The sequence below is a fragment of the Streptomyces sp. NPDC017991 genome, assembly GCF_044328075.1.
In the GTDB taxonomy this organism is placed as follows: Bacteria; Actinomycetota; Actinomycetes; order Streptomycetales; family Streptomycetaceae; genus Streptomyces.
On record NZ_JBIRGP010000001.1, the window covers coordinates 940,238 to 997,908 of the forward strand.

The 57,671-nt window shown below is 71.8% G+C and carries 44 protein-coding genes (2 of these 44 running past the window's edge); 19 read left to right on the forward strand and 25 right to left on the reverse strand.

Features of this window, described 5'->3' with window-relative positions:
• Positions 1-1,283, forward strand: the 3' portion of a protein-coding gene (locus ACH4DZ_RS04065) for an MFS transporter (protein WP_398285326.1). Its footprint begins 226 nt before the window's first position; only the last 1,283 of its 1,509 coding nucleotides appear in the window; the start codon falls outside the window, past its left edge; its stop codon occupies positions 1,281-1,283.
• 38 nt (positions 1,284-1,321) lie between these two features.
• On the opposite strand, the gene ACH4DZ_RS04070 is transcribed toward ACH4DZ_RS04065, so the two are convergent.
• From ACH4DZ_RS04070 to ACH4DZ_RS04090, 5 genes are all read right to left on the reverse strand, one after another.
• Positions 1,322-2,746: an MDR family MFS transporter gene (locus ACH4DZ_RS04070; protein ID WP_398285327.1), complete on the reverse strand. Its 1,425-nt coding sequence runs from the start codon at positions 2,744-2,746 to the stop codon at positions 1,322-1,324.
• Positions 2,739-4,466: an ABC transporter permease subunit gene (locus tag ACH4DZ_RS04075; RefSeq protein WP_398285472.1), complete on the reverse strand. Its 1,728-nt coding sequence runs from the start codon at positions 4,464-4,466 to the stop codon at positions 2,739-2,741. Before ACH4DZ_RS04075 ends, ACH4DZ_RS04070 begins: the two co-directional genes overlap by 8 nt.
• Positions 4,467-4,538: 72 nt before the next feature.
• Positions 4,539-6,038, reverse strand: a complete 1,500-nt coding sequence (locus ACH4DZ_RS04080; protein ID WP_398285328.1) for an ABC transporter substrate-binding protein — start codon at positions 6,036-6,038, stop codon at positions 4,539-4,541.
• Positions 6,039-6,108: 70 nt separating this feature from the next.
• Positions 6,109-6,642 carry a GNAT family N-acetyltransferase gene (locus tag ACH4DZ_RS04085; RefSeq protein WP_398285329.1) on the reverse strand — a complete coding sequence of 178 codons (534 nt, stop codon included), beginning with the start codon at positions 6,640-6,642 and terminating at the stop codon, positions 6,109-6,111.
• A 51-nt stretch (positions 6,643-6,693) separates the two neighbouring features.
• Positions 6,694-7,167 (reverse strand): hypothetical protein, encoded by a 474-nt coding sequence (locus tag ACH4DZ_RS04090; protein ID WP_398285330.1) that lies wholly within the window; start codon positions 7,165-7,167, stop codon positions 6,694-6,696.
• A 260-nt stretch (positions 7,168-7,427) separates the two neighbouring features.
• Here ACH4DZ_RS04090 and ACH4DZ_RS04095 point away from each other — a divergent pair, with 260 nt between their 5' ends.
• Positions 7,428-7,895: an STAS domain-containing protein gene (locus ACH4DZ_RS04095; protein ID WP_398285331.1), complete on the forward strand. Its 468-nt coding sequence runs from the start codon at positions 7,428-7,430 to the stop codon at positions 7,893-7,895.
• Positions 7,896-8,234: 339 nt separating this feature from the next.
• Here the strand turns inward: ACH4DZ_RS04095 and ACH4DZ_RS04100 are convergent, their stop codons facing one another.
• On the reverse strand, positions 8,235-8,663 hold the full coding sequence (locus ACH4DZ_RS04100; protein WP_398285332.1) for a protease inhibitor: 429 nt from the start codon (positions 8,661-8,663) through the stop codon (positions 8,235-8,237).
• Positions 8,664-8,970: 307 nt separating this feature from the next.
• On the opposite strand from ACH4DZ_RS04100, the gene ACH4DZ_RS04105 reads away from it, so the two are divergent.
• The 4 genes from ACH4DZ_RS04105 (at position 8,971) to ACH4DZ_RS04120 (ending at position 13,915) form a co-directional block, all read left to right on the forward strand.
• Positions 8,971-9,540, forward strand: coding sequence for a hypothetical protein (locus ACH4DZ_RS04105; protein ID WP_398285333.1), 570 nt, complete (start codon positions 8,971-8,973; stop codon positions 9,538-9,540).
• Positions 9,541-9,805: 265 nt separating this feature from the next.
• A complete protein-coding gene (locus ACH4DZ_RS04110; protein WP_398285334.1) occupies positions 9,806-11,443 on the forward strand; it encodes a purine-cytosine permease family protein in 1,638 nt (545 codons plus the stop codon).
• Positions 11,444-11,626: 183 nt separating this feature from the next.
• A complete protein-coding gene (locus ACH4DZ_RS04115) occupies positions 11,627-12,628 on the forward strand; it encodes a hypothetical protein (protein WP_398285335.1) in 1,002 nt (333 codons plus the stop codon).
• Positions 12,629-12,745: 117 nt separating this feature from the next.
• Complete coding sequence (locus ACH4DZ_RS04120) at positions 12,746-13,915, forward strand: lactate 2-monooxygenase (RefSeq protein ID WP_398285336.1); 1,170 nt, start codon at positions 12,746-12,748, stop codon at positions 13,913-13,915.
• Between the two features lie 48 nt (positions 13,916-13,963).
• Here ACH4DZ_RS04120 and ACH4DZ_RS04125 read toward each other — a convergent pair whose 3' ends face one another.
• The gene (locus ACH4DZ_RS04125; RefSeq protein WP_398285337.1) at positions 13,964-15,904 is read right to left on the reverse strand and encodes an RICIN domain-containing protein; all 1,941 of its coding nucleotides are present in this window, start codon (positions 15,902-15,904) and stop codon (positions 13,964-13,966) included.
• A 562-nt stretch (positions 15,905-16,466) separates the two neighbouring features.
• On the opposite strand from ACH4DZ_RS04125, the gene ACH4DZ_RS04130 reads away from it, so the two are divergent.
• Complete coding sequence (locus tag ACH4DZ_RS04130) at positions 16,467-16,850, forward strand: sigma factor (RefSeq protein ID WP_398285338.1); 384 nt, start codon at positions 16,467-16,469, stop codon at positions 16,848-16,850.
• Positions 16,847-18,490, forward strand: a complete 1,644-nt coding sequence (locus ACH4DZ_RS04135; RefSeq protein WP_398285339.1) for a cytochrome bc complex cytochrome b subunit — start codon at positions 16,847-16,849, stop codon at positions 18,488-18,490. The genes ACH4DZ_RS04130 and ACH4DZ_RS04135 overlap by 4 nt, the downstream gene beginning before the upstream one ends.
• Before the next feature lie 7 nt (positions 18,491-18,497).
• Here ACH4DZ_RS04135 and ACH4DZ_RS04140 read toward each other — a convergent pair whose 3' ends face one another.
• A complete protein-coding gene (locus tag ACH4DZ_RS04140; protein WP_398285340.1) occupies positions 18,498-21,605 on the reverse strand; it encodes a glycoside hydrolase family 2 TIM barrel-domain containing protein in 3,108 nt (1,035 codons plus the stop codon).
• 312 nt (positions 21,606-21,917) lie between these two features.
• On the opposite strand from ACH4DZ_RS04140, the gene ACH4DZ_RS04145 reads away from it, so the two are divergent.
• The gene (locus ACH4DZ_RS04145) at positions 21,918-24,338 is read left to right on the forward strand and encodes a SpoIIE family protein phosphatase (protein WP_398285341.1); all 2,421 of its coding nucleotides are present in this window, start codon (positions 21,918-21,920) and stop codon (positions 24,336-24,338) included.
• A gap of 11 nt (positions 24,339-24,349) precedes the next feature.
• Here the strand turns inward: ACH4DZ_RS04145 and ACH4DZ_RS04150 are convergent, their stop codons facing one another.
• Complete coding sequence (locus ACH4DZ_RS04150) at positions 24,350-27,412, reverse strand: ricin-type beta-trefoil lectin domain protein (protein ID WP_398285342.1); 3,063 nt, start codon at positions 27,410-27,412, stop codon at positions 24,350-24,352.
• A 361-nt stretch (positions 27,413-27,773) separates the two neighbouring features.
• Between ACH4DZ_RS04150 and ACH4DZ_RS04155 the strand changes: the two genes are divergently transcribed.
• Positions 27,774-29,048 (forward strand): arsenic transporter, encoded by a 1,275-nt coding sequence (locus ACH4DZ_RS04155; RefSeq protein ID WP_398285473.1) that lies wholly within the window; start codon positions 27,774-27,776, stop codon positions 29,046-29,048.
• A gap of 166 nt (positions 29,049-29,214) precedes the next feature.
• Complete coding sequence (locus ACH4DZ_RS04160) at positions 29,215-31,080, forward strand: glycoside hydrolase family 9 protein (RefSeq protein ID WP_398285344.1); 1,866 nt, start codon at positions 29,215-29,217, stop codon at positions 31,078-31,080.
• 21 nt (positions 31,081-31,101) lie between these two features.
• On the opposite strand, the gene ACH4DZ_RS04165 is transcribed toward ACH4DZ_RS04160, so the two are convergent.
• From ACH4DZ_RS04165 to ACH4DZ_RS04180, 4 genes are all read right to left on the reverse strand, one after another.
• A complete protein-coding gene (locus ACH4DZ_RS04165) occupies positions 31,102-31,749 on the reverse strand; it encodes an HAD-IA family hydrolase (protein WP_398285345.1) in 648 nt (215 codons plus the stop codon).
• Between the two features lie 18 nt (positions 31,750-31,767).
• On the reverse strand, positions 31,768-32,784 hold the full coding sequence (locus ACH4DZ_RS04170) for an NAD(P)-dependent oxidoreductase (RefSeq protein ID WP_398285346.1): 1,017 nt from the start codon (positions 32,782-32,784) through the stop codon (positions 31,768-31,770).
• Positions 32,785-32,909: 125 nt separating this feature from the next.
• Positions 32,910-35,795, reverse strand: coding sequence for an AAA family ATPase (locus tag ACH4DZ_RS04175; protein ID WP_398285347.1), 2,886 nt, complete (start codon positions 35,793-35,795; stop codon positions 32,910-32,912).
• A 166-nt stretch (positions 35,796-35,961) separates the two neighbouring features.
• A complete protein-coding gene (locus ACH4DZ_RS04180; protein ID WP_398285348.1) occupies positions 35,962-36,183 on the reverse strand; it encodes a hypothetical protein in 222 nt (73 codons plus the stop codon).
• A 440-nt stretch (positions 36,184-36,623) separates the two neighbouring features.
• Between ACH4DZ_RS04180 and ACH4DZ_RS04185 the strand changes: the two genes are divergently transcribed.
• A complete protein-coding gene (locus tag ACH4DZ_RS04185; protein WP_398285349.1) occupies positions 36,624-37,514 on the forward strand; it encodes an endo alpha-1,4 polygalactosaminidase in 891 nt (296 codons plus the stop codon).
• Positions 37,515-37,590: 76 nt separating this feature from the next.
• Here the strand turns inward: ACH4DZ_RS04185 and ACH4DZ_RS04190 are convergent, their stop codons facing one another.
• Positions 37,591-38,106 (reverse strand): flavoprotein, encoded by a 516-nt coding sequence (locus ACH4DZ_RS04190; RefSeq protein ID WP_398285350.1) that lies wholly within the window; start codon positions 38,104-38,106, stop codon positions 37,591-37,593.
• A 9-nt stretch (positions 38,107-38,115) separates the two neighbouring features.
• On the reverse strand, positions 38,116-38,643 hold the full coding sequence (locus tag ACH4DZ_RS04195) for a DUF1348 family protein (RefSeq protein ID WP_398285351.1): 528 nt from the start codon (positions 38,641-38,643) through the stop codon (positions 38,116-38,118).
• 172 nt (positions 38,644-38,815) lie between these two features.
• Between ACH4DZ_RS04195 and ACH4DZ_RS04200 the strand changes: the two genes are divergently transcribed.
• The 3 genes from ACH4DZ_RS04200 to ACH4DZ_RS04210 all read left to right on the forward strand — a co-directional run bounded on the left by ACH4DZ_RS04200 (position 38,816) and on the right by ACH4DZ_RS04210 (position 41,617).
• On the forward strand, positions 38,816-39,403 hold the full coding sequence (locus tag ACH4DZ_RS04200; RefSeq protein WP_398285352.1) for a TetR/AcrR family transcriptional regulator: 588 nt from the start codon (positions 38,816-38,818) through the stop codon (positions 39,401-39,403).
• Positions 39,404-39,524: 121 nt separating this feature from the next.
• Positions 39,525-40,985: an aldehyde dehydrogenase family protein gene (locus ACH4DZ_RS04205; RefSeq protein WP_398285353.1), complete on the forward strand. Its 1,461-nt coding sequence runs from the start codon at positions 39,525-39,527 to the stop codon at positions 40,983-40,985.
• Positions 40,986-41,167: 182 nt separating this feature from the next.
• Positions 41,168-41,617, forward strand: a complete 450-nt coding sequence (locus ACH4DZ_RS04210; protein WP_398285474.1) for a nitroreductase family deazaflavin-dependent oxidoreductase — start codon at positions 41,168-41,170, stop codon at positions 41,615-41,617.
• Positions 41,618-41,667: 50 nt separating this feature from the next.
• On the opposite strand, the gene ACH4DZ_RS04215 is transcribed toward ACH4DZ_RS04210, so the two are convergent.
• Positions 41,668-42,648, reverse strand: coding sequence for a cation diffusion facilitator family transporter (locus ACH4DZ_RS04215; RefSeq protein ID WP_398285354.1), 981 nt, complete (start codon positions 42,646-42,648; stop codon positions 41,668-41,670).
• A gap of 95 nt (positions 42,649-42,743) precedes the next feature.
• Between ACH4DZ_RS04215 and ACH4DZ_RS04220 the strand changes: the two genes are divergently transcribed.
• The 3 genes from ACH4DZ_RS04220 to ACH4DZ_RS04230 all read left to right on the forward strand — a co-directional run bounded on the left by ACH4DZ_RS04220 (position 42,744) and on the right by ACH4DZ_RS04230 (position 44,677).
• Entirely contained in the window at positions 42,744-43,772 is a 1,029-nt protein-coding gene (locus ACH4DZ_RS04220; RefSeq protein ID WP_398285355.1) for a glutathione S-transferase family protein, read from the forward strand.
• Positions 43,773-43,851: 79 nt separating this feature from the next.
• Positions 43,852-44,148 carry a DUF4235 domain-containing protein gene (locus tag ACH4DZ_RS04225; protein WP_398285356.1) on the forward strand — a complete coding sequence of 99 codons (297 nt, stop codon included), beginning with the start codon at positions 43,852-43,854 and terminating at the stop codon, positions 44,146-44,148.
• A 61-nt stretch (positions 44,149-44,209) separates the two neighbouring features.
• Positions 44,210-44,677, forward strand: coding sequence for a peroxiredoxin (locus tag ACH4DZ_RS04230; RefSeq protein WP_398285357.1), 468 nt, complete (start codon positions 44,210-44,212; stop codon positions 44,675-44,677).
• A 62-nt stretch (positions 44,678-44,739) separates the two neighbouring features.
• On the opposite strand, the gene ACH4DZ_RS04235 is transcribed toward ACH4DZ_RS04230, so the two are convergent.
• Positions 44,740-45,132 (reverse strand): VOC family protein, encoded by a 393-nt coding sequence (locus ACH4DZ_RS04235; protein ID WP_398285358.1) that lies wholly within the window; start codon positions 45,130-45,132, stop codon positions 44,740-44,742.
• A 355-nt stretch (positions 45,133-45,487) separates the two neighbouring features.
• On the opposite strand from ACH4DZ_RS04235, the gene ACH4DZ_RS04240 reads away from it, so the two are divergent.
• Positions 45,488-46,519, forward strand: coding sequence for a 7-epi-alpha-eudesmol synthase (locus tag ACH4DZ_RS04240; RefSeq protein ID WP_398285359.1), 1,032 nt, complete (start codon positions 45,488-45,490; stop codon positions 46,517-46,519).
• Between the two features lie 213 nt (positions 46,520-46,732).
• Here the strand turns inward: ACH4DZ_RS04240 and ACH4DZ_RS04245 are convergent, their stop codons facing one another.
• The 8 genes from ACH4DZ_RS04245 to ACH4DZ_RS04280 all read right to left on the reverse strand — a co-directional run.
• Positions 46,733-47,989, reverse strand: coding sequence for a cytochrome P450 (locus tag ACH4DZ_RS04245; RefSeq protein WP_398285360.1), 1,257 nt, complete (start codon positions 47,987-47,989; stop codon positions 46,733-46,735).
• Complete coding sequence (locus ACH4DZ_RS04250; RefSeq protein WP_398285361.1) at positions 47,986-48,600, reverse strand: GTP-binding protein; 615 nt, start codon at positions 48,598-48,600, stop codon at positions 47,986-47,988. The genes ACH4DZ_RS04245 and ACH4DZ_RS04250 overlap by 4 nt, the downstream gene beginning before the upstream one ends.
• Entirely contained in the window at positions 48,581-48,952 is a 372-nt protein-coding gene (locus ACH4DZ_RS04255; protein WP_107022312.1) for a DUF742 domain-containing protein, read from the reverse strand. Before ACH4DZ_RS04255 ends, ACH4DZ_RS04250 begins: the two co-directional genes overlap by 20 nt.
• On the reverse strand, positions 48,949-49,359 hold the full coding sequence (locus ACH4DZ_RS04260) for a roadblock/LC7 domain-containing protein (protein WP_055611716.1): 411 nt from the start codon (positions 49,357-49,359) through the stop codon (positions 48,949-48,951). Before ACH4DZ_RS04260 ends, ACH4DZ_RS04255 begins: the two co-directional genes overlap by 4 nt.
• A gap of 5 nt (positions 49,360-49,364) precedes the next feature.
• Positions 49,365-50,978 (reverse strand): sensor histidine kinase, encoded by a 1,614-nt coding sequence (locus ACH4DZ_RS04265; RefSeq protein ID WP_398285362.1) that lies wholly within the window; start codon positions 50,976-50,978, stop codon positions 49,365-49,367.
• 395 nt (positions 50,979-51,373) lie between these two features.
• On the reverse strand, positions 51,374-52,678 hold the full coding sequence (gene ccrA / locus ACH4DZ_RS04270) for a crotonyl-CoA carboxylase/reductase (protein WP_398285363.1): 1,305 nt from the start codon (positions 52,676-52,678) through the stop codon (positions 51,374-51,376).
• Between the two features lie 49 nt (positions 52,679-52,727).
• Positions 52,728-53,735: an alpha/beta hydrolase gene (locus ACH4DZ_RS04275; protein ID WP_398285364.1), complete on the reverse strand. Its 1,008-nt coding sequence runs from the start codon at positions 53,733-53,735 to the stop codon at positions 52,728-52,730.
• A 27-nt stretch (positions 53,736-53,762) separates the two neighbouring features.
• Positions 53,763-57,671, reverse strand: partial view of a beta-ketoacyl synthase N-terminal-like domain-containing protein gene (locus ACH4DZ_RS04280; RefSeq protein WP_398285365.1) — the 3' portion only. Its footprint extends 144 nt past the window's final position; only the last 3,909 of its 4,053 coding nucleotides appear in the window; its start codon lies off the right edge, out of view; it ends in the stop codon at positions 53,763-53,765.

Sequence of the window (57,671 nt, forward strand, 5' to 3'; positions counted from 1 at the left end):
CCTTCGCCTCACTGCTTCTGCTGGGCGGCCGGATCGCCGACCTCTTCGGACGCAAGCCCGCCTTCCTCATCGGTGTCGCGGGATTCGCCGGAGCCTCCGTGCTCGGCGGCGCGGCCAACAGCTTCGGGATGCTGGTCGTCGCGCGCGCCCTCCAGGGTGTCTTCGGCGCCCTCCTCGCACCCGCCGCGCTCTCCCTGCTGAACACGACGTTCACCGACGCCAAGGAACGCGCCAAGGCGTTCAGCGTGTACGGCGCGATCGCCGGTGCTGGTGGCGCGCTCGGGCTGCTGCTCGGCGGTGTGCTGACCGACGCGCTGGACTGGCGCTGGACGCTGTACGTCAACGTCGTCTTCGCCATCGCCGCGTTCGTGGGCGGCTGGATCCTGCTGAACAACCACCGTGACGCCGCGAACTCCAGGCTCGACCTGCCGGGCGCGCTGCTGGTCTCCGCCGGTCTCTTCTCCGTGGTGTACGGCTTCTCCAACGCCGAGACCCACGACTGGGGCTCCGCACTGACCTGGGGCTTCCTGGTGGCGGGCGGCGTTCTCCTGGCGGTGTTCGGCTGGTGGCAGACCCGTGCCGCGCACCCGCTGCTGCCGATGCGCGTCCTGCTGGACCGCACCCGCGCGGCCTCGTTCATCGCCGTCCTGGTGACCGGTGCGGGCATGTTCGGTGTCTTCCTCTTCCTCACCTACTACCTGCAGCTGAACCTGGGCTTCAGCCCGACGAAGACCGGTGTGGCCTTCCTGCCGATGATGGCCGCCCTGATGGTCATGGCCCAGGTGTCCACGACGATCCTGGTGCCGCGGATCGGACCGAAGACCGTCATCCCGGCGGGCTTCGCGCTTGCCGCGGGGGCGATGGTCTGGCTGACCGCCATCGACGTCGACTCCGCCTTCTCGACCGCCGTGCTGCCGCCGCTGCTGCTGATGGGCGCGGGGCTCGGCATCGTGATGCCGCCCGCGATGGCCCTGGCCACGAGTGGGGTCGCGGCGGAGGACGCGGGGGTGGCCTCGGCCACGGTCAACACCATGCAGCAGGTGGGCGGTTCCATCGGTACCGCGCTCCTCAACACGCTCGCCGCGAGCGCCGCGACCAGCTTCCTGGTCGGCAAGGACGCGACCGATCCGCTGGTGCGGGCGCAGTCCTCGATCGAGAGCTACACCACCGCGTTCTGGTGGTCGGCGGGGTTCTTCGCGGCGGGGGCGCTGGTTACGTTCCTGCTGTTCCGTCCCGGGGTTCCGGAGCAGGATCCTGACGCTGCGCCGGTCGTCCACATGTGACGCGTTCGCGTCGCCGTTAGGCCGAGGGGCCGCCGTCTTCAGGGAGACGGCGGCCCCTCTTTGTGGGCGGCCCCTCCCGGGGGTGTGCTTTCGTCTGCTGCGGCGTGGGGGCTGGTCGCGCAGTTCCCCGCGCCCCTAGAAGGCGGGGCTGCGCCCCGGAATGGTGCGTTGTTGGGTGCGGCGGCGTGGGGGCTGGTCGCGCAGTTCCCCGCGCCCCTTACGGGCCGGGGGTTTGGTAGTAGCGCTATCGCCGTTGCCGGGATTGCCGCCAGGGTCAGCCAGGGGATGGCCGGGGGGAGGTTGGTGTCCAGGAGGGTTCCTGTGGCCGCGCTGCCCAGGAGGACCAGCAGGCCTGAGATCGACGAGAGGGCTCCCGTGTAGAGGCCCAGTCTGTCGTTCTCGGCCAGGTCGGGGACCCAGGCTCGGGCCGCGGGCGCGATCAGCATCTGGCCCAGGGTGAGCAGGACCACGTAACCGGCCACGGGCAGGAGCCCCACCATTCCCGTCCAGGCCGCGGGGCGGGCCGCCGCCACGACCGCGAACCCCGCCGAGATCAGCAGCAGCCCCGTCGTCATGGACCGGCGCAGGTCCAGACGGTCGCCCGCCCAGCGCGTGACGGGCAGCTGGGCCGTCACCACCAGCAGTGCGGAGAGCGCGAACAGCCAGGCCAGCGGCGCCTGTGAACCCGCCACGCGCTCCACCTCCACGGGCAGCAGTTGGTACAGCTGGTTGTAGGCGAGCAGATAGGCGCCGTACGCACAGCACAGAGCCAGGAAGCCGCGGTTGCGCGCCAGGCGGCGGAGTCCGCCGCCGGTACGGATCCGTGCCCTGCCGGGGATGCGCTGCGGCAGCAGCCACACGTGGCCCGCCAGGACGAGCACGAAGACTCCCGCCCCGGCGAGGCAGACCGTGCGGAAGTCCACGGCCAGGAGCAGGGCCCCGACGAACGGACCGACGAACGCGCCGGCCTGCCCCGCCACGGTGAACAGCGCCAGTACGTGTGTCCGCGGGCCCTCCCCCGCCTCCTCCCGGCACACCGCCTGCCGGGCCACCTCCGACTCGACCGCGGGTGAGAAGAGCGCCGCGGCGAAACCGATCAGGAGGACGGCCCCGATGACCGCCCAGGTGGCTTCCGCGTACCCGAGCCAGCCGAAACCCCCGATACGCAGGAGGCAGCCGGCGAGCACCACCGGACGCACCCCGTACCGGTCCGCCAGCGCGCCACCCACCACGAACAGCCCCTGCTGGCTGAAGGTACGCAGTCCCAGGACCAGCCCGACCAGCCAGCCCGCCATGCCGATCGCCGTGCCCAGGTGGGCGGCGAGGAAGGGCAGGACCGCGAAGAAGCCGACGTTGAAGGCGAGCTGGGTGAGGACGAGCAGGCGCAGCAGCGGGGAGAGGGAGGTGAAGGTGCGGAGGGAGGAGAGGGGTTTCGCCCGTGAGCGTGTACTCGGCTCAGGCATGCCGTCGCCGTCCGCGCAGGGGCCGGGGCCGTCCGACCCCGCCGCCGGCCGTGACCGCGACGGCCCCCAGGAGGGCGAGTGCGGCGGCCGGTGCCAGTGAGGCCCACGGCGCCCGTTCCGCGTACGGCTGGTTCTCGGACAGGAGCAGGCCCCATTCCGGGGACGGTGGTTGCGCGCCCAGGCCGAGGAAGCCCAGGGCCGCGAGGGACAGGGCCACCCCGGGCAGGCGGAGCAGGGCGTGGCGCAGGACCGGGGGCAGGACGGCCGGGAGGAGTTCGTGGCGCAGGAGCTGCAGCGGGGTCGCGCCGAGGCCGCGGGTCGCCGCGAGGTGGGTGGTGGCCTTCTCCTGGCGCAGCAGCGCCGAGGTGTGGGCTGCCAGGGGCGCCCAGGCGACCGCGGTCACCGCGAGGGCCGGGGTGGCGGGGCCGCTGCCCGCGACCGCGGTGACCAGCAGTGCCGCCAGGACCGGCGGGACCGCGTTGACCGTGTCGGCGAGCGACCCGGAGAACCGCGGGAGCAGCCCCAGCAGAACGCCCAGGAGCAGCGCGGCGGCGCTGACCGCGGCGGCCGGGGCCAGCGTGTCCAGTGCTCCGTGGCCGACCCGGGCCAGGACGTCGCGTCCCAGCGCGTCCGTGCCGAAGGGATGCGCCCAGGACGGGGATCGGAGCCGGGCCGTGGTGTCCAGTTCAAGGGGGTCGCGGGCAAGGCCCGCCAGCACGACGGCGAGCAGCAGTCCCCCGTACAGCAGGGGCGGTGTCGTGGGGCCGGACGGTGTCGGGCGGTGGAGTGAGGGCAGCGCGCCGTCGCGCAGGGCCGGACCGATCAGAAGGCGCGCGGTGAGACGGGCGAGGCCGCCGACCGCCGCCGCCAGCACGACGAGGGCCAGGGTGCCGGCCTGGAGGACGGGCAAATCCTGGGCCACCGCGGCCTGGAGGGAGAGCCGGCCGAGCCCCGGGATGTCGAAGACCTGTTCCACGGCCACCGCGCCGCCGGTCAGCCCGACGACGAAGAGTCCCAGGTTCGGCAGCAGGCCGGGCACACAGCGGCGGAGCGCCTGCCGTGCGACGGTCCGGCCGCGGACGCCGCGCGCGACGGCGGCCAGGGCCCACGGTTCGGCGAAGGCACCCGGCAGCAGATCGTCGAGCATCCGCCCGAGCAGCGCGCCCGCGGGCAGGCCGAGCGAGAGGGCGGGCAGCACCATCCACCGGGGGCCGTACCAGCCGAGGGCGGGCAGCCAGCCGAGCTGCACGCCGATGACGGAGGCGAGCACCGAGGCGGTCAGGAAGTCGGGCAGGGTGGCCAGGAACGCCGATCCGGTGCGCGCGGAGCGCCGTTCGTCGAGCCGTCGGCCGGCCCCGAGCCGCAGGGTCCGCGCGCACACGCCGGCCGCCGTGACCGCCGCGACGATCAGTGCCCCGCCCATCAGCAGCAGCGAGACCCCGAGCGCCTGGAGGACCGACGGCATGACCTCCGCGCCGGAGATCCACGACCGGCCCGCGTCGCCGCGCGGCAGTCCACCGAGCCAGTCGCCGAGCAGCCGCACCGGCCCGGCGTCCAGGCCGAGCTGCGCGCGGATCGCGTCCAGTACCTCGGGGGTCGCGGTGCGCTCGGCGGACCGCGCCCTGAGCACGGTGAGCGCCGGGTCCGTGCGTGCGAGCCACGGCAGCAGCCCTACGCCGCACAGCAGCGTGGCGACGAGGACGGCGCGCCAGAGCAGCACCGGCGCCCCACCGCGAAGGGCGGCCCGTACGGAAGTCCGTACGGCGGCCTTGAGCACGTGCGCCGCCGCCCGTCAGCGCCGGGTGCCGACGCCGACGAGGCCGCGCTCGTACGGGTCGAGGAGCACACCGCTGACCTCGGCACCGACGCCCGTGATGATCCGCTGGTGGACCAGCGGCACGACGGCGTCCGTGCCGAGGATCGCCGCCTCGGCGGTCGTCGCCGCGTCCTGCCGCTTCGCGGTGTCGCTGATCGACGCTGCCTCGGCGACGGCCTTGTCGACCGTCCTGTCGCACAGGAGGGCCAGGTTGTAGCTGCCCTGGCAGGTGTAGTCGCTGGCGAGGATGGAGACCGGGTCGCCGGTGTCGAGCATGGTGTTGCGGGCGGACACGAACGCGTCGAACTTCCCGGCCAGCGCGTCGCTCTCCAGCCGCGAGTACTCGCGCACCTCCAGCTTCACCCTGAAGCCGGCCTTCTCCAGCTGCTGCTTCAGCACCTGGGCGACCTCGGGCAGTTCGGGCCGGTTGTCGTACGTGGCCACGGTGACCGTCTTCCCGGTGGCGGAGCCCGCCGCGGCCCGGCCGGTCGGCTTCGGACGCTTGTCGGCCGCCCAGGTGAGGGCGGGCCCGTAGACACCGGCTCCGGCGTCGGCGTATCCCTCGTAGACGCCCTTGGCGAGAGCGGAGGTGTCGATCGCCTCGCGGGCGGCGGCCCGCGTCTTCGCGTCCTCGAAGGCACCCGAGCCGGTGTTGAGCAGCAGGCTGGTGGTGCGGGTGGTGGCCGTCTCGCGGCGGGTCGCCTTGTCGAGGGAGGCCGCCTGCGAGACGGGTACGGCCTCGGCGATGTCGGCCTCGCCGGTGCGCAGCGCGTTCGTCCGGGCGGTGCCGTCGGCTATGAACCTCGCGTCGACGCCCGATGCCTGGGCACGGCCGCCCCAGTAGTCGTCGAAGCGGTCGAGGGTGGCCGCGGTGGTGCCGGTGGTCCTGGTGAGTTCGAAGGGTCCCGTGGCGGTGCCGACGGGGCTGACGGCGTCCTTCTTCGCGTACGCCTTCGCCGAGAGGATCACCAGGCCGGGGCTGGACAGACGCAAGGGCAGGACCGGGTCGGGGTCGGCGGTGGTGACGCGTACCCGGCCGCCGCCCGCGGCCTCGGCGGTCAGTTCGACGCCGGAGAGGGCGGCGGTCACGGGGTCGGCGCCCGCGGCGCGGGTGAGGGCCGCGGCGACGGCCTTCGGGGTGACCTCGGTGCCGTCCTGGAAGGCGGCGTCCCGCAGGGTGAACAGCCAGTCGCGGTCGTTCTCACGGGTCCACGACTCGGCGAGGGCGGGGGCGGCGACGCCGTTGGCGTCGAGGCGGGTCAGGCCCTCGGTGACACCGAGCCTGCTGAGGAGGGTGGCGTCGGCACCGTACGGGGAGAAGTTCTCGGCGGGCGGGAAGGCGAGCGCGACCTTCAGCCGGGCGCCCTCCGTGCTGTCGGAGGAGTCGTCGCCACCGCCCGCGGCGAAACAGCCGGTGAGCAGGGGGGCGAGCAGCAGACCGGCGACGAACCTGCGACGGCGTGGCAGAGGGAGCATGGTCACTTTCATTCGGTGCGGGGTGCCTGGTGCGAGCGGGGCCGCGTCAGAAGGGCAGGGGAACTTCGAATCAGGGCAGGGGGACTTCGAAGTGGATGATTCCCTGGCCGCCGCCGGGTCCCTCGCGTTCGTCGTGGACAGCCTTGCCCAGCGAGCGCCAGAACGCCTCGGCGCCGGGCACCGACGGGTCGGTGTGCAGATAGGCGGAGCGATAGCCGCCGTCGGCCGCCGCGAAGTCGAGCAGTCCCGCGACGAGCCGCCGGGCCAGGCCCTGTCTGCGGTCCTCGGGGCGGACGTACACCCGGCGCAGCTGGGCGGTCTCGCCGGAGGGGTAGCGCTCGGCCACGTGGCGCGGGTTCGGCGGGTGGGCCGGGCCGCGGGAGTCGAGGGCGGCGGTCGCGGCCACCGTGCCGTCCCGCCCGTCGACCGCGACCAGCAGGGTGTGGCGGGCGGGCGCGACGTAGGCACCGTGGAGGTCGATGATGTCCCGGTGCCAGCGAGGTACGTACCCCGTGCCGAAGTCCCGGTACACGGTGTCGAGCATCACGGAGCGGGCGCCGTCGACGTCGTCGGGGGTCGCCGTTCTTATGCAGTAGTCGCGCACTTGCGCATCATATGCATTAAGGCTCTACGGGTCCGCCCGGGGGCCGGTGGATCAAGGCCGCACGGGACCGCCCGGGGTCAGACCGGTCCGCCGCCACGATCCCTTCCACACGACCCAGACATGCCCGTCGGGGCCGTGGTGCACGTTCAGTCCGTCGACGACGGCGAGCACCGGCAGGTTCTTGGCGCCGGCCGGATCGCCGGCGTCCAGCGGGACCGCCACGTCGTCGGTGGCCGCGACCGTGATGCCCGAGGGGTCCGCCGTGAGGACGATCCGACAGGCGTCGGCGGCGCTGCGCGCCAGCAGGCATCTGCTCGCGGAGCAGCCCGCGTCGAGGACCGGGGAGACGAACGAAAGCGGCGCGTCGATGACCTGCGTCACCGCCACGGCGGCCGCCTGGGCCGCGAACTCCCCGTCCTGGCGCGCGAAATGGGCTGTGAACTCCATCTCCCGGACAGGTTCCATGAGCCCGTGCTCGGTGAGCAGCGCAGGCCCGTCCGAGGAAGCGCGTACCGGCGTTCCCACCGCCAACCCTCCTTGGCCAGACAGTCGTAAAGTGCGTGGTGCGGCCAGGGACTGGGGCAGCACGGCGACTGTACGTCGACAACACCCCCATGAATAGGCCAGGTTGGGCAAACATAAAGACCAAAAGTCAACGGCTACAGCCGAAGTTCACTAGGTCGAGTGAACTAGATCTTGCGTTGACCGCGGTATGGATGGTTCCGGCGCGCCACGGGTAACAACCGAGATCGAATACGCCCGCCCCTGTACGAGGTGGAGCCGACATGCCACCCCAACCCCATGACCCTGCCGCCGGACCGTCCGAGGGCTGCACCGAGGAACACGGGCCCGCAGGCGCGGCGGAGCCCGGGCCCGAGAGCGCGGCGAGGTTCCGGCCGCCCCCGGCGAATCCGTACGCGCACAGTTACCCGGGCCCCGGGTTCGCCGTCGTCGAGGTGCTGGGCGAGATCGACATGGCGACGGCCGACGCCCTGAGCGAGCACCTCGACGCCCTGACCTCGGTCGGAGTGCCCCAGGTCGTGGTGGACCTCCGGGAGGTCGAGTTCTTCGACTGCTCGGGGCTGCGGGTGCTGTGCCGGGCCGAACGCCGGGCCAGAGAGCGCGGCGGCACCCTCCGCCTGGTCTCCGACCAGCCGCGCGTCCACCGCCTGTTACGCGCCTGCGGCCTCCTGGGCCGCTTCCCGCCCCTGCCGGAACTCCCTCCCGCGCCGCCTCCGGCCCCCGAGGACTGAGGAGAGCCACGGGGGCGCCTTCCCAAGCCGTCCGAACCGTCCAAGCCGTCCGAGCCGTGTAAGACAGGCGCCGAGCGCGGCCGAGCCCCGGACATCGCGAAGTCGGGACCCGGAGCGCCATCACCCCGCAGCGAAGCCGATGCCGTCGATGGCATCAATGGCGTCAATGGCGTCGATGAAGCCGGACACGCCAGGGCCGGCGGAGAGACGGCCCCACTCCGTCTCTCCGCCGGCCCCTGTCGCGAGGTCACGCGGCACTCCGCGACGGGGCTCGCACTCCCCATCCGCGTTCGCGGGCCTCCGTCGACGCACTCGGAAGACCGCGCGACCCCGGCCCTTTCAGTACGTGAAGACGGTCGTCCCGTAGGAGTTCTTCACGCACTCGTTGGAGAAGGTGCGCTCGTAGGAGATCCGCTTGCCCTGCCAGACCCCGTCGACCGTGACGACGACGGGGTCGTACTCACGGGTGCACAGGACGTCGGTTCTGGCCGGCAGGGCGTGGAAGTCCCCACCCACCGCGCGCAGTTCGGCGCAGGCGGAGACCGCGGCCGGGTGGGTCCCCGAGGCCGTCGGCGCACAGTTCAGGGTGACCGCGCGTTCAGGTGTGGCTTCGGCCGCGATCTCCCCGTGGCCCGTGGTGAACACCAGGGACGAGGGGGCGTAGAGCGCGGTCGGCGAAGGGGTGGCGAGGGCGGTCCCGGCCAGGGGACCGCAGACGGCGGTGGCCGTCAGGGTGATCGTCGCTGCCCAGCGCGCGGTGTTCGGCATTGTGTGCATCCTTCCGCTCGGTCGAACGCCGCACCGGCTCGGTGTTGCCGGTGCGGCGAGCGCGAGTCTGCCGATTCCGCGGCGGAAACACACGTCGACCCCACGCGTTTCAGTAACCTTGCGTATTGAATCAGTGGCGTGAAGTGACGGAAATCGAACACGCCTCCCTTGGGACTGAGCGGGCGCCAAGTCGCCGCGGAGACCCGCTGGCCGGATATCCCCTGCTCAGCAATAGGCCTGAAACATTCCGCTTCGGGCTGAGCGCAGACCTCTTGCGCCTCGCCGCAGATCGAGTAATTGTCATTACATGATTACAGCCGAACAGCACGAGAAATTGCGCGGCTGGTTCGCCGGCCGACTGCCCGACGACCTCTTCGAGAGCCTCGGCGAGGTCACGGCCGACCGTGAGGAGATCACTGTCATCGGCCGCATCCCCGAACCCCGGCTCGCCGAGGGCGCCTCGGACGCCGAACGGGAGGCCGCCGTCGCCTCCCGGATCCAGGACTTCCGCGAGCGCACCCGCGACGCCCGCGTGGCCGTGGCCCGGGACGCCGAGCACCGCTTCCAGAAGAAGGTCTCCTGGGGTGTCGAGTGCGGGAGCGAGCGCGCCCTGTTCACCCATGTCGCCGCCCCCGTCATGACGCGGCTGCGCCAGCCGCAGCGCCAGGTGCTCGACACCCTGATCGCCGCCGGGGTCGCCCGCAGCCGCAGCGACGCCCTCGCATGGTGCGTACGCCTCGTCGAGCGCCACACCGACGACTGGCTCGCCGAGCTGCGGGACTCCCTGGAGCAGGTACAGCGAGTCCGCGCACAGGGCCCCGACGGGCCGGACCCCGCCCCCGAGGACAAGTTGGCCGCCAACGACGACGACAGCTGACCCCGACCGGCGACCGGCGACCAGCAACCAGCAACCAGCAACCAGCAAGGGTGGCGCATTCCTCCACCCTGAACCGTAAAGATGGATGGTTCATCCACTGGTGCGGCCCTCGGTGCGCCCCATACCTTCGGCAGACCATCGCACCAGGGGACGGCTTCCCCGCGCCGCGCGCACCCTCGCGCGGCGACACGCCGTCCCGTCAGCCGCGTCACCACGCGCTCCCCCGCCCAGCCGGCCAGGGCCGGTCCTTCGCTGGAGCCCCTCCTTGTCCCAGAACTCCCCTGCCTCCCCCGACTCGCCCGCCACCTCCGTGGCGTCACCGCCGTCGCTCACCGAGGTGGAGCCGTACGGTGTCGAGCGGATCCCCGACGCGGACCGCAGCGCGAGTCCGCTCGACCTCTTCCGGCTCGCCTTCGGCGGGGCCAACACCTTTTCCACCTGCGTCCTCGGCGCCTTCCCCATCCTCTTCGGGCTCTCCTTCTGGCAGGGACTCGCGGCGACACTCCTCGGAGTGCTCGCGGGCGCGCTGATCCTCTGCCCGATGGCGGTCTTCGGACCGGTCAACGGCACGAACAACGCCGTCTCCTCCTCCGCCCACCTGGGTGTGCACGGCCGGGTCGTCGGCTCGTTCCTCTCCCTGCTCACGGCGATCGCGTTCTTCTCGATCTCGGTGTGGAGTTCCGGGGACGCCCTGGTCGGCGGCGCGCACCGGCTCTTCGGCCTGGAGCGCAGCGACCTGTCGTACGTCGTCGCGTACGCGCTCTTCGCCGTCCTGGTGCTCGCGGTGTGCGTGTACGGGTTCCGCTTCATGCTGTTCGTCAACAAGATCGCGGTGGCTGCGGCGACCCTGCTGTTCCTGGTCGGCCTGGTGGCCTTCGCAGGGGACTTCGACCCGTCGTACGCGGGAATCTTCACGGCGTCGGCGGACGCGGCGACGCGGGATCTGTTCTGGCCGTCGTTCATCGGCTCCGCGTTGATCGTGCTGTCGAACCCGGTGTCCTTCGGCGCGTTCCTCGGCGACTGGTCGCGGTACATCCCGGCGAGCACCCCGCGCCGCCGGGTGGTCGGGGCCGCGTTCCTGTCGCAGATCGCGACCCTGCTGCCGTTCGTCTTCGGACTCGCGACCGCGAGCATCATCGCGGCCAAGGCCCCGGAGTACGTCGACCCGGCGGCCCCCGACTTCGTCGGCGGGCTGCTGGCCATCTCGCCGAGCTGGTTCTTCCTGCCGGTGTGTCTGCTCGCGCTGATCGGCGGCATGGCGACGGGCACGACCGCGCTGTACGGCACGGGGCTCGACTTCTCCTCCGTGTTCCCGCGGCTCTCGCGGGTGCGGGCGACGGTGCTGGTGGGGGTGCTGTCCATCGCGTTCATCTTCGTGGGCCGCTTCGGCTTCGACCTCGTCCAGAGCATCTCGACGTTCGCCACGATGATCATCACCTGTACGACGCCGTGGATGGTCGTGATGATGCTGGGCTTCCTCACCCGTCGCGGCTGGTACGACCCCGACGCGCTCCAGGTCTTCAACCGGCGCCAGCGCGGCGGCCGTTACTGGTTCACGCACGGCTGGAACTGGCGCGGCATGACCGCCTGGTGGGTCTCCGCGCTGCTCGGTGTCCTCTTCACGAACATCCCCGGCCAGTTCGTGGGGCCGCTCGGCGATCTGGCCGGCGGGGTCGACATCGGGCTGCCGATCTCACTGGCCGTCGCGGCCGTCCTGTTCCTGGGCCTGCTGTGGTTCTTCCCGGAGCCGAGAGCGGCGTACGGCCCGCAGGGCGCGCGGCTGGTCCGTACCGTGGACGTGCCGGTGCCGCCGATCACGGGACCAGGGACCGAGAACGAAACCGAGGCCGAGGCCGCTCTCGGGTCCAGGGCGAACCGGAACCCGATGGTGACTGACGCCTGACAGCTGATGAGTGACGGCTTCCGACGACGACCGTCGACCGTCAACGGGCGACCGTCAGCAGCCTGCCGCGTCAGCTCCCAAGCCCTGGCTCTGCGCGGCCTCCGACACCCCCTGACAGCGAATTCCGGACAGCTCCCGCGGCAGGGGCTGCCCGGGAGCGCGGTCTTCGTAGACTGCCCCGCCATGGGAGAGATCTACGGACTGGGCGAGATCACCTGTCCGTCCGGTGAGTTGGTGATCGTCGACGGCGGTCATCTGGGGATGTGGAGCGGGGAGGGTTCACCGGCGCTGGTGGACCCGGGAGCGTTCGGTGTCCAGGATCCGGTGGTCGCCGCCGATGTGAGCGCGGCGACCGACTTCCTGATCACCGGCCCCGACGCCGACACCGCGGCCCACTGCTTCGGCCGGCAGCCCGGCCGGACGCTCCACGACATCCCGGCGTCCGGGGTCGCGCGTCTGGTCGAACTCTTCGACGCGCACTGCCGGGAGCAGGGCCTCGACGCCGCCCTCGAAGCCCGCGCCGAGCGGGTGCCGCACCGGGAGCGGGTACGACGGTGCGCGGAGCGCGGCGGAGGCTGCTTCCTGATGCACGGCGTGCCGGTCGTGGTCCTCGGCGGAGTACCCCGGGACCGTCCACTGCCGGTACTGGCGACGGACAGCGGCATCGTGGTCCCCGTCGACCCCTCCCCCGCCGCCAAGTCCGTGGAACTCGGGGAGATCCGCGTCGACTGGGCCCGGCTGCTCTTCGGCGACGCCGACGCGCTGAGCGCTTGGCGGCACGACGACCCCGTCGACGGGCTGGCCGACGTCGCGTTCTGGGGTGCGGCCGAGGACGACGCCGCCACCGAGTTCGCGGCCCCCGACCTGGGCGAGCCCGGGGAGAAGGGTGTGAAGGGCTGGACCGGCCTGCCGATGCCGGACGCGATACGGCTGGCCACCGCGCTCTTCGACTGGAAGGACGCGGACCCGCGAAGGCGGTTGATGGTGGACTTCCGCCCGCACTCCCACCACTGGCAGATCATGCGAGCGGTCCGCGCCTCCCCGCTGGAGTCCGGCACCGTACGGGTCGGCGGCGCACAGGTGCTGTGCGCGATGACCGGCCAGGGCGACGGCTGGTTCCCGGTCACGGCGGACCTGGACCCGACGGGCCGCCTGGTGTCCGTGCGGGTGTCGTTCCCGGTCTGAGCGTGCCGTCGGCGTGCTGGACGGATCTTGCTCCGCTCGTCAGGATCGTCGCGGGGCCGCGGGCAGGAAAGGCACGGTCCCGGTCACGGGTTCCAGGGCGAGAGGCGGAGCGTACGGATGACGAAGCACTGGGCGGACTTCCAGTACGAGATCTATCTGAACGGGATGACAGGGGCGGTGCCCCGGCTGCCCACGGATCTGACCCGGCTGGAGGAGCTCACCGAACAGCGGCTGGGGCCGGGCCCGGTGGGCTATGTGGCGGGCAGTGCGGGCAACGGCAGTACGGCACGGGCCAACAGGGCCGCGCTGGAGCGCCGCCGTATCGTGCCGCGCATGCTGCGGGACGTCCACGAACGCGACCTGTCCGTCGAGGTGTTGGGCCGCCCGCTGCCCGCCCCGCTCGCCCTCGCGCCCGTCGGTGTCCTGTCGATCATGCATCCGGACGCCGAGCCTGCGGCGGCCCGGGCCGCCGCCGCACAGGGGGTCCCGTTCATCCTGTCGTCCGCCTCCAGTACGCCGATGGAGCGGGTCGCGGAGGCGATGGGTGACGGGGAACGCTGGTTCCAGCTGTACTGGGCGAAGGACCGCGAGGTCACGAAGAGTTTCCTGGACCGCGCCAAGGCCTCCGGGTTCACCGCGCTGTTCGTCACGCTGGACACGCCCCTGCTCGCCTGGCGGCCCCGCGACCTGGACCAGGCGTACCTGCCGTTCCTGCACGGCGTGGGCACCGCCAACTACTTCTCCGACCCGGCGTTCCAGGCAGGTCTGGCCAAGCCCGTGCACGAGGACCCGAACGCGGCCGTCATGCACTTCGTCGGGATGTTCGCGGATCCCGCGAAGACCTGGCCCGACCTGGAGTTCCTGCGGGAGAACTGGGACGGCCCCATCGTCCTGAAGGGCGTCCTCCACCCCGACGACGCCCGACGGGCCGTCAACGCCGGGATGGACGGCGTGGTCGTCTCCAACCACGGCGGGCGTCAGGTGGCCGGTGCCGTCGCCGCCGCCGACGCGCTGCCCAGGGTCGTCGAGGCCGCCGGGGACCGGCTGACCGTCTTCTTCGACAGCGGGATCCGCTCGGGCGACGACATCTTCAAGGCGCTGGCACTGGGCGCCGAGGCCGTGCTCGTCGGGCGTCCGTACGCCTACGGGCTCGGCCTCGACGGCCAGGCCGGCGTCGAGCACGTCATCCGCTGTCTGCTGGCCGAACTCGACCTCACTCTCGCGCTGTCGGGCCACGCCGGGCCCGGGGACCTCTGCGCCGACGACCTGGAGGAGGAGACCGGCTGACCGCGACCACGGCCACGAAGCCGTCCGCGGCCACGCGGAACCCGCCGGTCACAGGCCGAGCGCGGTGACCGACCTCGCCAGCAGGAGGGGCAGCGGTCCGGCGGGAGGCGGGCCGGAGTCGTCGACCGTGGCGGCCCGGCGCTCCGCGTAGGAACTCGACGCGTAGGAACTCGACGGGTAGGAACTCGACGCGGAAGGAGTCGACGCGGAGGGGGTGGGCTCAGCCCTTCCCTCCGGTTCATCCGGTTCGTTCGATTCCGCGGTACGCGGCTCGGCGTCGCACCTCGCCTCGGCACACCCCGGCCCCGACCCTGCGCCGGCCCCGGCCCCGGAGTTCGAGCCGATCCGCGTGTCCGCGGCGGACCGGTCGGCGGTCGGCTCGCCGGACGGCGCGTCCGTGCCCGCTATCGACAGCGACTCGGGCGTCGCCCTGGTGCCGTCGGTGAGCCAGCGCTGGTCGTCGCCGCGGTCACGGATCTTCACCACCGCGTCCGCCCCGGCCTCGTCCGCGGCGGGAGCGACGGCCAGCTCCGCCTGCCAGCGGGGCAGCAACTCGCCCCGCACGGTGAGGTCGTAGCGCACGTCGTCACCCCTCTTGGCGGACCCCGGGGCGCAGTTGCCCAGGACGACCACGCCGGCGTCCACATGGGAGTCCAGGCACAGCTCGGGGTCGGCGGCGCTGCGCAGGAGGCCGTCCTTCTCGTAGGACCACTTCTGCGTGGCGACGGCCGAGCACGTGTCCAGTTCGGCGCCGGCGCCGGCTCTCGCCCTGTCGCCCTTGATGTCGAGACAGAGGTCGGCGGCGAGGTTGCGCAGCCGGGTCCGGATGGGCCCGGTGGGCAGGCCGGCCGAGCCGGGCGGGGACGACGACCGGGCGGGCGGTGCCTGCCCGCCCGGGGAGAGACCGGCGGACGCCCCGGCGGTGGCCGACGGGTCGGCGCCGCCGTCGTCCTGCGACCACAGACTCGCGACCAGGACGGTCGCGAGCAGGGCCACCGAGACCAGGCCCGCTCCGGTCAGGAGTGCCTTCGAGTACCGCGGGCCCGGGGAGGAGTGCCGCCCCTGCCTGGCGGAGCGCTGGGACAGCCGGCGGGAACGGCCGCCGCCGACCGGGCGCCTGCCGGTGTGCCGGACGGCCCGGACCGCCGAACGACCGCCGCTCGGCCGCGATTCGAGATATCGACGGGCACCCCAGCCGAGCACGCCTTCGGCGAGCAGTCCCCCGAGACCACCCTCGAAATGGCTCAGTTGCTCGGCCGCGTAACGGCAGAAACGGCACGCGAGCAGATGCTGCTGCACATCGGGGAGCAAGGCACCGCCACGCCGAATCGGAACGTCCAGGAGACGGTTGTAGTGACGGCAATCCTTGTTCGGCGCGAGTTCACGATGGGCCCGTACACAGCCCTCGCGGAATTTCTCGCGAGCCTGCTCAAGCGCCGCCGACGCGTTGTCGACATCCATGCCCAGCAGACCGGCCGGTACGGATATGTGCTCGGCCTCGACCTCGGTGTGCCAGAGCACGCACTGGGCGAGTCCCGGGAGAGCCTGGAAAGAACGTTCCGCGAGCTTGCGATTTTCCGGTGTCTTGGACTTCGTCACGCGCATACCGCGGCCGCCGGCCGGTTTCCGGAGATCCGGGAGTGCCTCGGATATACGGTCCTCCGCGGACCACACCTCGATGATGTCCCGTACGGCCACCAGGAGTTGGGGGCGCAGGGCGGCTGCGGACCCGGCGCGCCGGAGGCGTTCCAGTACCTGCTGGAAGGCGGCGGCGGTGACCATCGAGGCGACGTCCGCCGAGGAGGCGAGGCAGATGACGGCGTAGTCGTGCGTCGACTGCCAGTGCCGCGCGAGCAGGAGCGCGACGGGGTGGGCCAGTTCGCCCTCCGGCTGCGCCCTGAGAAGGGCTGCGAGGCTCTCGTCGGATTCTCCGGGGGCGGCACCGGAGGCGGGCGGATACGGCGGACGAGGCGGGTGGGGGGTGTGCACTGAGCGATTTCCTTCCAAGGCACAAGGTGGCACACAGGAGTTCTGACCGCCGAAAAGGAGCTCCTGGCTGGTGCGTACCTTTCGGCCTTGGCGCACGGAAAGCGGCCGGGACGTCGACCACTCGGCATCCGCCGGCCACGAGCCTTTCGGGCCCAACGGCACGACGGAATCCCGAACGGTGAATCAGACCTGGCCATTGGCCATGTGCGAGGAAGTTCACCCTTGCACATGACGCTCACGCCCAACAAGGCGCGTGAGCCACTTCAGCGACATCCACCCATTGAAGGAAAGTCAGTGTCCATCCCGGTCAAGTCGTCCGGTCCTTCTCAGCAACTCGTCCGGTCCATCTCGGTCAACTCATAGCAGGGGTCGGTGGTCCACTCGTACCCGGCCCTTCTCGGAAGGTTCCGCGCGGGACGGCGGCGGCTCTCCCCCGCGAAACGGGCCGTCGACCTCGATCTCCCGCACACGCCTGAGACCTGTGTCACATTTCGCCGCCGGCTGTCACATCTCAGCCCCCCGGAGCCCTCGCAGTAGTGAGCGCGCTACGGGAGGCACAGGCATGTCCGAAAGTCCGGCACCGCAGACCGATGAGCTACCGACCTCGGGGACGCGGCAGTTCATGGAACACCGCGAGCTGCTGTTCGCGATCGCCTACAACATGCTCGGCGGCGTCGCCGACACCGAGGACGTACTGCAGGACATCTGGCTGTCCTGGTCCGGCAGCCGCGACCGGTCGCCGGAGCGGTACATCGAGAACCCGCGTGCCTATCCGGTGCGCGTCACGGTCAACCACGCGCTGACCCGCCGGGCCGCGCTCAGCCGACGACGTGAGACGTACGTGGGCCCGTGGCTGCCCGAGCCGCTGGTGGCCGCGGCCACCGGAGAGGCATCGGCGGACGCCGCCGAGCACGTGGGGCCCGCGGAGAAGGGGGCGGACGCGTGACCGCCACCGAACGGCCGGCCGCCGGGTCGAGAGGTCCCGGCGCGTCCTCCGGTCAGCGTGTCGCCGACTGGTTCGACGGCCGCCTCGGCACCCACACCCTCGGCAAGAAGTATCTGCGCAAGGTCTTCCCGGACCACTGGTCGTTCCTGCTCGGGGAGATCTGCCTCTACAGCTTCGTCATCCTGATCCTGACCGGCGTCTACCTGACCCTGTTCTTCCACCCGTCGATGAACGAGGTGACGTACAACGGCAGTTACGTCCCGCTGAACGGCATCCGGATGTCGGAGGCGTACGCGTCCACGCTGGACATCAGTTTCGATGTGCGGGGCGGTCTGCTGATCCGGCAGATCCACCACTGGGCGGCGCTGATCTTCATCGCCGGGATGCTCATGCACATGATGCGATACTTCTTCACGGGCTCGTTCCGCAGGCCCCGTGAGGTCAACTGGCTGTTCGGCTGGACGCTGTTGTTCCTAGGCCTGTTCGAGGGGCTCTTCGGTTACTCGCTGCCCGACGACCTGCTGTCCGGCACCGGGATGCGGTTCGTGGACGGAGCCGTCCTGTCCGTACCGATCGTCGGAACGTATCTGTCGTTCTTCCTGTTCGGCGGCGAGTACCCCGGCCACGACATCATCGCGCGGTTCTACTCGCTGCACATTCTGGTGATCCCCGGGATCATGGCGGCCCTGGTCGTCGCACATCTGATCCTGGTCGTGTACCACAAGCACACCCAGTTCCCCGGTCCGGGAAAGACCGAACGGAACGTGGTGGGCTCGCCGTTCATGCCGGTGTACGTGGCCAAGGCGGGCGGCTTCTTCTTCCTGGTGTTCGGGGTGATCGCCCTCATCTCGGCGGTCGCGTCGATCAACCCGGTCTGGTCGTACGGCCCCTACCGCGCCGACCAGGTGTCCACAGGGGCCCAGCCGGACTGGTACCTGGGCTTCGCCGAGGGGCTGGTACGCGTCATGCCGGGGTGGGAGATCAACGCGGCCGGGCACACACTGGTGCTCGGTGTGCTGATCCCGATCGTCGTGTTCCCCCTCCTGCTGGTCCTCATCGGCGCCTATCCGTTCCTGGAGTCCTGGGTCACCGGCGACAGACGCGAGCACCATCTCCTGGACCGGCCGCGCAACCGGCCGATCCGCACGTCCCTCGGCGCAGCGTGGATCAGCGTCTATCTGATCCTGCTGGCGGGCGGCGGCAACGACCTCGTGGCCACCCGCTTCCATCTGTCGATCAACACGGTCACCTGGGCCGTCCGGATCGCCCTGTTCGCCGTCCCGGTGATCGTCTTCGTGGCGACCCGGCGCATCTGCCTCGGCCTCCAGCGCCGGGACAGGGAACTGGTGCTGCACGGCCGCGAGACCGGCGTGATCAAACGGCTCCCGCACGGCGAGTACGTCGAACTGCACCGCCCGCTCTCCCCCGCCGAGCTGCACACCCTCACCCAGCACGAGCAGCCCCGGCCGCTCGACCCGGGCCCGGCCGAGGACGCGAACGGCGTGCCGGGCCCGAACGGGCGGGCGCCGAACCTGCGGACCCGGCTCTCTCGCGCACTGTACGGCGAGGGCACCCAGGTGGCGAAGCCGACGGCGGAGGAGCACCGGGCGGCACACGGGCCCGGCGAGGACAGGGCCTAGCGGGAGGTCAGCGAGGCGGGACCTCCAGGCGGCTGATCCGCAGCGCGCCCCGGGCCTCACCCGGGTGGCGGCTCCTCATGGTGATCCGGAGCCGGCTGCCGCGTACCGCGTCGAAGGTGACCGCTGTCGGCGCGTCGGACGCGGTGGCCCAGTCGATGTCGGCGCCCTTCACGGGCCGGTAGCGGTGACCGTCCCAGAAGTCGACGTCCAGTCGGGCGGGCAGGGAGTGCGTGGCGTCGACCGTGAAGGAGAGCTGGATCCGGTCGGCGGTCCGGGCGCGGCCCCACTCGACGGACACCCAGTCCTCCTCGCGGGCGCCGTCGAAGGCGGGCAGCAGGGCCGTGGCCGCCTTGAAGAACGCGTTGGACCAACCGGTGGCCGGGTCGCCGTCGAGCATGGCGGCGGGCAGGGTGTCCGGGCGGCCCGAGTAACTGGCGTCCACCAGCGGGTAGTTGGGGGCGCCCGGCCCCGGGTCCGGTGCGAAGTCGGGTGCCGGAGTGAGGATCTGCGGCCGTGCGGCGGTGGCACGCACGGTCACGGTCGCCGTCCGCAGCCCCGCCGAGCGCGCCCGCAGCCTGAGCCCTCCCTCCTCGGTCCCGGCGCGGACGATCGCCAGAGCCTTGCCGTGGAAGGCCGTGCGGGTGCTCGCCTGGTAGCGCTCGGCGCTCTCCTCGCGCCCGTTGTCGACGCCGGCCAGCGATCCGCCGTCGACGTCGAAGGCGATGGAGTGGCCGGCGCCGGGCACCACCACACCACGGGCGTCGACCACCTCCGCGGTCACGAAGCACAGCGAACGGCCGTCCGCGGCGACGGACTTGCGGTCGGGAGTGAGCCGCAGCGCGTGCGCCTCGCCCGCGGTGCGCAGCACATCGGTGGCCACGGTCCTGCCGTCGCGCCTGGCCACCGCCTTCAGCTCACCGGGAGCGAACGGCACCCGCCAGGCGAGGTGCAGTTTGCCCGCACTGCCGGTCGGGCTGGTGTAACTCCCGGGCCAGGGACCGCCGGTGACGGTCTTGTCGTCGCCCGTCGCCTCGGTGGTCTCCAGGTACGTCCGTCCGTCGGTGGTCTTCTTCTCGTCGAACTTCCTTGTGCCCAGCGACTTTCCATTGAGGAAGAGCTCGACCGTGTCCACGTTGGAATAGGCCCGGACCTCCACGGTGCCGCCCGCTTCGTGGTCCGTCCAGTCCATGGGGAACAGATGGACCATGGGTTCGTCGGTCCACTGGCTCTTGAAGAGGTGGTACATGTCCTTCGGGAAGCCGGCCGTGTCCACCGCTCCGAAGAAGGACGCCTTCACCGGGAACACGTCGTACGGCGTGGGTTCGCCGATGTAGTCGATGCCCGACCACAGGAACTCCCCCGTGAACCACTTCCGGTCCCGGTCCTTCTTGAGCCCGTACTCGCCGCTCATCGTCCAGGAGGCGAGGTTGTTGTCGTACGAGGAGGTGTCCCGTCGGCCGGGAGTGTGGTTCTCGCCCGTGTTGAGGTGCTCCGGCTCCTGGTAGGCGCCCCGGGTGGAGGTCTCGGACGAGGACTCCGACTCGAAGAGGAACAGGTGCGGATAGCGCGCGTGCAGGGCGTCGACCGAGGCCGCGGTGTTGTAGTTGAGGCCGAGTCCGTCGATCTTGGCGAGCATCAGATCGGCGGCCGAGCCGAGGGCGGGCAGGCTCCGGTACTTGTCGGAGCCGAGCACGATCGGCCGGGTCGGATCGAGTCGCCGCACGTCGTCGATGAGCCGGTCGGCCATGGCGAGGCCGGCGGTCGAGGTGGAGTCGGGGATCTCGTTGCCTATGGACCACAGGACGACGGCGGGCGAGTTGCGCGCCGCCAGGACCATCTCCGCGATGTCCCGGTCGGACCACTCGTCGAAGAAGCGGCCGTAGTCGTACCGGTTCTTGCCGCGCCGCCAGCAGTCGAAGGCCTCGACCATCATCACGATGCCGAGCCGTTCGCAGGCCTCGATCACCTCGGGTGCCGGAGGGTTGTGCGAGGTGCGCAGGGCGTTGACACCCATGTCGCGCATGATTCTCAGCTGGCGTTCCACGGCGTCCGCGCCGACGGCGCTGCCGAGTGCCCCGAGGTCGTGGTGGAGGTTGACGCCCCGGAGTTTGACGTGGGTGCCGTTCAGGGTCATGCCGTCGTCGGCGTCGAAGACGACGTGGCGGACACCGAACGGGGTGCGGTAGGTGTCGGTGGTCCGGCCGTCGACCCGGAGTTCGGTGTGCAGGGTGTAGCGTCGCGGCTGCTCGTACGACCACAACTTCGGTTTTTGCACAGTCAGTTGCTGGTCCGCGGTGCTCGTGTCCCCGACGTCGATCGTGCTCGTCCGCCGGGCCACCGTGCGGCCGTCCGGGTCGACGACCGCGGATCTCACCTCGACCCGTCTCGCGGTGCCCGACGCGTTCACCACACTCGTCCGTACGCGGACGAGCGCGTGGTCGTCGTCGATCTCCGGGGTGGTCACGTAGGTGCCCCAGCGCTGGACGTGCACCGGCTCGGTGACGATCAGGCGCGCCTCGCGGTAGATGCCGCTCCCCGAGTACCAGCGACTGCTGGGCAGTTGGTTCCTGACCTGGACCGCGATGACGTCGGCGGTGGTGCCGTCCGTGTGCAGCAGGTCGGTCAGGTCGAGGGCGAACCCCGTGTAGCCGTACGGGTGTTGGCCGACGAGTTCGCCGTTGCAGTACACGGAGGAGTCCATGTGGACGCCGTCGAACTCGACGGAGATCCGCTTCCCCTCGTACGCGGGCGGCAGCGTGAAGGCGATCCGGTACCAGCCGAGGCCGCCCGGCAGGAAGCCGGTGCCGCTGCTGGTGCCGTGGTCGGTGGTGGGGGTGAGCTCGATGCTCCAGTCGTGCGGTACGGAGATCCGCCGCCACCGCGAGTCGTCGTAGCCGGGTTCGGCGGCCCGGGCGTACGCGCCGGTGGGGTCGGTGACGCCGGACGGGTCGACGAGTGCGAAGCGCCAGCCGTCCCGGAGCGGGATCGACCGGCCTCCCGTCCCGGTCCGGGCCCGGGGCACGGCCTCCTCGGCGGCCCGGGAGTCCGGGGCCCCGGCGAGGGCCACCGGAGTGGCTGTGCCTGCGATCAGTAGAGACCTGCGCGTGACCGTCACCGGGTTTCCCTTTCGTCAAGGGCCCACATGTGTTCACCAGTACTCGCTCGAAACTACTCGCTCACAACTACTCGTGAACAAACAGATTCTGACAGCGCGACACATGCGTCCGTCAAGGCCCCGGTAAGCGCGTTCTGTCCGTCCTGGTACATCGGCCCGAATCCTCCGCCGGGCGGACGGGACCCGACGGGGAGGCCGGCGCCCGTGGGCGGGAACCTCCGCGCCGTGTGAGGAGGGCCCGGACGCACTACCCTGGGACAAAAGTGATGGACCTGTTCACCGTGAGTGTGTGCGCGATGGAGTGGCGGCGATGTGAGGAGCCCCAGCGAAACAGCGGGCGACGGCCCGGACTATCCGTTCGACGAGACCTTCACGGCAAGGGCCGTCATCGACGGTGACGGCGTCGTCGTCGAGTGGAACGAGGGCGCCCGACGTCTGCTCGGGCATGCGCCGGCCGATGTCGTGGGCCGGTCCGCCGCGAAACTGCTGGCGCCGACCGCCGGTGAGCTGCGGCGTCCGTCGGCCGACGACCGCTGGATCGGCACGCTCGCGCTGCGCCACGAGGACGGCCGCACCCTGCGCGTCTGGCTGCTCGCGCACCGGCGGCGCCCCGAGCTGGGCGACCGCAGCGACTGGCTCGTCGTGACCCCGCTGGAGAACGGCACCCCGGAGGCGCAGGACGACTCCCTCGCCTCCACCTTCCTGGACCAGTCGCCCTGTGCGACCGCGATCTTCGACGAGCGGCTCCGGCTGCGCAGGGTCAACGCGGTGATGGCCGAGTCGATGGCCCTCCCTGAGGAGCGCATCCGCGGCCTGCGGATCTCGGAGATCGGCGGCCGGCCGCAGAACGAGGAGCTGGAGGGGCACATGCTCCGGGTGCTCCTGACCGGCAGACGCGAGGACGTGCAGACGTATCTGGGCACCGCTCCCGCGGGCCGCGCCCAGGCCTGGCTGGCGCGGATGGCGCCGCTGACCGACGCCGGGGGTCGGGTGCGCGGCATCAGCCTGTCCGCCCACGACTTCACCGAGCAGTACCTCGCCCGGGAGCGCCTGCAGCTCGTGAACGAGGCGAGCGTCCGTATCGGCTCCACCCTCGACGTCACCCGTACGGCGCAGGAACTGGCCGATGTCTGTGTGCCCGCGCTCGCCGACTTCGTCAGCGTCGACCTGGTGGATCCCCCCGACCACGGCGGCGAACCGTACACCGGGCCGGTCCTCGCTCCCGTGAGTCTGCGCCGCGCCGCCCACCGGTCGGTGCATCCCGGCGATCCGGAGTCGGTCGTCAAGCTCGGGGAGGTGGACACCTATCCCGCGGGCTCACCGCAGGCCGACTCCCTGGTGGCCGGCCGGCCCATCGTGGCCGCCGATGCCGCGACCACGCTCTCGGAATGGCTCGCCTGGGACCCGGTGCGCGCCGACCGGGTCAGGGAACACGGCATCCACTCGACGATGTCCGTGCCCGTCCAGGCCCGCGGCGCGACCCTGGGCGTCGCGGTCTTCACCCGGTTCCGGCGGCCCGACCCGTTCACCGACGACGACGTGCTGCTGGCCGAGGAGGTCACGGCCAGGGCGGCCGTCTGCATCGACAACGCCCGCCGGTTCTCCCGCGAACGCGAGACCGCGATCGCCCTGCAGCGCAGCCTGCTGCCGCGGTCGCTGCCCCGCACGGCCGCCGTCGAGGCGGCCTCGCGCTATCTCCCCGCGGCCCGGGCGGGGGTGGGCGGCGACTGGTTCGACGTGATCCCGCTGTCGGGGATGCGGGTCGCCATGGTCGTCGGAGACGTCGTCGGCCACGGGCTGCAGGCCTCGGCCACCATGGGCCGGCTGCGGACCGCCGTGCGCACCCTCGCCGACATCGACCTGGCACCGGACGAACTGCTCACCCACCTCGACGACCTGGTCGTCCGGCTCTCCGCGGAGGCGGGCAGCGAAGGCACCACCGGCGAGGTCGGCGCCACCTGCCTGTACGCCGTCTACGACCCGGTCACCCGGCACTGCACCCTCGCCCGCGCCGGTCATCCGCCACCGGTGATGATCCGGCCCGGCGGGCCGCCCGAGGAGATCGACGTACCGGCGGGGCCGCCGCTGGGCCTGGGCGGGCTGCCGTTCGAGTCGACCGAACTGCGACTCGCCGAGGGCACCGTCCTCGCCCTCTACACCGACGGCCTGATCGACAACCGCGAGCGTGACCTCGACGAGAGCCGTGCGCTGCTGTCCCGGGCGCTCGCGCGGACCTCGAATTCCCTCGACGAGACCTGCCACGACATCCTGCAGTCGCTGCTCCCGCCCGCCGGCGCCTCGGACGACGTGGCCCTGCTGCTCGCCCGGACGAAGGGCCTGCCGTCCTCCCAGGTGGCGACCTGGGAGGTGCCGGCCGATCCCGCGCTCGTCGGCCCGATCCGCAAGCAGGCCGTCCGGCAGGTGGAGGCCTGGGGTGCGAGCGAGGCGGCCTTCACGACCGAGCTGGTGGTCAGCGAACTCGTCACCAACGCGATCCGGTACGGCGAACGCCCGATCCGGCTGCGGCTCATCCACAACGCCTCCACCCTGATCGTGGAGGTCTCGGACTCCAGTCACACCGCACCGCATCTGCGCCGCGCCAAGACGTTCGACGAGGGTGGCCGCGGGCTGCTCCTGGTCGCCCAGCTCACTCAGCGCTGGGGCAGCCGCCACACCACCGAGGGCAAGACGATCTGGGCGGAGCTGGTGTTCGGCGAGGACGACCAGGGCTGAGACGCCGCCGGTCAGTGCCCGCCGCCGTACCCGCCTCCCCCGTAACCGCCACCGCCGTAACCACCGCCGTAGCCGCCCCCTCCCCCGTAGCCGCCACCGTCCCCGTCCCCGTTTCCGTTTCCGTCGTCGTACCAGCAGTAGTAGCCGTAGCAGGTCCAGCCGGAAGCGGAGGGCGTGGGCCGCGGGGTCGAAGTCGCCTCGGACGGCGTGGGCTTCGGCTCGCGGGGCGGCGCTGCGGTGTGGCCGGGCTTCGGCCCGCTGCTCGGTGTCGGGGCCGGCTTGTTCGTCTCGCCGTCCGTGTACGAGGTGATCCACTCCATCTGGAGCGAGTCCACCGAGGTGTCGATCTCCCAGCGCTGGGCCGGTCCGTCGTCACGGGACTTGAGGACCAGCCCCGCCCCGTCGTCCCCCGAGACCGGGGCCAGCGCGAGCGCCGGCTGTCCCAGGGGGACCAGATTTCCGTCCGGGGTGAAGTCGTAGCGGGCGCCCGCCCGGTTCTTCTCGCCGTCGCACGACCGCAGACGGACCGAGGAGGGGAGCCGGGAGTCGAGGCACAGGTCCAGGTCCTGGTCCTGGTCCTGGCCCTGGCCCTGGCCCTGATCCTGGTCCGCCAGGCTCCGCAGCAGCCCGTCGCTCTCGTACGACCACTGCTGCCGCTCCGAGGCGGTACAGGTGCCGAGGACGACCTCCGCGCCCACGCCGACCTTGCCGTCGGCGACACCGGCGCAGTCGCCGCTGCCCTGGTTGCGCAGCCGTCCGCTGTGTGCGCCGGGCGCCGTGTCGCCGGCGCCGATTCTGGTCGGGACCTCGTTCGGCTCTTCCGCGGTCGTGCCGGCGCCCGAAGGGCGTGTGGGTTCGTCGTCGCCGCCGGCGCACAGGACCAGCGTCACGAGGACGCATCCGCCGGCGACGAGTACGGCCAGGGCGAGGTCTCGGCGCCGCCGGGGGAAGCGCCTGTCGGTGTCACCGGGATCGCCGACGTCCGCGCGCGGCGGCAGCCGCAGGGCGTGGCGGGGGCCGAGGCGCCGGGCCCGGCCCGCGCCCAGGAACGACCCGCCACCGAGGTACCGGCCGATGCCCACGTGAGCCCCGACGAACCCCGGGGCCGGTCCCGCACCCGGCCTCGGACCCGCGCCCGCCGCGTCACCCGGCCGGACGCCGGCCACCCGGCGGGAATCGGCCTCCCGCCCGGGACTCGCACCCCAGACGGAGTCGGCATCAGCATCGAACTCGTCGGCAAGGTCGGGCCCGGCGCCACCCCCGAGGCCAGGACCGGCACCGACTCCGGACCCGATGCCGGAGCGGGTGCCAGGGCCGGGACGTATTCCGGGCCCGACGCCGGGGCCGGGGCCCAGACCAGGGCCAGGGCCAGGGCCAGGGCCGGGGCCAGGGCCGGGGCTGGGGCTGGGGCGAAGGACTGGGCCGGTGCCAGTACCAGTGCCTGTGCCGACGCCGGAACCGGGGCCGTAGCCGGGGATCGAACGGGGCTCGCCGCCCGGGCCGCGCCCGGCGCCTTCCTGCGGGCCGGTCCCTCGGTAGGAGCCCACCTCCGGCCCGCGCCCGGGACCAGCACCGCGGCCCTGTCCGGGGCCGGGGCCCGAGCCAGGACCGGGAGCCGAACCAGGACCGGGAGCCGAACCGGAACTGCGGCCCGAACCGGCAAGCGAACGAGGCTCGCCGCCCAGGCCACCCCCGGCACCTGGCCGCGGGCCGGTCCCTCGGTAGGAACCCACCCCCGGCCCACCCTCGGGACCGCCACCTCGGCCTTGCCGAGGGCCAGAGCCTTGGCCGGAGCCGAAGCCGTGGCCGTGGCTGGAGCCGGGGCCGAGGCCGAGGCCGGGACCGGAGTCGGGTCCGTAGCCGGGGCCGGGACCGGGACCGGGACCGGGACCAGAATCGAGGCCGGGACCCGACCCGGGACCGGAGCCCGGTCCCTGTCCGTGGCCGAAGCTGTCACCCGACGCCACCCCCGACCCAGCACCTGTACCCACAGCGGGACCCACACCCGCACCCTCGCCCTGACCCACGCCGGAGTCCGAACCGAAGTCGGAGTCCGAACCGAAGTCGGAGTCCGAACCGAAGTCGGAGTCGGAACCGTCACCCTCAGCGAAGCCCGCCCCCGGATACGAACCCCCGGTCGAGTAGAAGTCGACCCCCGGGTGGCGGCCGGCGGCCGAGTCGGGGCCCGAACCCGGTGCCGTGGAGACCACGGGCCCCGCCGTCGTCTCGTCGCCCCCGGGCCGGCGTCCGGGCCTGGAGTCGAGGTAGTCCCGGGCCGCCCATCCAAGTACCCCTTCGGCCAGCAGTACGGCCAGCCGGCCTCCCGACTGGTCCAGCTGCTCGGCCGAGTACGGGCAGTGCTCGCAGCCGGTCATGTGCTGCCGCAGGTCGGGATCGACGCTGTTGCCGCCCCGCCGGAGCGAGACGTCCAGGAGCCGGCTGTACCGGCGGCACTCGTCGTCGGGAGCGAGTTCGCGATGCGCTTCGAGGCAGTACTGACGCAGCAGTTCCCGTGCGCGCTCCAGCGCCCGGGAGGCGTCCCGGACGGGAAGGCCGAGCAGCCGGGCCGGTACGGCGAGTTCCTCGGACTCGACCTCCGCGTGCCACAGCACGCAGCGGGCGGCCTCCGGCAGCCGCTGGAACGCGAGGGACACCAGGCGCCGGTCATTCGGCGGAAGCAGCCGAACCGCGGCCGATTCGCTGTCGCCCGGCGCGGACTGCAACGCGGTACTCAGCATCCCCCGGCGTTTGTCCGCGTCCCATTCGCCCGCTATTCGGCGCACGGCGACCAGCAACTCCGGCCGCCATGCCGCTCTGGGTCCGACCTGTCGAACGGATTCCCCGAAGAGGCGGGTGAATGCGGCGGTGGCGAGCATTCCGGCGTACTGCACACCGTTCGCGCACAGACGCGCGTACGAGAAGACGGGTACCCAGTGCCGGCCCAGCAGTTCCCCCGCGGGATAGCGGGCGGGTGTCCTGCCCGACCCCTTCCTCAGTTCTGCCGCAAGCCGCTCGTCGGTCGTATCGAACAGGCTGCCGATCGCGGGGGGATTCGACGGGGTCGCGTCGTTCACGTGCACTTTCCTCCAGAGCACCAAGCGGAATTAGTCCATACCAACGGGTACGGAAATCGTTGTCTGCACGCCGACAAGCTGCACTTTGACACAGCGAACCCTCAGGTAACAAGAGAACGCTTTCAATCCCCTTCGCCTGCCCGCGTTTTGTGAGAGACAAAGTGTCAACAGGGAGCAGGGGCAATGCAATTCGGAATGGGCACGGCTCCCGCTATTCCGCTGGAATATGCGACCCGAGAGCGAGCAGAAGGACTGGGCGGCGACACTCGCACCCCCGTCCGCCCCGGCGCTCCGCCGTCTGCTTCGATTGCACCGAACGACCGACCGAACGAAACCGACAATCACCTTCCAAGGACGAACCCTGAGCTCGACATTCGCGACCGCCCTTTCCGCTCTTCTGCTCGTAGCGGTACTGGCCGGCGCCGTGATCCGGCCGTTCGGTCTGCCGGAGGCCACCGTGGCCGTCCCGGCCGCCGGACTGGTGATGGCCACCGGCGCCATCTCCCTCGACCACGCGCGGGCCGAGGCCGAACTGCTCGGCCCGGTGGTGGGTTTTCTCGCCGCGGTGCTCGTGCTCGCCAAACTCTGCGACGACGAAGGACTCTTCCGGGCCTGCGGCGCCTGGCTGGCCCGTACGTCGAAGGGGCGTCCGCAACGCCTGCTGGCCGCCAACTTCCTGCTCGCGTCCGTCATCACGGCCGTACTGAGCCTGGACGCCACGGTCGTCCTGCTCACCCCGGTGGTGTTCGCCACCGTGGCCCGCCTCGGCGCCCGGCCGGGACCCCACGTGTACGCGTGCGCCCATCTGTCGAACACGGCGTCGCTGCTGCTGCCCGTCTCGAACCTCACCAACCTGCTCGCGTTCACGGCCAGCGGGCTGAGTTTCACCCGGTTCGCCCTGCTGATGGGTCCCGCGTGGGCCGTCGCCATCGCCGCCGAGTACCTGGTCTTCCGGCGCTTCTTCGCCGACGACCTGACCGAACCGAACGACCTGCACGGAGGCTCACCGGCAGCGGCCGAGGCCGACCCCGTCGAGATGCCCGTGTTCGCGCTGGCCACGGTCGCCTGCACCCTCGCGGGCTTCGTCGTGACGTCCGCGGTCGGGATCGAGCCGGCCTGGGCGGCCTTCGCGGGAGCCCTCGTCCTGGCGGTCCGGGCGCTGGCCCGCGGGCGCACCACACCGCTCGCCGTCGTGCGGGCCACCTCGCTGCCCTTCCTCGCCTTCGTCCTGGCCCTGGGCATCGTGGTGCGCGCCGTGGTGGACAACGGCCTCTCGGACGCGCTCGGCCACCTGGTCCCCGACTCGTCGGGCCTGCTCGCGCTGTTCGGCATCGCGGTCCTCGCCGCCGCGCTGGCGAACCTCATCAACAACCTGCCCGCGGTCCTGGTCCTGCTGCCCCTGGCCGCGACGGCCGGCCCCGGACCGATCCTCGCCGTCCTGCTCGGGGTGAACATCGGCCCGAACCTCACCTACGCCGGTTCGCTGGCGACCCTGCTGTGGCGGCGGATCGTCCACCAGCACGAGCACAGCGTGGATCTCGGTGAGTTCACCCGCCTCGGGCTGCTCACCGTGCCCGCCACGCTGGTCCCGGCCGTGGGGGCGCTCTGGCTCTCACTGCGTGTGTTCGGGGCCTGAGTTCACATGTTCGGGACCGGAGTCACGCGTACGGGCGAGGTCCCGCAAAGGGCATTGACGCTGTGACATGGCCATGCAATGCTCCGTTTTGGGAGCGCTCCCACCCTTCTGTCGTCCGCGCCGGACGCCCTCCATGGACCCCATTCCAGGCACCGGGAGACGCTCCATGCCCATGTTCCCTCACGTGCACCGCCGCCGCCCCGCGCATCGTCGGACCGCAAGCGCCGGAAGACGCAGGACGGCCGGGCTGCTGACAGCTGTCCTCCTGACCGGCGGCCTCGCCCTCGCGCCGGGCGCGGCCGGGGCGCAGTCCGCCGCCGATCCCGCCGCGGCCACCACGCCGGTGCGGGTCAACCAGGCGGGCTACCTGCCGGACGGCCCCAAGCGCGCCACCGTGGTCACCGCGGCCTCCGAGCCGCTGAACTGGCAGTTGCGCAGCGCGTCGGGCGCCACAGCCGCTTCCGGCCGGACCGTCGTACACGGCACGGACGCGGCCTCGGGCGAGGCGACCCACGTGGCGGACTTCTCCGCGTTCCGCAAGACGGGAGCGGGCTTCGTCCTGGTGGTCGACGGATGGAGCAGCGCGCCCTTCGACATCCGCGCGAACCTCTACGACGGTCTGCGCAGCGACGCGCTGGCCTTCTTCTACCACCAGCGCAGCGGCACGCCGATCGAGGCCTCCCTGGTGGGCCCCTCGTACGCACGGCCCGCCGGGCATCTCGGGGTCGCTCCCAACCAGGGCGACACGAACGTCCCGTGCCAGGCGGGGGTGTGCGACTACACCCAGGACGTACGGGGCGGCTGGTACGACGCGGGTGACCACGGCAAGTACGTCGTCAACGGCGGGATCTCCGTCTGGCTGCTCGTCGACTCCTTCGCGCGCGCCGAGCGGGCGGGCACCGCGTCCGCGCTCGGCGACTCGACCCTGCGGATCCCCGAGCGCGGCAACGGCGTCCCGGACGTCCTGGACGAGGCCCGCTGGGAGCTCGACTTCCTGATGCGGATGCAGGTTCCGGACGGCAAGCCCTACGCCGGCACGGCCTTCCATAAAATTCACGACGCGGCCTGGACGGGTATCCCGACGCGGCCCGAACTGGACCCCCAGCCCCGCGAGTTGCACCGCCCGTCCACCGCGGCCACGCTCAATCTCGCCGCGACGGCCGCACAGTGCGCGCGGGTGTTCAGGCCTTACGACTCCCCGTACGCGAAGCGGTGTCTGAGCGTGGCGCGCACGGCGTGGACCGCGGCGAAGGCCAACCCCGCGCTGTACGCGCCGGATTCGGACAGCACCGGCGGCGGCCCCTACAACGACACCCAGGTCACCGACGACTTCTACTGGGCGGCGGCCGAGCTGTACGCGGCGACCGGAGAACGCGCCTACCGGGACGCGGTCACCTCCTCGCCCTGGCACACCTCGGCGGACGCCCTCACCCCGACCGGCTTCAACTGGGCCGACACCGCGGCGCTGGGCCGGCTGACCCTGGCGACCGTGCCGAACGGGCTGCCCGCCTCCGACATCCGGCGGGTACGGGCGTCCGTGACCGCCGCCGCCGACGGGCACCTCGCCACGATGGCCGGGCAGGGCTACGCGGTGCCCATCCCCGCGAACGGGTACGTCTGGGGCTCCAACAGCCAGGTCACCAACAACGCGATCGTCGTGGCCACCGCCTATGCGCTGACCGGTCAACAGCGTTATCGGGCAGGGGTGTTGGAGTCGATGGACTACCTGCTGGGCCGTAACACCCTGGATCTCTCCTACGTCACGGGTTACGGCGACACGTACTCCAGGAACCAGCACCACCGGTTCTGGGCGCACCAGTACGACGCCTCCCTGCCGAACCCGCCGGCGGGCTCCCTCGCGGGCGGTCCCAACAGCGGTCTGCAGGACCCGGTGGCCCAGGAGCACCTGGCCGGATGCTCGCCCGCGGCCTGCTACATCGACGACATCGGCTCGTACTCCACCAACGAGGTGACCATCAACTGGAACGCCCCGTTGGCGTGGCTGGCGGCCTTCGCCGCCGAACGCCGGTGAGCTGCCCGCGGGCCCGTCCGGTCAGGAACGCAGCAAGTCCGCTGCGCCCAGGTCGAGTACGCCGTCGTGCCAGGTCAGCCCGCGCAGATCGCGTACGACGACCTGGGCGCCGGTGTCCAGGCCGCGCGGCCCGACGCCGATGACGTACGCACCGGCCGCCTTCCCCGCCTCGGCACCCGCGGCGGCGTCCTCCAGGACGACGGTCCGCGCCGGGTCCGCACCCAGGCGTGCCGCCGCCGCGAGATAGCCGTCGGGGGCGGGCTTGCCGTTCGTGACGTCGTCCGCGGTGACGAGCACGGGCGGCAGGGGAAGGCCCGCCGCGGCGAGACGGGCGCGGGCGAGCGCGGTGACCCCGGAGGTCACGACGGCCCAGTTGCCGTCCGGCAGGCTCGTCAGGAGGTCGAGGGCGCCGGGCAGCGCGGTCGTGGTGTCCGCCGCCTCGATCTCCAGACGGTCGATCTCGGCGAGGGCGGCCGGCCGCTCCCCCGGGTCGGTCACCAGGAGGGCGACGGTGTCCGCGGAACGCCGTCCGTGCACCATCGCCGTGACCTGCTCGGCGGACAGTCCGCGGGCCCGCGCCCATCGGCTCCACGCCTGGTCGACACCGAGGTCGGAGTCGACCAGCACACCGTCGTTGTCGAGGAGGAGGCCCTCACAGGGGATCTTCATGTACGGGGTCCGGGCCTTTCAGACGACGGGACGGTTGCGGTAGCGGCCGACGAGTTCACGGGCGGCGGCCTGCATACGGGCGGGCGGCAGCCCCTGGGCGAGCAGGGTCAGATCGTCGACGACCATGTCGCCGATGCTCAGGAAGGCGTCCGGGATGCCGCCCGCGCGATGGGCGGAGAGGACCAGGCCCTCCAGTGAGCGGGCGGGTTCGTCGGCCGGGACGGGTTCGTCGGGCCAGACGTCGATCCCCGCGAGGAGGCGGCCCGCGGCGACCCGGGCGAGCAGCGCGGGGAAGTCCACGACGGGCGCGCGGCTGACGAGGACGAGCCGGGCGCCGTCGGGCAGCAGTGCCAGTTCGCGCTCGCCGAGCAGATGGCGGCTGTCGTCGGTGACCGTGGCGAGCACGAAGACGAACGTGCTGCGGGCCAGGGTCTCGTCGAGTGTGGCCGGCACCAGGCCCTGTTCGCGCAGGACGGCGGGCGGCAGCCAGGGGTCGTACACGCGCAGGGTCGGGCGGAAGGGCGCGAGGAGCGGGTGGAGGCCGCGGCCGAGGTTCCCGAATCCGATGAGGCCGACGTCCGCGCCGCGCAGCAGTACGGAGTCGGCGGTGCTCTCGGACACGTACCGCTCCCGTCCGGCGCGGAAGGCACGGTCCTCGCGGCTGATGCCGCGTGCCAGGTCGAGGGCGAGTCCGAGGGCGTACTCGGCGACGGCCTGGGCGTAGGCGGGTCCGCAGCCCAGGACGTGGATGCCGCGGCGGAAGCACACGTCGTAGTCGACGTTCGGGAAGAAGTTGCCCTCGACGTTGAGCAGGGCTCTCAACTCGCCCGCGCGCTCCAGGCGTTCGGCGGGCAGGCCGGGCTGGCCGACGACGGCGAAGGCGTCCGGCAGCGCCCGGTCGAAGGCGTCCTCGGTGTCGGGCTCGACGACGGTGAAGCGGTCGTGGAGGCGGGTCAGCGCGTCCGGCCTGAAGATGCGTTCCCTGGGGTGCGGGTCGGGGCGCAGGATCACGAGCGGTTTGTGCGGGGTGCTCACGGGTCTCCTTGCATCCGTCACGGTTCTCCTGCCCTCCGTATCTCCGGCCTCCGTATCTCCTGGCCTCCGTACGCACGGTGATTGGCCGCCGTCGGTGCGGCAGCACGGCCGGTCGCTACCCGCGCTCAGGCCCCGGGAACCTCCCGCAGCGCGTCGGGCAGTACGTCGCGCAGCTGGGCGCGGGCCGTGACGCCCAGCTTGGGGAAGATCCGGTAGAGGTGGAAGCCGACCGTACGGGGCGACAGGAAGATGCGTTCGCCTATCTCCCGGTTGGTCAGGCCCGCCGCGGCGAGGCGGGCGATCTGCAGTTGCTGCGGGGTGAGTTCGGACAGGTCCGTCTGCCGGCCGGGGGCGGAGGTGGCGTTGACGCCCGCCGCCCGCAGTTCCGCGAGGGCGCGTTCCGTCCACGGCCGGGCCCCGAGGTTCTCGAAGACCTCCAGGGCGGCGGAGAGCAGGGGTCGTGCCTCGGTGGCGCGCCGGCGGCGGCGCAGCCATTCCGCGTAGTCGAGCCGGGTCTGGGCGCGCTCGAAGGGCCACCGGTCGCCCGTCGGACGGGCGAGCGCCCGCTGGAAGTGCCGTTCGGAGTCGTCCGGTTCGGCCAGCAGGGCGTGGGCCCGGTCCACCAGGGCGGCGAGGCGCGGGGACACCTCGCTCTCGGCATGCCGCCGTCCGGCCGCGTCGAGGACCGCCCGCGCCTCCTCGGCCCGCCCGGTGCGCACGGCGACGGCCGCGAGGTCCGCGAGGTGGTAGTCGGAGGCGTGGAAGTGCAGGGGTTCGCCGTCCTGGGTGAAGACGGCACGAAAACGGTCGTACGCCGCCGCGTGGTCGCCCTCCGCCTGCGCCGCCGCGCCCAGCGCGTAGTGGGCCCGGACCTGCAGGCTGCGGCAGGCGGGCAGGTCCACGCCGTGGACGGCACGGTGGACCGCGGTGCGTGCCGCGTCGGAGTCGCCGCGCAGGGCGAGCAGGGTGGCGCCGAGGAGGGGCGCGCCCGCGACCACGTTCTCCAGGCCGCCTTCGGCCGCCGTGCGGTACGCCTCGTCGAGGGAGGCGCGGGCCGCCGTCCACGCGCCGCTCTCGTACTGGGCGAGCGCGAGGGCCTGCGCCACGGTCGCGTTGGCTCCGCCGGTCGGTGAGCGACGAAGGTGCTCCAGGGCACCGCTCAGGAGTTGGACGGCCTCGCCGGTCTCATCGAGCACCCAGGCCGCCGCGCCCCAGGTGATCAGCTGGGAGAGGGGCCGGTCGCGTACGGGACCGCTCCCCTCGTCGGCCGCCGGACCGTCCCGGCCGGCACTGTCCCGGCCGGCACTGTCCCGGCCGGTGCCGTTTCGGTCGGTGCCGTTTCGGTCGGCGTGGAGCAGCGCGAGGGCCCGGGCCCGGTGGCGCAGCGGGTCCGTGCCCGCCAGGATCCACAGGCGGTCGGTGTCGTCCTCCTGCGCGGGGACGCGCTCGGCGATGCGCAGGATCTTCTCGCGGTGTGCGGGTTCGCCGGAGTTGTACGCCGGTGTGGTGGCCGTCGCCAGGGCGTCCAGGGCGAGGACGGGGTTCTCGTCGGTCGCGGCGTCCGCGAGGGGCAGCAGATAGCCGAGCGAGCCCTCGAACTGGGTGGTGACCGCGAGCGCCCAGCCCGCACGGAGCGAGGCCTCGGCGAGCACGGCGGGGTCCTCGGTGAGCGCGGTGACCCGGGCGGTGATCTCGGCGACCCAGCGGGGGTGTCCGGCGTACATCGCCATGGTCGCGGCGCGGACCAGGCGGCGGGCCCGGTCGGCGGGGTCGGGGCTGAGCTGGGCCGCGCGTTCCAGGGCGGTGGCGGCGGCAGCGTATCCGCCACGGCGCCGGGAGCGGCCCGCGCCGTCCTCCAGTTCCTCGGCGACCCCCTCGTCCACGCCCTCGACGGCGGCGGCGCGGTGCCAAGCGCGGCGGTCCGGGTCGCCGGTGAAGACCTCGGCGAGGGACAGATGGGCCGCGTGCCGCTGTGCGTAGGTCGCCGACTGGTAGACGGCCGAGCGGATCAGCGGGTGCCGGAAGCGGAGGTGGCCGCCGTCGATGCGGATCAGTCCGGCGTGCTCGGCGGGGTGCCAGTCGGCGGGGGTCGTGTCGGGGGCCGCGGCCGAGAGGATGAGGGGCAGCTCGGCGGTCTCCGCGGCGGCGGCCAGCAGGAGCAGCTGCCGGGTGGCGGGCGGCAGGGCGGGCAGGTCCTGGGCGAAGATCGCCTCCAGGCGGTCGGTGAGGGGCAGCGAGTCCCGGGCGGCGCACGGGTCGCCGGCCACGGCCCTGGCCAGCTCGACCAGCGCCAGGGGCACCCCGGCGGCCTCGTCGAGGATGCGGGAGCGGGCCCGGCCCGCCGGGGCCTCCGGCTGGAGGTCGAGCAGGCGTCCGGCGTCCGCGGGGTCCAGCGGGTCGACGCACAGCAGCGGGAACTCACGGGCGAACTGCGCGGGTACGGAGGTGTCGCGGGCCGCCACCAGCATCGCGACGGGCTCGCCCTCCAGGCGCCGGGCCACGAACGCCAGGGTGTCGAGCGTGCCCACGTCCAGCCAGTGGGCGTCGTCCACCACCAGCAGCACCGGGCCGCGCGCCGCGAGATCGGAGAGGAGCGTGAGCGCGCCGAGGGAGGTCAGCAGCGGATTCCGGGCGCTGTCCGGTTCCGCGTCCCCGTCCAGTCCGAACACGCCGAGCAGGGCTGTTCGTTGGCGTGCGGGAAGCTCTTGAGCGAGGTCCAGGACCGGGCGCAGCAGCTGGTGGAGTCCGGCGAAGGGCAGCCCGGCCTCGACCTCACAGCCCGTGCAGCGCAGCACCCGTACGCCGGCCGCGCGGGCGGTCCGGCAGGCCTCGTCCAGGAGGACGCTCTTGCCCGAGCCGAGGGCGCCGGTGACCACGAGCACACCGGTTCCGGGGAGTTCCGTCGTCGGGTCCGCCGAGGACAGCCCCTTCACCAGCCCGGTCAGCAGGGTCAGTTCGCGGTCCCTGCCGACGATCCGGGCGCCGTCGTCCGTCCCCGCCGCGTGGTTCACGCGTCTCCTTCCGCTGATTCCCGGTGACTGGTCCACCGGCCCTCGGTGCGTGACCTTCGCCACTTCGGAGGAAATGCCCGATCGTCACACCATATGCACGATTATCGCTCACGAGACATTCCCGATCGCACCGGGTGCCCCGTGACGCACAGGAAGGGCCGCGACCTCACAGGGAAGGTCCCGTCGGGCCGGCCGTCCGTGCGGCGAACTCCAGGACCGCGTCGGCCACCGCGCGCGGATTCTGCAGCAGCATGGCGTGGGTGGCGTCGATCTCCGCGACCATCACGTCGTCGCGCTGCTCGGCCAACTCAGCGAGGTCGCGGGCCAGCCCCGCCGCACGGGCCGCCATCAGCTCGTCGAACCCGAACCCGAAACCGTCGCCGGGCAAGCCGCCGGCTTCGGGGCAGGCGAGGCACGGGCCCGCCGCGCACCCCCACCCACCCGCAGCCGACATCCGACCCAATCCCCCGCCCACCCCAGGGGCGCGGGGAACTGCGCGCCCAGCCCCCACCGGCCCGCACCCGACAAGGCTGCCGAGGACGCCGAGGACCGCGGGCGGCCGCAGGCGATCGCAGGCCACGGCCCGCACGCCACAGTCGGCACCGAGCCGGCGCCGATCGCCCCCACGAAGCCGCCGCCAGGCAACAGCCCAAACCCCGCGAACTTGACGCACAACCCCCCGCACGCTTTGATCCAGACGTGCCGAGGCCCACATCCCGGCACCCAGAGGTGCGCCCAGCCGGTGGACAAGCTCCGCAGTCCGGCCACAGTCGCCAGGACCGTCACGGAGTCCGAGGCGGGGTCGTACTCGCGAACGATGGAGCGGACATGCCCGCCAAGCGTGGCCCCCGCACGGGATTTCTCAGGGCCGCCGCCGCCCTGGTGACCCTCGCGGCCCTGGCCTCCTGCACGCCGGACGGGGACGGCAAGGACCCCGCCGACACCACAGCCGGCCAAGGCAGCCCTGACAGCACCGCCGGCGCGGACAGCACGAAGTCCAGCTCCGGGGCCGTCCGGCTACCCCCCGTACCCGACGGTTTCGACTACCAGATCGGCGGCGCCTACACCCCGCCGTCCGGCGTCCGGATCGTCGCCCGCGACCGCGGCGCCGACCCCGCACGCGGTCTCTACAACATCTGTTACGTGAACGCCTTCCAGGCCCAGCCCGACGAACGGGACGACTGGCCCGACGACCTGCTGCTGCGGGACAAGAAGGGCAAGGTCGTCATCGACGCCGACTGGGACGAGGCGCTGCTCGACATCGGCACACCCGCCAAGCGCAAGCGGGTCGCGGCCCGGGTCGACAAGTGGATCGACGGCTGCGCGGACAAGGGCTTCGATGCGGTCGAGCCGGACAACTACGACAGCTACACCCGCTCCCACGGACTGCTGAACGCGGACGACGCGGTGTCCTTCATCAAGCTGCTCTCGCAACGCGCGCACACGCGGGGCCTGGCCATCGCCCAGAAGAACACCGTGGAACTGGCGGACCGACGCTCCCGTGCCGGGCTCGACTTCGCCGTGGTGGAGGAGTGCGGCGCGTACGACGAATGCGGTGAGTACGCGGACGCCTTCGACGACAAGGTCGTTGTCGTGGAGTACACCGACAAGGGCTTCAAGAAGGCCCTCTCGGGCTTCGGCGACCGGCTGAGCATCGTGCGCCGGGACCTGCAGGTGTCGACGCCCGACAGCGACGACTACGTCCGCGAGACCGGCTGACCCGCTGATCTGCTGACCCGCTGGCCCATAGCCCGGCCCCGCTGACCGCAGCCCAGCACCCACTGCTCCCCGCGGGTCAGCGCTCCAGCAGATCCAGTGCCTGCTCCCAGCGGAACCCGCGCTGCTCCGGTCCGCCGAAGGCCTGCTCCCCGAACCGGACCCCCATCCCGCGCAGCCTCTTGAGGCTGTCCCGATAGGCGGGGTGGGCGGTCAACGCCTCGCTCACACAGGGCAGTACGGAGATCGGCACGCCCATCCCGTACGCCTCACAGAGTGTGCCCAGGGCGAGCGTGTCGGAGACGCCGGCCGCCCACTTGTTGACGGTGTTGAAGGTGGCGGGCGCCACGGCGACGGCGTCCGGGTCCGGGAACGGACGCGGATCACCGGGCGAACGCCAGGCGGACCTCACCGGTCGGCCCGTCTGCGTCTCGACCGCCGCGACGTCGAAGAAACCCGTCGCCACCGGGGTCGCGATGACACCGACCTCCCAGTCCCGCTCCCGCGCCAGGGCGATCAACTCACCGATGCCGTCGGCGACTCCGGCGGCGCAGACGACGACATACAGGAAGGGCTTACGGGCCTTTTCAGTCACCCGGAAACCCTACTGAACCGGGAACGAGTCCCTTCGTCCCCCTCGCCCGCCTCGTTCCCCTTCTCCCCCTTCTCCCCCTTCTCCCCCTGGTCCCCCGCGCTCCGAGTCCGGCCGCGGGCCGAGGATCCGGCGCTCCTTCTCCTCGATCGGCACGTCGTTGATGCTGGCCTCGCGCCGCGTCATCAGGCCGTGCTCGTCGAACTCCCACAGCTCGTTGCCGTACGAACGCCACCACTGGCCGTCGGCGTCACGGCACTCGTACTGGAAGCGGACGGCGATGCGGTTGCCGTCGAAGGCCCAGAGGTCCTTGCGCAGGGCGTACTCCTCCTCGCGCCGCCACTTCGCGGTGAGCAGTTCCACGATCCCGGCGCGCCCGGTGACGAAGGTGTCGCGGTTGCGCCAGACCGAGTCCTGCGAGTAGGCGAGTGAGACCTTCAGCGGATCGCGTGTGTTCCAGGCGTCCTCCGCCGCCTGGACCTTTCGCTCGGCGGTCTCCCGGGTGAAGGGCGGCAGGGGCGGGCGGTCGGCGTCGGTCATGCGGATCCTCTCGGGGTGGGCTTACCGGTGAGTCGGCGAGGCTTGAGAACGTGCGTTCTCCCGGGTGGCTGCTAACGTAGAGAACGGTGGTTCTCGCGTCAAGACACGAAGTCAGGACCTCCAGGGGCCCCAAGACTTCCAAGACTTCCAAGACCAAGGAGTGAGCCGGTACATGGAGATCGCGGTCGCCAGGGAACAGGCCCTGGACGCGGCGGAGACCCTGTTCTACGGGCGCGGCATACAGTCCGTCGGCATGGACGACATCCGCGGCGCCTCCGGGGTCTCGCTCAAACGGCTCTACCAGCTGTTCCCCGCCAAGGAGCAGCTGGTGGTGGCCTACCTGGAGCGGCGCGACCTCCGCTGGCGGCAGCGGCTCGCCGAGCATGTGGACGGTCACGCGGACGCACGGCGGCGCGTCCTCGCGGTCTTCGACTGGCTGGGCCGGTGGTTCCGCGAGCCCGACTTCCGCGGCTGCGCCTGGATCAACTCGTACGGGGAGCTGGGTGCCGTGTCGGAGCCGGTGGCCGCGCAGGTCCGCGCCCACAAACGGGCCTTCAAGGAGTACCTGGGCCGCCTGGTGGACGACGCCGGGCTGCCCGCGGAACTGGCCGGTCACCTGTATCTGCTGGCGGAGGGCGCCATGGTCACCGCCGCCGTCGAACAGAGCGCGGAGCCCGCCACCCGAGCCGCCCGGGCGGCCCGCACGCTGGTCGACTCGTACGGCTCAGCCGACTCGAACGGCGTGCCGGTCGGCCATTGACTGACGCCCCGCCGGGTTGCAGACTCCAATTGAAGATTCAACGGACGATTGTTCACCAGGCGAACGCGGGCGTTCCGTCGCGGAGCGCGCCGCGCGCGTCGCCCGACGGGAAGAGCCGCGCATGACCCTCCATCGTGACCTGCTGATCGGCGGCAAGGACCAGCCCGCGGTCTCCGGCCGTACCGCCGAGGACGTCAATCCCTACAGCTCGCAGCTGTACGCCACGGTCGCCGCGGCGGGCGTCGAGGACGTCACCCGGGCCGTGGACGCCGCCGACGCCGCGTTCGAGGGGTGGGCCGCGCTCGGTCCGGCGCAGCGGCGCAAGATCTTCCTCACCGCGGCCGACCTCCTGGAGGCCCGCACCGAGGACGCCGTACGGATCATGGCGGGCGAGGTGGGCGGCACCCGGCCCTGGGCCATGTTCAACGTCGGTCTCGCCGCGAACATCCTCCGCGAGGCCGCCGCCGCGGTGACCGCGCCGCGCGGAGAGGTCCTGAGCGCTCAGGAGGAGGGCGCGCTGGGTCTCGCGGTCCGTGAACCCGTCGGTGTCGTGGCCGCCTTCTCGCCGTGGAACGCCCCGGTCATCCTGGGGGTACGGGCCGTCGCCGCGCCGCTCGCCGCGGGCAACACCGTGGTGATGAAGCCCAGCGAGGACGCGCCGATCGCCTGCGGTCTGTTCATCGCGGACATCCTGCGCGAGGCGGGCCTGCCCGACGGCGTCCTGAACGTGATCACGAACGCCCCCGAGGACGCGGCAGCCGTCGCCGAGGCCTTGGTCGCCGACGAGCGCGTACGGGCCGTCAACTTCACCGGCTCCACGGGGGTCGGCCGGATCATCGGTGTGCACGCGGCCCGGCATCTGAAGCCCGCGGTCCTCGAACTCGGCGGCAAGAACTCGGTGATCGTGCTGGACGACGCCGACGTCGACTACGCGGTCGACGCGGCCGTCTTCTCCGTCTTCATGAACTCCGGTCAGATCTGCATGTCCGCCGACCGGATCCTCGTGCACGAGAGCTTGGCCGAGGAGTTCACGGCCAAGTTCACCGCGAAGACCGAGTCGCTCGCGTCCGGCGACCCGGCCGATCCGCACACCGTCGTCGGCCCGCTCGTCACCCTGGACGCCGCCCGCCGGGTCGCGGCGCTCGTGGAGGACGCCGTCGCCAAGGGCGCGACCGTCCTCACCGGGGGCGCCGCGCCCGAGGGAGCCGTGCATCCGGCGACCGTCCTGACCGATCTTCCCGAGGAGGCCGAGCTGTACCGCGGAGAGGCCTTCGGCCCGCTCGCCGTGATCAGCGCCTTCGCCACGGACGACGAGGCGATCTCCTTCGCCAACTCCACGGAGCACGGGCTGACCTGCGGGATCATCACCGAGAACGGCACCCATGGGCTCAGGGTCGCCCGCCGGATCCGTACCGGCATCGTGCATGTCAACGACCAGTCGGTCGCCGACGAACCGAACGCTCCCTTCGGCGGATTCAAGGGCAGCGGGTACGGGCGCTTCGGCGGGCGCTGGGGCATCGAGGCGTTCAGCAACACCCGCTGGGTGACCCTGGCCACGCAGCAGGCGCACTTCCCGTTCTAGTGCCGCGACAGGCCCCGGTGATGACTCGTACGGCGGTACTCGGGCAGGTGTGAGGGTGAAACGTCTCGTGCGGGATGAAAAGAACGAGGCGAACGTGTTGAATTCCGAGTCGGCAGGAGCCGGCGGGAGCCGGCACGAACCTGCACGAGTCGCACATGACGACGATCGATGGGATGGATGACATGCCTCTTGAGGGTGAGTACGAGCCCAGTCCCACCCAGTGGGTGCGCGATCAGGTGGAGCTGTACGAGCGCTCCGGCGGTACCGAGGGAACGACCCTGCGCGAGACGGGACGTCCCGTGATCGTGCTGACCACCCGGGGCGCGAAGAGCGGGAAGATCCGCAAGACGCCGCTGATGCGGGTCGAGCACGAGGGCCGCTACGCCGCCGTCGCCTCGCTGGGCGGCGCGCCCAAGCACCCCGTCTGGTACCACAACGTGGTCGGCGACCCCCAGGTGGAACTCCAGGACGGCCCCACGCGCCAGGACATGACCGCGCGGGAGGTGACCGGCGAGGAGAAGGCCCAGTGGTGGGAGCGGGCGGTCGCCGCGTTCCCGGACTACGCCGACTACCAGAAGAAGACCGACCGCGAGATCCCGGTCTTCGTCCTGGAGCCGACCACCGGCGACTGAGCCGTTCGAAGAAGGTGTGCATGACGTCGTGAGCGTCGGGCACCCGACGTTCAGGTCCCGCCGCGCTCCCCCGTCGCGGCGGGGCCGTTCTCATGTCCGGCCGCGCGGCGCGCCAGGCGGGCGTCGGTCACGTCGAGGAAGATCTGGTCGACCTGCGGGACCAGATTGCGGACGGACTCCTTGATGCGCACGGCGACGAGTTCGACCTCCTCGCTGTCCAGGCCGGGCGTCAGGTCGACGCGGGCGGCCACCAGGGTCGAGTCGGGGCCGAGCTGCATGGTCAGCAGGGACTCCACGGAGTCGATCTCGGGCTGCGCCTCCAGCAGGGCACGGATGCGGCCGCTCGACTCCTCGTCGGTGGCCTGCCCGATCAGTTGGTCGCGCGCGTCACGGCCCAGCCGGTACGCCACGTAGACCAGGAGGCCCCCGATGGCGATGGAGGCCGACGCCTCGTAGACGACCTGCCCGGTGACCATGTGCAGGGCCATGCCGGCGATCGCGAAGAGCACGCCCAGTACGGCGGTGCCGTCCTCGGCGATGACGGTGCGCAGTGCCGGGTCACGGATCTCGGCGGAGAGTCCGCCCTGCTGGCGCACCTGGTGGAGCGCCCGCAGCAGGGACCCTCCCTCGGCGAGGAGGGCCACGACGAGGACCACGAGCCCCGCCACATAGCCGCTGTGGGACTCGGACCCCTCGCTGCCCAGGGCTTCGAAGCCCTGGAAGAAGGAGAAGCAGCCGCCCATCAGGAAAATGCCCACGGCGGCCAGCAGTGACCAGAAGAAGCGTTCCTTTCCGTAGCCGAAGGGGTGACGGTGGTCGGCGGGCCGCCGGCTGCGGCGCAGGGCGGCCAGCAGGAAGACCTCGTTCAGGCTGTCGGCCACCGAGTGCGCGGCCTCCGACAGCAGGGCGGGCGATCCGGCGAACAGGCCGCCCACGGCCTTGGCCACGGCGATCACGAGGTTGGCGGCCAGCGCCACCAGCACGGTGACACGGGTGCGGCGGTCCGAAGGGGAGGAAGGCTTACGGTTCACCTCCGCCGAATGCCCCACTCACCCTCCCTCACACGAGGTGACGGCGGTTTTCGGGGAACCCGTACATAGGCGGACGTACGAAAGGAAGACACCGGATGAGCGGCACCGATGACAACGGCGAGGGCAACAGCGCGTACGGGAAGAAGTCCTTCAAGCGGTCGAAGAGCCACTTCTCGGACCGTGTGACGGCCGACGGACGCGACGGCTGGCCGGTCGAAGCCGGGCGCTACCGGCTGGTCGTCAGCCGGGCCTGCCCCTGGGCGAGCCGCGCGGTGATCTCGCGACGGCTGCTGGGGCTTGAGGACGCCCTGCCGATGGCGGTCACCGACCCGGTCCAGGACGACCGCAGCTGGCGGTTCACGCTGGATCCGGGCGGCCGTGACCCGGTACTGGGCATCCGCTACCTCGCCGAGGCCTACGAGGCCCGTGAGCCGGGCGCTCCGGGTGGTGTCAGTGTGCCCGCCGTGGTGGACGTGGACAGCGGGCGCCTGGTGACCAACGACTACCAGCAGCTCACGCTGGACCTCGCCACCGAGTGGCGGGACCTGCACCGCGAAGGGGCGCCCGACCTCTATCCGCAGGGACTCCGCGACGAGATCGACGAGGTCATGGAGGAGGTGTACGAGGACGTCAACAACGGGGTGTACCGGGCCGGGTTCGCGACCGGCCAGGAGGAGTACGACGCGGCCTACGAGGGTGTGTTCCGACGGCTGGAGCTGCTGTCGGGGCGGCTCGCGGGGCAGCGGTATCTGGTCGGGGACACGATCACCGAGGCGGACATCCGGCTCTTCACGACCCTGGTCCGCTTCGACGCGGTCTATCACGGCCACTTCAAGTGCAACCGCCGCAAGCTGACGGAGGATCCGGTGCTGTGGGCGTACGCCCGCGATCTCTATCAGACGCCCGGGTTCGGGGACACCGTCGACTTCGATCACATCAAGCGGCACTACTACCAGGTCCACGAGGGCATCAACCCGACCCGGATCGTGCCGCTCGGCCCCGACCTGTCCGGCTGGCTGACCTCGCACGGCCGCGAGGAGCTGGGCGGGCGTCCGTTCGGGGACGGGAGCCCGCCGGGTCCCGTGCGCGAGGGCGAGGAGGTACCGGCGGCGGGCCGGCCCTGACGGGAGCGGGGCCGCGTATTCGCCGCTGAACTGGACACTCGCCTGATGTCCTGGAAAACAGCTATCGAAGGAGAGCCAGGTGCCGAAGAAGAAGAGCCTGCCCGTCGTCTACAAGCCCGTCGGATTCCTGCTCGGCTGGACGAGCGGAACCCTGGCCGGGCTGGCGTTCCAGAAGGTCTGGAAGGTGATCCGCCACGAGGACGACGCGCCCGACGCGCTGGACAAGGACCGCGGCTGGGGCGAGGTGCTGCTCGCGGCGGCCGTCCAGGGCGCGATCTTCGCGGTCGTCCGCAGCGCGGCGGACCGCACCGGCGCGAAGGCCATCGAGCGCTCCACCGGAGTGTGGCCCGGCGACGACAAGGGGGGCCGCGACTGACGCTCCGTACCGTCCAGTACGGTGGCCTTCCTACAGGTGGCCGACAGTCAGGGAGCCAGTCGTGACGAACCAGGCAGCGGTGGGCGACACCGTCGAGGACTTCACTCTCCCCGATGAGACGGGCACGCCCCGGCAGCTCTCGGAGCTGCTGGGCGAAGGTCCTGTCGTGCTCTTCTTCTATCCGGCCGCGCTCTCCTCGGGCTGCACCACCGAGGCCTGCCACTTCCGCGATCTGGCCGCGGAGTTCACGGCTGCCGGGGCGCGGCCGGTGGGGATCAGCGGTGACACGGTCGAGCGCCAGCGGGAGTTCACCGAGAAGCACACCCTCGGGTATCCGCTGCTGTCCGACCCGGACGGTACGGTCCGCGAGCGGTTCGGGGTGAAGCGGGGGTTCTCGCTGGCGCCCACCAAGCGGGTCACCTTCGTCATCGCCGAGGACCGGACGATCCTCGAAGTGGTGCGCAGCGAACTCCGGATGAGCGCGCACGCGGACCGCGCCCTGGCGGCCCTGCGCGCGCACCGCGCCTGAACAGTGTGTCCATCCCCGGCTTGTTGCGGTTCTCCGGCTTTTCCGAATCCCTGGGGAGCGGTTCAGCCCTGCTTGGGCGCGGTCGCCGACACCGTGCGCAGGGTGAACGAGTGGCCCGAGGGATCGGCGTAACCGCGCTCCTCGTACGGGCCGCCCGCGTCCTTCGTCTCCAGCGGGCGCCCGCCGAGCCCGATGACCTTGCGCTCGGCCGCGTCCAGGTCCTCGACGTAGAAGTCCAGGTGGGCCTGGAGGGAGTTCTCGGGGCGCGGCCAGCTGGGCGGGGTCGCGTTCACATCCCGCCGGAACGCCATCCGCATGCCGTCGGCGCCCTGGATCTCCACCCGGTTCGCCGTCGCGTCGGTCTCCTCGCCGTCGAGGAACTCCTTGTAGAACGCGGCGAGTTTCTCGGGCTCCGAGCAGTCCAGAACCACGATGCCTGCCACTACCAGTGCCATATCTCCTCCGAAGACGGGCCGAGCGCGAACGGCCGTCCGCCCACTGCTCGTTGACCGGGTACCCCGTCGCGTGGCAAACAGCCCGCGCGACCGGCCGAGTGCGGCCCGGAGGGGGCAACCGCACACATTCAGCCGCGGAGGCCGACAAATCGCCGAGGTCACGGGGCGATGTAACGCAGGTCACGATGAAGTCACCGAGGTCGCGGCATAGATCATTTACGATCAGGGCAACCTCGTAGCGTAAATCGAGTCAACTTTCGCCTCAGGAAGCGCAGTTCGAGTCAGTGGGCGTCACTTTCGCACGCCCGCGCGCAGGGGTGGGGGCCCTGTGAATTCGTCTCAAGGAAGGACGCGAATGCCGCAGGACGTCAGGTTCGACCTCCCCTTCGCCACCCCGGTCAGCGCACATCTCGACTACGCCCAGGCCCGCCACCTGCGCTGGGTGTGGGACAAGGGCCTGGTACGCAGCAACGCCGGCTTCGCGGAGTACCGGTCCTGGGACCTGCCCCAGGCCGCCGCCCGGACCTATCCCCACGCCTCCGCCGACGACATGGTCGTCCTGATGAACTGGTTCTCGCTGGCCTTCCTCTTCGACGACCAGTTCGACTCGGGCAGGCCCGACCGTGCAGACCGCATAGCGGAGGTGGCGCGTGAACTCATCGTCACCCCCCTGCGGCCCGCGGGCATCACCCCCCGGGTGGTCTGCCCCATCACGATGGCCTGGGCCGAGGTCTGGGCCCATCTTTCGGATGGCATGTCTCTGACATGGCGTACGCGGTTCGCGGCCTCCTGGGGCCGTTTCCTCGTGGCGCACACCGAGGAGGTCGACCTCGCCTCCCGCGGCCTGGCCGGCACGCTCGACCTCCAGGAGTACGCGGCGTTCCGTCGCCGTACGGTGGGCATCCACCACAGCATCGACGCCGGGGAGCGCAGCCGCGGCTTCGAGGTGCCCCCCGAGGCGGAGGCCCATCCGCTGATGGAGAGGATGCGGGACCTCGCCGCCGACACCATCGGCTTCATGAACGACATCCACTCCTTCGAGCGCGAGAAACGCCGGGGGGACGGGCACAACCTGATAGCCGTCCTGCACCGGGAGCGCCGGTGCGGCTGGCAGGAGGCCGCCGACGAGGCGTTCCGGATGACCACGGACCGCCTCGCCGAGTACCTCGAACTGGAGTCGCAGGTCCCGCAGATGTGCGACGAACTCGGCCTGAACGAGGAGGAGCGCGGCAGGGTCCGGATGGGCGTCGAGGCGATCCAGCACTGGATCAACGGCAACTACGAATGGGCGCTGACCTCGGGCCGCTACGCCGCCGACAAGGAAACCCCCGCGTCCAAGGCGGAACTGGCGGGCAAGGGCTCCCTGGACGACCTCCTGGCAGTCTGACGCCTGGCAGTCTGACAACGATTTCCCGGCCCTCTTCAGCAGCCCGCCTGCTGAAGAGGGGCCGCCTTCGGGGGCGCGGGACTGTGACACATGCGGCTCCGCCGCGGGTGCGCGACCAGCCCCCACGCCCCCGCAGCCGACACACAACCCGAACAGGCCGAAGGCCCGCCCCCGGCGAACGGGAACGGGCCAAGGGCCTACGGGCCTACGGGCCTACGAGGCGAACTGAACCGGCAACCGGTCCAACCGTGCCTCCCACGTGGACGCGGTAGCCGTGAGCTCCTCCGGAGTCACAGCGAGCCGCAAGCCCGGCAACCGGTGCAGCAGAACATCGACGGCGGTCTCGATGATCGCCTGCCCGATGTTCTGCCCAGGGCATTCGTGCGGCCCCCCGCTGAACGCCAGATGCGACTGGTTGCCGTGCACGGAGACACCCACGTCGGGCCGGATCTCCGGATCGATGTTCCCGGCGGTCAGGCCGAGCACCAGCAGATCACCCTCCTGGAGCCGGTGCCCGCCGAGTTCCATGTCCGCGGTCGCGAACCGCCCCGGCAGGACGGCAAGCGGCGGGGTGTTCCACATGACCTCCTCCACGACGGCGGAGATGTTCAGCTGCCCGCTGACCAGCCCGGAGAGCCGCCCCGCGTCGGTGAGGACCAGTTGCAGCACCCGGGCCAGCAGGTTGCTGGTGGTGGTGTGCGCGGTGATCAGCACCAGCCGCAGATGGTTGACGATCTCGTCCTCGTCGAGGTCGGCGTGGTGTTCCAGCAGCCCGGTGGTGAAGTCGGAGCCGGGCTCCACCCGCTTGCGCTCGGTGAGTTCGCCAAGGATCTGCATGATGCGGTCGTTGTGGGCGAGCGCTTCCGCGCCACCCTTGATGACCTGCGCGGACGACTCGGCGAGCCGCCGTCCCTCGCTCTCCGCGAGCCCGAACACCCTGGTCAGTACGAGCATCGGCAGGTACTCGGCGTACTCGGACACCAGGTCGGCGCTGCCCGTCTCGGCGAACGCGTCGATCTGCTTGTTGGCGAAGTGCGTCACGTGCCGGCGGATGCCGCGGCCCGAGACGGCCTGCAGATTGTCGGTGACCGCGCTGCGCAGCCTGCGGTGCGGCTCGCCGTCCTGCGAGACACAGTCGGGCCGCCAGCCCACCATCTGCATCAGCGGTGAGGTGCTCTCGACGCGGCCCTCCTTCCAGTCCCGCCAGATCCGCGAGTCCCGGCTGAACTGGCGGGGGTTGTCGAGCACCCGCCGGTTCTCCCGGTAGCCGAGCACCAGCCAGGCGGGCACGTCACCCTCCAGCAGGACCGGCGCAACGGGCCCGTGCTCCTTGCGCAGCCGCCCGTAGATGCCGATCGGGTCGACGGCGGCCTCGGGCCCGTAGAGCCGGGTGGGGTCCGCTCCCCCGCCGTGCGCGACCGGGCAGCCGCGCGGGGCGTCGGGGCCGTCGTTTAAGGGCTGGTCGGTCATCGGGACTCCAGTGCGACGGCGGAGCGTTCCTTGAGGTGCCGGATCAGCGCGATGAGCACATCACGGCTGGAGGCCCGGTCGCGGGCGTCGCAGGCCACCACCGGGATGTCCGGGGAGATGTCGAGGGCGTCCCGGATCTCCTCGACCGGGTGGTCCTTGGAGTCCGGGAACACGTTCAGGGCGATCACGAACGGGACGTTCTGCCGCTCCATCTCCTCGATGGCCCGGAAGCTGGAGGCCAGCCTGCGGGTGTCGACCAGGACCACGGCCCCGAGCGCGCCTTTGAAGAGGCCGTTCCACAGGAACCAGAACCGTTCCTGCCCGGGGGTGCCGAACAGGTAGAGCATCAGCTGGTCGTTGATGCCGATCTTGCCGAAGTCCAGGCTGACCGTGGTCTCCTGCTTGTCCGCCACCCCGATCAGGTTGTCGACGTCGGCGCTGGCCTGTGTCAGCGTCTCCTCGGTGGTGAGCGGCTTGATGTCGCTGACGGACCGGACCATGGTGGTCTTTCCGGTGCCGAATCCGCCGGCGATCATCACCTTCACCGAGCGGGCACCGGCCGCGCCGTCGGCCGGGTTGCGGTCGGGATGGTCAAAGCCTTTGAAGTCCACTGAGTACCTCCTCAAGGAGCGCGAGGTCGGGCCCGCGACCGGCGCCTGACGCCGGGATGGGATCACGGGCTTCAACGCGGCCTGCGTCCAGCAGATCGGCCAAGAGCACCGCGAGAATGTTGAAGGGCAGTCCGAGGTGGGCGCCGAGTTCGGCCACCGACAACGGATCACGGCAGCGCCGGAGGATCTCCTCGTGTTCGTGCTGCAGGCCGGGACCGGCCGCCGCACGGGAGGTGATGAGGGTCGCCACGTCAAGGCTCGACGACGAACCGCCCGGTCCGCTGCGACCGCCCGTGAGGACGTAGTAGCGCTCAAGACCGGACGGGTCCGTGGGTCGACGGGGACCACTCATCCAGAGTGCTCCTCCAGACGCGGAGTGGTGCCGAGGAGCTCACCCATCCTGCGGGCCAGGTCCCTCATCTGGTGGCCGAGGAGGCCCTGGTCGAGTCCTTCCCTGGCCAGCACGCCGAGGTAGGTCTCCACACCCGCGCGCACCACGAAGAGGTGGCCACCGTCGACCTCGATCATCGCGAGGCGCAGTTGCCCGGCGTACTTGGGGAACTGCTCGGCCACCGGCTGGGCCAGCGCCTGCAGTCCCGCCACCACGGCGGCGAAGCGGTCCACGTCGTCGGGGTCGTCGGCACCGTAGGAGGTGATGGCCTTGCCGTCGCTGGAGGCCACAAGGGCGAAGCGGATCTCCTGGATGCTCTCGACCAGATCGCGGAGCGCCCAGCTCACGTCGGTTCCCTGTTGCGTCATGAGGACTAGTCGCTCTCTTCCGTGCGGTGCTCTGTGGACTCAACGCCGGAGGTCGGCTCACGGTCGGCGATCGGCTCACGCCCCGCCGTGGCGAAGGCGGCCAGGCCGGTGAAGGACGCGTCCGGCGGTACCGCGTGCGAGGCGGTGGCGACGGAGTCGTCCTCCCGTACGGCCGCCTTGGGCCGCTCGGACTCGGCTCGCCTGCGGCGCCTGGGCAGACCGCCGGGCGTGGTGTCCCCGGTCTCCTCCGGCTCCGCGGCCTGGGCCGGGTCGCTCTCGACGGCCTCGGTGTCCGGCGCGGCCGTCACCTGGGCGGCCGGGGCCGGTGCGGTGACGACGGCGGGCAGCTGGCTGAAGTACTTGTGAGGTACCACGATGACCACCGACGTACCGAGCCAGGGCGAGTCCGCGAAGGTGACCCTGATGCCGTACCGGCGGGCCAGCACTCCCACCACCCGCAGACCGAGGTGCGCGTCCTCGGACACGCCGCCGATACCGGGACCGGGGGCCACGCCTTCGAGCGCCTGGAGAGCCTCCTGCTTCTTCTCCTCGCTCAGGCCCTTGCCGGAGTCCTGGATCTCGACGCCGACGCCGTTCGGGACCTCCTTGCCCGAGACGATCACGGGCTCGGTGGGCGGCGAGTAGCGCGCCGCGTTGTCCAGCAGATGGGCGAAGATCAGCGTGAGGTGGTCCACCAGACCGCCGTCGACGCCGAGTTCGGGCAGGTACTGCACCTGAACCCGGTCGAAGTCCCTGATCCGGCCGATGCCGCCGCGCACCACACTGAGCAGCCGCTGCGGCTCCTGCCACTGACGGCCGGGCCGGTCGGTGCCGCCGAGTACGCCGATGCTCGCGGCCAGGGAGTCGGCGGGGCCGAGCTCCTGGTCCAGCTCCATCAGTCCCTGGGCGACGGACGGCAGCCTGCCGTGCTCGCCCTGCATCTCGTGCAGCCGGCCGCGCAGCTTGCTGGTCAGTACGTGGATACGGCTGCCGATGCTGATGACGGCCTGCTCGGCGGAGGTGGAGCGGTCGAGTTCCTGCTCCACACCCATGAGCGCGGTTCTGAGCGCCTTGCGCAGCGCGGTCTGCAGTTCGGCTCCGACCTCGGCACCCTGGCCGGCCGTGGGCAGCAGGTCGTCGATGGAGTCACCGGCCCTGAGCCGCTCCAGCGCGTCGGGCAGCAGGCCGTCGGCGAGCTGGGCGACCGCGGCGAGCTGCCGGTCCAGCTGTTCCTGCCAGGCCCGGTTCTGCTCGGCGATCCGCGTCTCGTAGACCGTGGCCTGTTCGGCGAGCTGCGTGTCGTGGGCGGCGCGATCGGCGGCGTGTTTGCGTTCGAGGCCGGCCACGTGCTGCTGCCACTGCTGGGAGTGCTCGGCCTGCGCGTTTCTGAACTCACCCGCGCTGCTGCGCAGTTGACGCTGGGAGCGGATCAGGAGCCGTACGGTGACGGCGCTCGCGGCCGTGACGACGACGCCGGAGACGATCGCGGGTATTCGGACCTGGTCGGAGCCGACGACCGCGGCGACGACGGTGCCGGCCCCTAAGGCCAGTGGCAGCAGCCACCAGCTGTACCAGGGGACCGGTGCCCGCGCCGCCGGTGGCGGAGTGGCAAGTTCCATCTGCATCCTTCAAAGCAACACGATCGAACAGGGGGAAACTCGGGGGGCTGCACTCGTCACGAGGTGGTCGACCCCGTGACAGGCATGCGTGGACAGCGAGTGACAACCGATTGTTCTCGCGTCAACTCGCCGCACCTCAGGGAACCTTATCGGGTTTGATCTCCAACGGATCACCGTGGCCGACCCCTCGCCGTGAAGGTTTCGTTACGCTCCCACCAGGCCCTTTGAGTCGATAAATCCCTTGACCCACCACCATGATCCAACGTGGGCGGGTTAAATAGGTGCATACGCCACGGGTTACTGGCCGGGATCCGCCCTTCTCATGGCCGAGGCCCCGCCGTGAGCGACGGGGCCTGGACGCATCCGAGCTATTACCGCGGGTTACTACGATTTGATCACGCCGGGCGGGCGACCAGATCCCTGCGCACCGGATCGGTGACACCGAGGCCGGGCGCCGGGGCCAGCGAGAGGACACCGACCTTGCCCAGGTGGGTGTTGCTCTGGACCAGCCTGGCCGCCTCCGCCGTGTCGGTGAGGGCGTAGGTCTCGGTGAGCGCGGGGGCCAGATGGCCGAGGTCGAGGAGACGGTGCACGGCGGCCTGCTCATGGAGGTTGGAGCCATGGCTGCCGATGACCCGCTTGAGGCGCATCCACAGGTATCGGTTGTCGAACTCGTGCTGGTATCCCGTGCTGGAGCCACAGGTGACCACCGCGCCACCACGGCGTACGACGAAGACGGAGACACCGAAGGTGGCCCGGCCCACGTGCTCGAAGACGATGTGCGGGTCCTCCCCCGTCGCGGCCCGGATCAGCTTGCCGAGGCGCTTGCCTACGACGGAGGGGTCAGCGGGTGCCTCACTGCCGCTGAGTCCGATCTCCTCCCGGTTGATGACCACATGGCACCCGAGGCGGCGGACGTACTCCGCCTTGCGCTCGCTGCTCACCACGCCCACGGCGATCCCGCCGCCGTTGCGGACCAGCTGGACCGCGTACGCGCCTAGCCCGCCGGCCGCTCCCCAGATCAGGACCACGTCGCCCTGGGTCATCCGGGCCCCCCGGTCGCTGACGAGCATGCGGTACGCCGTGCCCGCGCACAGCGGGTTCGAGGCGGCCTCCTCCCAGGTCAAGTGGCCCGGTTTGGGCAGGAGTTGACTGGCCCGGGCGACGGCGTAGTGGGCCAGGCCGCCGTAGTTGGTCTCGAAACCCCAGGCCAGCATGCCGTTGCCGAGCATGCCGTCGGCGTGGGTGGCCGGGTCCTCCTCGTCGACGTAGACCGGGCTCACCACGACCTGGTCGCCGACCCGCCATCTGCGGACGCCCGAACCGGCGCGGACGACCACGCCTGACGCGTCCGAGCCGATCACGTGGAACGGCTGGTCGTGCCGGGCCGCCCACCGGTCCTGGCGGCCGAAGTGCTTGAGGAAGGAGAAGGTCGGGATGGGCTCGAACATCGCCGACCAGACGGTGTTGTAGTTGATGCCGCTCGCCATGACGGCCACCAGCACCTCGTTCGGGGCGAGTTCGGGCATCGGTACGTCACCGAGGTGGATCGACTTGCGGACGTCCTTGTCGGCGACCCCGGCGAAACTGTCCACGTCCTCCGCGCGCAGATGGGCGGCGGTGAAGCGGCCGGGGGTGGGGAGGTGTGCCAGTTCCGTGCGGTCGGCTCCCGCGACTACGGCCTGTGCCAGCGCGTCCATGGTGGTTCCTCCTTGGGTGGGGGTCGGCCCGGGTCCGCTCGGGCCGGGGTCAGCTCAGGCCGAGGCCTTTCGCGAGCGTCGGCCAGGACGCCTTGAACTCCTGCCGCCAGTTCGGCCAGGCGTGCGCTCCCCCGCTGTAGAAGTGCACCTGGGCCGCGATGCCCAGGGCGTCCAGCTGCGCGGTGAAACGGTGGGCCTGAGCCCAGAGCGTGCCTTCCAGCAGGGCGCCTTCGAGATTGCCGAAGTCGCCGCCCGGCAGGCCGCTGCCCTGCGAGATGTACAGTCCGGTGCCCTGGAGGGCACGTGCCTGCGCGTGGGGGTTGTGCCGGTTCCAGTTCTCCCGGCTGAACAGGTAGCTGCCCCAGAGGGTCAGCGGGAGCAGTTGCTCCCGGGCGACGATGGCGTTGAGCACGGTCGGCATACCGAGGGCCGTGGTGTCGAGGATCCCGCTGTACGAGGCCGCCGCGCCGAAGGTGCCGGGGTGCCGCGCGGCGAAGGCCAGGGCGCCGTAGCCGCCGGTGGACACACCGGCGACGGCGCGCTTCGTCCCCGCCCGGAACCTCTGCTGCAGCACACCCATCAACTCCTCGACCTGGAAGGTCTCGTAGTCGGGTGCGTCGGCGCTTCCGTAGTTCCACCAGTCGGTGGGGATGCCGGTGGGTCCTGACGAGGGCATCACGGTGAGGACGTCCTGCCCGGCGAGGAAGTCGACCGCGTCCGTCTCCCTGGTCCAGGACGTGTAGTCGTCGTGGGCGCCCTGGAGGAGATAGAGGACGGGCCAGGTGCGGTCGGGGTGCGCGGCGTAACCGGTCGGCAGGACGACGCGTACGGGCAGGGAGGCGCCGACGGCCGGGGAGGCGATCGTGAGGTCGACGGTCCGGGCGTCGAGCCACGTCTCACCGACGACGGTGGCACTCGCGGCGGCCTCCGCGACGGGTGCGGCGGCTTCGACGGGTGCGGCGGGTGCGGCGACGCCCGGCGGGGCGGTGAGTACGACGCCCGTGCCGAGCAGGGCCGTCGTCACCGCGAGAGCGGCACATCTGCGCTTACGAGTCATGGGGCAAGTCCCTTCAGGAGTCCCGCGTCAGGAGTCCCGCAGATCGCGTGTCAGCAACCGGGCCAGCTGGTCGACGACCGGTGGGTCGAGCAGCGACAGATGGTGGCCCGGCAGCGGGACGACGGTCAGGTCGGTGCAGTGCGCGTCCCAGCCGAGCGTCGCGTCCTCGCGCTCGTAGCGGGGGTCCCGGACGGTGTACGGGGCGGGTTCGCTCGCTCGGTAGAGCAGGGTGCGGCCCGAGTACCCGCCGGGCAGGTGCCGTTCGCCGCTGCGCAGGTCCAGGTAGGAGGTCCGCTGGTGGTCGAGGACGGCTTCCGGCAGTTCGACGGTGTCCCGCAGCACCTTGATGACGAGGTCGATCCTTCCCGTGTCGTCGAGCCCGGCGAGTTCGTCGTACGGGAGGTCGAGCGCTGTGCCGTAGGTGCGTTCCACGTAGGCGGCGAAGTCGCGGAAGTGCCGCAGGGCCTGCTCGGCCGGAGGGAGACGGGTGGGCAGGGGCAGGATGGAGTCGAGCAGGACCAGGGCCGCGACCTGGCCGTACGGGGCGAGGAGGCCGGCCGCCTCCTGGGCGACGAGGCCGCCGTAGGACCAGCCGCCCAGTGTCCAGGGGCCGTTGGGGCGCACCTCTCTGATGCGTCGGGCGAACTCGGCCGCTCGGGCGGGCACGTCGTCGGGGTCCGGCTGTCGGTCGAAGCCGTGTACTGGGCGGTCGCCTTCGAGGCCGGCCGCCAGGCGGGCGTAGACCGCTGCGGAGCCGCCTGCGGCATGGGCCAGGAAGAGGGGGGTGTGAGGGCCGGTGGAGGGGAAGGTACGCAGGGCGTGCGGGTGCGGGTGCGGGTGCGTTGTGGCTGGTCGCGCAGTTCCCCGCGCCCCTGACGGGGCGGGTGGCAGCAGGTTGGCTATCGCTCTGAGCGTTGCCTGTTTCAGGAGGGTGGCCGGTTCCACGTCGGTGTCGAACTCCTGTTGGACGGCTGTCCGTATGCGTACGGCGGTGAGCGAGTCCAGGCCCAGGTCCGTCAGCGGGGTGTCGGGGTCCAGGCGGTCGGGGGCGTAGCCCATCACCCCTGCCACGCACAGGCGGAGCCGGTCGAGCGGGGTCTCGGCGGTGCCCGGCGCCGAGGTCGGCCGCGCGGCCCGGAACGAGGAGTCGGGCGGTGTCTCCTCGCCCGCCCAGAACCGGCGGTGCCGCCAGCGGGGCGGCGGAACGTCCACGATGCGGCCCCCGGGCGCCAGCCCCTCCCGCGGCCGGGCGACCCGTACGCCGTGGACGAGCAGTGTGGCCAGCGAGGTACGGAGACCCACGGCGTCGTCGGTGCCGCGGCGCAGCGTGGGCACGACGAGCGCGTCCTCGGCCCCGGCGTCGCGCAGCGTCTCGGTGAGCGGATGCGACTGCGTGGCGTGCGGGGCGACTTCGACGAAGACCCGGTGCCCGTCCTCGGCAGCCGCCCGCACCGCCTGGGCGAAGCGGACGGGGTTGCGCAGGTTGGCCGCCCAGTACTCCGTGTCGCAGGGGACGGCGGCGCGCGGATCGTCGAGCGCGGTGGAGTAGCGACGACAGCGCGGTGCCGAGGGCCGGATCTCGCCCAGTTCCCAGGCGAACTCCGGGAGCAGCGGCTCGACTTCGGGCGAGTGCCCGGCCGCGGACACGCCGAGCGAGCGGGCGAAGCCACCGGCGTCGGTCACCCGGGCGACCAGTCCCGAGACGTCCGCGGCCGACCCCGTGACCACGCTCTGGGCGGGTGAGGCGTGCACGGCCACCCGCAGGGACTTGAACTCGCGGGCGAGCGCCGGGATCCGGGTGGCCGGGAGGTCCACGACCGCCATGGCTCCGCCGTCCAGCCGGGCCAGCAGCCGGGAACGTACGGCGACGATGCGGGCGCCGGTCGCCGGGTCCAGTTCCCCGGACACGACGGCCGCCGCGATCTCGCCGAGCGAGTGGCCGATGACGGCGGCGGGTTCGAGACCGTACGACCGCCACAGTTCGGCGAGGGCGACCTGTATGCCGTACAGGACGGGCATGACGGTGGCGGGGGTCGACAGGTCGGCGTCGGGGCGGAGTCCGGCGCGCAGGGAGAGGTCGGCGTGCTCGCGCAGGAGGGGTTCGAGGCGGTCGACGGCCGCCGCGAACACGGGCTCCGTCGCGAGGAGTCGGCTCCCCATGCCGGGCCACTGGGACCCGTAGCCGGAGAAGACCCACACCACCGGTCCTGGCCCGCCCGGGGCTCCGTGGCCCGTGATCAGGTGGGGCGAGGGGGCGCCGTCGGCCAGGCGGGTGAGCGCGGTGACCGTCTCCGTGCGGTCGCGGGTGACGAGCGCCGCGCGGTGCCGGCCGCGGCCGGTGCGGCCCGCGAGCGTGCGGGTGAGGTCGGCGTCGCGTACGCGTCGGCCGCCGGGGGTGTCCAGCCAGGCGGCCAGCTCGCCCGCGTACGCGCGCACGCGGTCGGTGGTCGGGCCGTCGAGCAGGAGCAGCGCGGGGCGCTCGGCGGTCCCGGACGCGGGTGGCCCCGTACGGGTGGGGCGGTGTTCGGTGAGGACGGCGTGGGCGTTCGTGCCGCCGAAGCCGAAGGCCGAGACGCCCGCGGTGGCGGTGCCCGAGTAGCGGGGCCAGGGTTCGGGGGACGTGACGACGCGCAGCCCGAGCGCGTCGAGGTCGGCGTGCGGGCCGGGGCGGGTGAAGTGCAGTTGCCCGGGGACCTCGCCGTGGTGGAGGGCGAGCACGGTCTTGACCAGGCCCGCGATCCCGGCGGCGGCCTCCAGATGGCCGAGGTTGGTCTTGGCGGAACCGATCAGGAGGGGCTGTTCCGGGGTGCGGTCACGGCCGAGGACGGCACCGAGGGCGCTCGCCTCGATCGGGTCGCCGAGGGCGGTGCCCGTGCCATGGGCCTCCACATAGTCCACCGTCGCCGGATCGGTGTGCGCCTCGGCGAGGAGGGCGCGCTGGGCCTCGGCGTTGGGGGCCGTGAGCCCGTTGGAGCGGCCGTCGGAGTTGACGGCGGTCGCGCGGATCACCGCCAGGACGCGGTCGCCGTCGCGCTCGGCGTCCGTGAGCCGTTTCAGGACGACGACCCCGCAGCCCTCGCCGCGTACGATCCCGTCGGCGGCGGCGTCGAAGGCCTTGCAGCGGCCGTCCGGCGCGAGGGCGCCCGCGCGCTGGAAGCCGAGGGTGACGGCGGGGGTCAGGAGCAGGTTCGCTCCGGCGGCCAGTGCCGTGTCGCTCTCGCCCGACATCAGGCTGCGTACCGCGTGGTGCACCGCGACCAGCGACGACGAGCACGCCGTGTCCACGGCCAGACTGGGGCCGCGCAGGTCGAGCGCGTACGACAGACGGCCCGCGGCGACGCTCAGGGCGGCGCCGGTGGCCGTCCAGGCGTCCACGGCCCGGGGGCCGGCGGTCGTGAGGTGCGCGTACTCGTTGCCGCTGATGCCCACGAAGACACCGGTACGGGTGCCCGCGAGCGCGTCGGCGGCGAGGCAGGCGTGGTCGAGGGCCTCGCGGGTGACCTCCAGGAGCATGCGGTGCTGGGGGTCCATGGCGGTGGCCTCGTGCGCCGGGATCCCGAAGAACTCGGCGTCGAAACCGGCGACGGCGTCGAGCCCGCCGAGGAAGGCGCCGTGCCGGATCACGTCGTCCGGCAGGTCTTCCGGGTCCCGTACGAAAGGGTCCCAGCGGCCGGCCGGAAGGGTGCCGACCGCGTCCCGGCCCCGGGTGAGGAGCCGCCAGTACGCGTCGGCGGAGGTGACACCGCCGGGGAAGCGGCAGCCCACACCGACGACGGCGACGGCGACGGGTGATCCGGGAGCGGAGAGGGGGGTACGGGCTGGGGCGGGGGTCGCCTGCGGTTCGTCCTCGGCCAGCCGCTCCGCCAGCGCGTCGATCGTCGGCGCGTCCCACAGCAGCGTGTCGGGGAGCCGCCGTCCCACCAGTTCGCCCAGCGC

Excerpts from the sequence above, each read along its gene's own strand:
- ACH4DZ_RS04185 (WP_398285349.1), top strand. The coding sequence starts at position 36,624 with ATGCCCGCCAAGCGTGGCCCCCGCACGGGATTTCTCAGGGCCGCCGCC.
- ACH4DZ_RS04205 (WP_398285353.1), top strand. The coding sequence starts at position 39,525 with ATGACCCTCCATCGTGACCTGCTGATCGGCGGCAAGGACCAGCCCGCG.
- ACH4DZ_RS04265 (WP_398285362.1), bottom strand. The coding sequence starts at position 50,978 with ATGGAACTTGCCACTCCGCCACCGGCGGCGCGGGCACCGGTCCCCTGG.
- ACH4DZ_RS04260 (WP_055611716.1), bottom strand. The coding sequence starts at position 49,359 with ATGACGCAACAGGGAACCGACGTGAGCTGGGCGCTCCGCGATCTGGTC.
- ACH4DZ_RS04120 (WP_398285336.1), top strand. The coding sequence starts at position 12,746 with ATGACGAAGCACTGGGCGGACTTCCAGTACGAGATCTATCTGAACGGG.
- ACH4DZ_RS04210 (WP_398285474.1), top strand. The coding sequence starts at position 41,168 with ATGCCTCTTGAGGGTGAGTACGAGCCCAGTCCCACCCAGTGGGTGCGC.
- ACH4DZ_RS04275 (WP_398285364.1), bottom strand. The coding sequence starts at position 53,735 with ATGACTCGTAAGCGCAGATGTGCCGCTCTCGCGGTGACGACGGCCCTG.
- ACH4DZ_RS04130 (WP_398285338.1), top strand. The coding sequence starts at position 16,467 with ATGTCCGAAAGTCCGGCACCGCAGACCGATGAGCTACCGACCTCGGGG.
- ACH4DZ_RS04245 (WP_398285360.1), bottom strand. The coding sequence starts at position 47,989 with ATGACCGACCAGCCCTTAAACGACGGCCCCGACGCCCCGCGCGGCTGC.
- ACH4DZ_RS04255 (WP_107022312.1), bottom strand. The coding sequence starts at position 48,952 with ATGAGTGGTCCCCGTCGACCCACGGACCCGTCCGGTCTTGAGCGCTAC.
- ACH4DZ_RS04115 (WP_398285335.1), top strand. The coding sequence starts at position 11,627 with ATGGGAGAGATCTACGGACTGGGCGAGATCACCTGTCCGTCCGGTGAG.
- ACH4DZ_RS04070 (WP_398285327.1), bottom strand. The coding sequence starts at position 2,746 with ATGCCTGAGCCGAGTACACGCTCACGGGCGAAACCCCTCTCCTCCCTC.
- ACH4DZ_RS04080 (WP_398285328.1), bottom strand. The coding sequence starts at position 6,038 with ATGCTCCCTCTGCCACGCCGTCGCAGGTTCGTCGCCGGTCTGCTGCTC.
- ACH4DZ_RS04235 (WP_398285358.1), bottom strand. The coding sequence starts at position 45,132 with ATGGCACTGGTAGTGGCAGGCATCGTGGTTCTGGACTGCTCGGAGCCC.
- ACH4DZ_RS04195 (WP_398285351.1), bottom strand. The coding sequence starts at position 38,643 with ATGACCGACGCCGACCGCCCGCCCCTGCCGCCCTTCACCCGGGAGACC.
- ACH4DZ_RS04165 (WP_398285345.1), bottom strand. The coding sequence starts at position 31,749 with ATGAAGATCCCCTGTGAGGGCCTCCTCCTCGACAACGACGGTGTGCTG.
- ACH4DZ_RS04240 (WP_398285359.1), top strand. The coding sequence starts at position 45,488 with ATGCCGCAGGACGTCAGGTTCGACCTCCCCTTCGCCACCCCGGTCAGC.
- ACH4DZ_RS04105 (WP_398285333.1), top strand. The coding sequence starts at position 8,971 with ATGATTACAGCCGAACAGCACGAGAAATTGCGCGGCTGGTTCGCCGGC.
- ACH4DZ_RS04220 (WP_398285355.1), top strand. The coding sequence starts at position 42,744 with ATGAGCGGCACCGATGACAACGGCGAGGGCAACAGCGCGTACGGGAAG.
- ACH4DZ_RS04200 (WP_398285352.1), top strand. The coding sequence starts at position 38,816 with ATGGAGATCGCGGTCGCCAGGGAACAGGCCCTGGACGCGGCGGAGACC.
- ACH4DZ_RS04095 (WP_398285331.1), top strand. The coding sequence starts at position 7,428 with ATGCCACCCCAACCCCATGACCCTGCCGCCGGACCGTCCGAGGGCTGC.
- ccrA (WP_398285363.1), bottom strand. The coding sequence starts at position 52,678 with ATGGACGCGCTGGCACAGGCCGTAGTCGCGGGAGCCGACCGCACGGAA.
- ACH4DZ_RS04100 (WP_398285332.1), bottom strand. The coding sequence starts at position 8,663 with ATGCCGAACACCGCGCGCTGGGCAGCGACGATCACCCTGACGGCCACC.
- ACH4DZ_RS04160 (WP_398285344.1), top strand. The coding sequence starts at position 29,215 with ATGCCCATGTTCCCTCACGTGCACCGCCGCCGCCCCGCGCATCGTCGG.